This is a genomic window from Acetobacter sp., assembly GCF_047723915.1.
In the GTDB taxonomy this organism is placed as follows: domain Bacteria; phylum Pseudomonadota; class Alphaproteobacteria; order Acetobacterales; family Acetobacteraceae; genus Acetobacter.
The window spans coordinates 6,645-64,315 of the sequence record NZ_JBDOBQ010000007.1; the positions used below are offsets into that span (position 1 = coordinate 6,645).

Below are 57,671 nucleotides of genomic sequence, written 5' to 3' on the forward strand. Positions count from 1 at the left end.
TGCCGTGCTTGCCGTGCTTGCCGTGCTTGCCGTGCTTGCCGTGCTTGCCGTGAGCATGGAACATGCCCGCACAGTTCAATGCAAGTCCTGCCACGCAGGCATAATCACGACCCGCAGCGCATGGCACCGGTCATGCCGTGGTTACGATTTGGCAAGACAATAACCGTATGATTGTCCCGCCGGGACGGTGCCTGGCATCCGCCCGGTGGTGGAAAAAATCATGACGCGAACACACCCGGCACTATCCGGTCCATCAGCATGGCGGCCCCCGGTTCCTGCCGGCCTGCGCAGGCTGTTTCAGGCACCCCACATCCGGATTTTTAAGCAGCGTTCCTGACAGGACATGAAAACGGAAATACAGGACAATGGATTTCGATCAGAATGTCGTTTTTGAAATTCTTTCGTCCCGCCTGACAGGCAAGCGTTTCGCCTTTGGACCGGCCGACGGCCCGATGCTGACGGAAAACCTCCGCTTCGGCCGGAACGGGCAGATCGAAGGGTATTCGCACGCCAACGAATCGTATTGGGATATCTGCGCGGAACATTTCCGTATTCTGGACTGCAACGGAGGCGTCATGTGGCGTCCGGTCAACGTCAGCATGGATGCGGACGGGCTGCTCACCCTGCTGCTGATCCACCCGCCGTCTCCCCAGACACATTTCATTCTGCGTGAAATGCCACAGGAGATCGCCCCCCCTGCCCTGCCCCCCCCTCATGCCACGGAAGCGCAGGACGAACCGCAGCACGATGCCGGGCTGGGCGGAATAGGCGGACTGGGCGATGCGGACTACCTTTTTCCCTCCGACCTTGAAGTCACCCCTACCCTTCCCTCCCGCGTGCTGCTGATCGGTTCATGCCTGACGGCGCTATATGCCGAACAGTTCAGAACCCTGCATCCGCACACACATTTCGATTATATTGCGTATAATTTCGTCAGTATCCTGCCCGATACCCCACCCTGCCCCGCACAGGACTACGACTTCCAATATATCCAGATCCCGCTGCGCTCGGTGCTGACAGACCGGGTCGTGCAGGCCATGCGTCTCAACGATACGGCCTTTGCAAAAACCATTATGCATGATGCGTTCGACGTTATTGACGTCATGCTGGATGCGGCCATGCGATACAACCGTCAGCATGGCCTGCTCAGTTTTGTCTCCAGCTTTATCGTGCCACAAAAAAGCGCGGCACCCAGCCTGCGGGACAGTGGCGGCGCGGGCGATCTTTCCGATATCGTACGGCGCCTGAACGAGTATCTGGCACGAAAAATTGCAGATTATGACAATACCTATTTCATGGATGCCGATTCCGTCGCATCTGCCATCGGCAAGCGTTTCGTGCTGGACGATATGGTCTATTTCTACGGCCATGGCGCCGTTACCTACCAGGACTGGGACGATTTCGGGACCATTCCACGGAACGAGCCCATTCCGCCGCTGCACGCGTTCTATCCGACCCGACAGACCGATTTCGTGGCGAGCATTTTCCGCCAGGCCATGTGTGCGTGGCGCACCATAAACCAGGTCGATCAGGTCAAGGCGGTAGTGTTCGACCTGGACAACACGCTGTGGCGTGGCCAGATCGCGGAACATTACCGCCCCGACACACGCCCATGGCCCCGTACGGACGGATGGCCCCTTGGCGTGTGGGAAACCGTTCACGCATTACGGGCACGCGGCATTCTGGTTGCCGTGTGTTCCAAGAACGATCTCGCCCTTGTGCAGGAAAAATGGAATGACGTGGTTGATCCGCCTTTTCTCGCGTTGAACGATTTTGCCTGCATCAAAATAAACTGGAAGCCAAAGGCTGAAAATATCGCTGAAATCTGCAATGAATTTCAGATAAAACCCAGGAGCGTCGTTTTTGTGGACGACAACCCCGTGGAACGCGCCGCCGTCACGGCTGCTTTTACGGACATACGCGCCATTGGCGGCAACCCTTACCTGACCCGCCGCATCCTGCTCTGGGCGGCGGAAACACAGATCGCCCATCTGAGCGACGAATCAGCCCGGCGTGAAGACATGGTACGCCAGCAGATCCGGCGGGAGGAAAGCCGCGCGACAATGGAGCGCGAGACATTTCTTGCATCCCTGGGCACAACCGTGACCTTTGTTCCGATCACCTCGACCGATCAGCCGGAATTCAGCCGTGTCCTGGAACTGACAAACAAGACCAACCAATTCAACACCACCGGAAAACGCTGGAATTTTGAAGAAATTTCCCGACACATCGGCCGGGGCGGCACGGTTCTGGCCTTTATTGTAAAAGACCGGTTCACCACCTACGGGCTGGTGGGCGTGCTGTACCTGCGCGCGGGCGAGATTGTGCAATATGTCATGAGCTGCCGTGTACTGGGCATGGAAATAGAAGAATTCGTGGTCGCCCAGGCCGTGGCCATGCTGCGCGACGCCCCCGAAACACCAGCCGACATTACCGCGCATTTAACCGAAACAAAGGATAACACCCCCTGCCGGGATGTTTATCTGCGCTGCGGTTTTCAGGAAACGGAAAGCCAGGACGGCAGCAGGTCTTTCATTCTGTCGGAACAGGACATGCCCCGTTCTCCAGGTCATATTACAAAAACGGAACCCGAATTTTCCTGAACCGCAAAAGCGGCAGGCCCTGTTCTTTCCATGGGCGTACAGTCTGTCGCACGCTCTGGAGCAGACAATGACCGACACCCCGCAAACTTCCGTCATCCTGACACATCTTGGAACGGTACTCTGCCGCGCTCCTTCGGGCGTTCTGTTCCACTGCCTGCCCGACGAAGCACCGCAAAACGATATACTCTCTGTAACCGACACCACAGTCCGCACGCGACAGGGCCAGACCAACCTGATTGCAGTACCACGCGATGACGCGCCCGAAACGCTGTGCATACGCCATGACACACACTATCTTTGTGCCGAGCCCGGTGGCGCCGTTACCCTTAGGGATGCCGTGTCAGTGTGGGAAACATTCCGCTCCGCCACCGCCGGCGATGCCCGAACCACCCCGGACATGCAGGTGCATGAGCGCCGGCCCACCCCCAAACGTCGGCTACGCCGGATCAGCCGGACAATTCACCAGATCGGAAACTCCTCGACCCTGCCGGAAATTTTCTCACAGAACGTGGCACACCTCCAGCACCTGAACCCCGGCTGGTCTTACCGTTACTGGGGTGAAAAAGAGCGGCACGACTTCATTTACGACCATTACGGCTGGGATATCCTGCGCCGCTATCTGTCCATTAACCCCCGATACGGCGCGGCGCGCGCCGACCTGTTCCGGTATCTGTGCATTTATCAGCTTGGCGGCGTGTATCTGGATATCAAATCCAGTGCGAACCAGCCTTTCGAAACCATGATCAACGACAATGACGACTACCTGCTCTCGCAATGGAAAAACAGCCCCACGGAGGCATTCAGCGGTTGGGGGCTTGGGCCTGAAATCGGCTTTGTCGCGGGGGGAGAATACCAGCAATGGCATATCATGGCCGCCGCCGGGCACCCTTTTCTTGCATCCTGTATCGAAACCGTCCTGACCCGGATCGACCACTACACGCCCGATCTTTACGGCACGGGGCGCCTTGGTGTTCTGCGCGTAACCGGACCTTACGCCTATACCTTCGCGATTTACAAAATGCTTGAACAGCACAGCCACAGATTTATCGATTCAGAACGCTCCGGCCTGCTTTATTCCTACGTGCAGAACCACACCCTTTTTTTCGGCCGCCATTATTCACAGGAAAGCCTGCCGCTTGTTCTGTAAAGCCGCAGCCTTCCATGCCAGCGCGTTTATCACGCCCTAGGGCGCATAAACCTCGACCTGATCGAGATGCAGTGTCGCAACACCCGGCAGGCTGATACGCACAAAGCGACCGTGCTGCACGGGGTCGAAAACCACATCCAGCACACGCCCGTCCACACCGCCAAACGGCAGGCTGTCCTTGCGGGCGTAAACCAGACGCATGCCATGCATGTCCGGTCCGGTTTCAATCCGGACATGGCTGGCCCGGCTCATACATTCCGCCGGGAAAAGGCGATTATACAGCCGCACCCCCCTGATGCGCCGCATGCCCCCAAGGTCCACCATCCACCACGGGTTTTCTTCCTCCTGGGTATGAAAACCAAAGCCACCATCCCTGTGACCGTCGACCCCGCCTTTTGCGTCATCCTCCGGGGTGGTGCCCGTGGCCCAGGGCGAGACCGAACTCTGGCTGGCGGGCTGCCCGCCACTGATCAATGTGCCCGCAAAAGGCACTGTTCCGTTCACATCCCAATGCGGATAAGGCGGGTGTATGTCGGCCATTTGCAGATAATGCTGCGGGGTCAGCCGGAACAGCATATCCTCGACCTTGTTTTCGTGCAGGACCCTCAGGGCGAATTCGGTCCGCATCTGCACATAAATATCCTGCAACTGGGCAAATGCGTCCGTCATGTCCTTTACAAAGCCGATTTTTGTATAATGATCCTCGTTAAAACGGATTTCGTTAGGGAAACCCGCATCTATTCTGACAAATCTCGCCTGATCCTTGAAATTGCCGACCACGCCCCCGGTGGCGATATGCCGCTCAAACGCGCCCTCCCACGCCATGGCCTTCGGCCATGGATCGTTCTTGTGGGAATACGAGCGATATTTGTTTTTCAGCCTTTCAATCCCGCCAAGATGGGTAAAATGCCACCCGGCGTCATGGACGGTCTGGTACTGCCCCCTGTCCGACAGGTCACGCCTGAAATCACGGCCGAAGCGGGCTTCCGACAGGTTTGAAAAATCGTCCAGCATATGGCGTTTGAGCGCATAGGCCGCTGACCAGCCCTTTGGGGTGGCGCACAGGTTCATGTAGAACTGATACATGGGCATGTCGAATTCCGTAAAACCATTGAACAGGGCCGCCTGTTCAATGGCCTCGGGACGCAGCAGTTCGTCCGCGTCGCAGACAAGAAGCAGATCGTTCGGATCGGCCTGCATGACGGCACGCCTGATCTGATCTTTCTGGTAATGTTCACGCACCCAGAAATCCTGTGTCTGGGGCGTGTCGTCCACCACGACATGAATCACCTTGTCCAGGAACGGCGCATAGCGTTCCCTGTTCTGGGCAAAGATCAGGGGTTTTGGCAGCCCTGTAAACGTGGTGGTTGATTCCACGATCACAAAAAAATCGACATGTTCGTAATGCATGCGAAAACGCAGATCCAGTATTTCCAGTTCGTTGAAGAACGGAAAACAGTCATAGACCTTGCAGTGCCGTGGCTTTTTTCTATCGCCCGGCACGCTTCGCACCGCACCCAAATCGGTCATGATCCTGAACCCCCGAACTTATCAGACGTCGCAGAATAAGCCTTGAGGGTTCATGACAGATGAACGGCGATCACAAAAAAGCCTCTGCCGCGTGCTGCGGGCAGAGGCCGGAAGAGACTGCATACCCTGCCCCGCCGGGACAGGGTATGACGTCATGCGTTGATCTGTTCTCCGTGCAGGGAGGTGTCCAGACCTTCCAGTTCCTGGTCGGGCGTCACACGCAGGCCAATGGTCGCATCGACAATCTTGAGCAGCACGATGCTGATGACGGAGCACCACACAACCGTCACCATCACGGCTTCGGCCTGCACCAGCAACTGGTGCGCCGAACCGACAATACCGGTGGGATTGGCATCCGTCGCGGACAGCGGGCCATAAGCGAACACGCCGGTCAGCAGCGCACCGATAATGCCGCCCACGCCATGCACGCCAAATGCGTCCAGGCTGTCATCGTAACCCAGCATGTGCTTGAGCGATGTGGCACTCCAGTAGCAGACAGCGCCCGTAATCAGCCCGATCAGCAACGCGCTGCCCGGCAGGACAAAACCCGCCGCGGGCGTAATGGCGACAAGGCCGCCCACGGCACCCGAAATAATACCCAGCACCGTAGGCTTGCCGGCCCGGATCCATTCGATTGCGATCCAGGCAACACCGGCCCCTGCGGCTGCGATCTGGGTCGTGACCATGGCCATGCCAGCCCGGCCACCAGCCCCCACGGCGGAACCGGCATTGAAGCCGAACCAGCCAACCCACAGCAGGGATGCGCCGATAACGGCATATGTCAGGTTGAAGGGGGCAAGGTCGTCATGCCCGAAGCCCTTGCGCCGCCCCAGAACCAGCGCGCAGACAAGCCCCGCGATACCGGCGTTGATATGCACCACGGTGCCGCCCGCAAAATCGGCAGCGCCCATGCCGGCCAGCCAGCCGATGGGGCTCCAGACCCAGTGCGCGATAGGGGCATAGACCATCAGCGACCAGGCAATGGAAAACACGCACATGGCGCTGAACTTCATGCGTTCGGCATACGCCCCCGAAATCAGCGCCGGGGTGATGATGGCGAACGTCATCTGGAACATCATGAAGACGCTCTCGGGGATGGTCATGGTCGTGGCGTTCGGGGAATCTGCACCCAGCACAAAAGGAATATCCACGCCATTATGGATATGCTCGCCCAGCCCGTTGAGCAGCAGCCGCGACGCTCCGCCGATCCAGGGCGTGCCGGTGGTGAACGCCAGGGAATACCCGGCCACCATCCATACGATGGACATGATGCAGCACAGCGCGAAAGACTGCATCAGCGTTGCCAGCACGTTTTTCTTGCGCACCATGCCCGCGTAGAACAGGGCCAGACCGGGTATGGTCATCATCAGCACCAGCGCTGTGCTGACCAGCATCCAGGCCGTGTCACCCGTGTCGATCGCAGGGGCAGCATCAGCGGCGAACGCCCGCCCGCCCCCGGCCACCATGGCCGTGAAAACAGTTGCAAGCGACACGCAGGCAGGCAGGCCCACGCGCCGGACGACGGACACAGCCCTGGATGACGATAGAAACATATATGAGATATCCCCTCACACAACGCAATTCGGGCACGAGCCCACGACCTGATTTTCAGGGTGCCATTATTTCACTCGTGTCTCAAGCGCAACAAAACACTTGTAACCAGCCTGCGCCAGCCTCCCGCCTGCCTGACTGCACCGCCCCTTGCCTGCCTGTGCTGACCAGCGCAGACAGGCCCTGATGCGTGCCGGGCGGGCCAGAAAACGTGACTTTTTCTTTTCGGGCACTTATGGGCCTTTATCATTTCATTTTTTTACCATAGCTTTTGATGCTGATCAGCAACCGACTCAGACACGGGCGGTTATAGACGAGTCTGCCTGACCCGGGCTGATTCCATTCGATCTCAGGACTAAGGTGCCGTCATGAAAGTATTTGCGCGTATTGGTCTGGCGTCCTTGCTGCTTGGCGGCGCCACCGTGCTTGCCACGCCCGGCGCTCATGCGCTGACCGCCAAGGAATGCCATGAAAAATTCAAGGCCGCCAAAACCGACGGCACGCTGAACGGCCAGAGCTATTCCGCCTTCAAGGCAGCAAGCTGCGACGCCGCGGCACCTGCCGCAGCCACAGCGCCCGCCGCCACCCCGGCAACACCGGCCCCGGCGGCCGAAACGCCCAAGCAGGCGGCCACAACAACCCCGACCCCGACAACCAGTGCGTCGGGCGCGGTATTCCCCACCGCCATCGCATCGCAGTATTCCTCGCTCAGCGCCGGTACGGCCCGCCGCAAGACCTGTGACGACCAGTACAAGGCCAACAAGGCGAACAACGCCAATGGCGGCCTGAAATGGATCCAAAAGGGCGGCGGCTATTACAGCGAATGTAACAAGCGCCTGAAAGGCTGAACACGTCGTCTGCCATGCAAGCCAGAACAGGGCACCCCTGTTCTGGCGACAGGCAGGCCACCGACAAGACGGGCCGTATGGCCACCCCGGCCCCGATCAGGGGCTGTTTCAAAAGCAGGCCGCGCACAGTCTGGCAAAAGACTTGCCGCCCCGAAAAACGGGGTTGAGCCCCTGTGCCGGGGCAAAGCATGAAAAGCCTGCCCACATCCGCCCCGACAAGCCCGCCCCCAGACTGGCACCGCCGGTTCTGTTACGCTTTGTTCAGTCCTTCCGCCTGGCGGACGGCATGACATACAGCGTGCCTGTACTATAAGAAATCCAGACCCGGTGGGTTGCGAACCAGTCTGACCCCAGCAGCATATCCACCGTATCGTGCAGGGGCGCCACTGTCAGGACCGGGGCGTGTTCCTGTTCCTGCCCGATCTGGAGCAGGTTGAACCTGTGCCAGCGATAGGGCTGCTCATGCCCGTCCACCCCGGCCGTCACCCCGCCGGGGTCCTGTGCCAGGGCCTGCGGCGTTACCCCCATGCGCAGGGCCGTTCTTTCTGCGACAATTCTGGACCGCGCCCCGCTGTCGACCAGAGCCCGCAGGGGCCAGCCATCCAGTTCCACCTGCGCGATCACGCGCTGGCGGCCTGTGGTCTGGAGCGGTACGGCACGGTAGATATAGCGCCAGCCCACAGGCCCGGAACAGCCTGCCCCCCTGGCCGACCAGAATGCCATCCATCCTCCCGCCACGTTCAGTTCGATATCGTAGCGCGAGAGCATGTCCCCGCCGATCAACCCTTCCACGGCGGGATCGGTCCGGGGCACGGCTGGCAGGCCGCTGACCGGCACGGAAACGGGGCCGAATTCCAGGCCGCCGACCGTAAGCGAGCGCACAATGACATTGGGCACGATACGCCCCATACCGCCGGTGCCGTGCACCACGGTATGGGTGGTGGGGTCGGGCCGTGTGTCGAACAGGGCCGCCGCTTCGGGCGAGAGCAGGCTGCCCTCGGACCCCGTATCCACGATCATGCGGGCATTGTGGCTGTTGATACGGGCCGCAACCGTCAGAAAACCCGCATCGTCATAAAGGCTGACACGTGCGATCAACTGCGGGCAGCCTGGCTCCGCCCGGGCGGGCGCGGCAGCAGACGCCCCAGCCGCCACGGCCAGCGCCAGCCCCATCGCGACACCCGTTGCCGGACCCGACCGGCTACCCGCGTCCCGGCGCCATGCGGTGCGGCGCCACGCGAAATACCCCCTGCCCCATTGCCCGGAGCACGTCGGAAACCGCCAGCCACCAGCCATGCGCATGGTCAGGCCAGTTCGCGGGCGAAGCGGTCTGTCGCATTCAGCAGGGCTGTCAGAATCCCCGGTTCGAACAGGGCGTGCCCCGCCGCGTCGATCAGGTGCAAATCCGCCTCCGGCCAGGCCCTGTGCAGGTCCCATGCCGTACGCACGGGGGTTGCCATGTCGTAGCGCCCCTGCACGATGACTGCGGGAATATGCCGGATCCGCTCGACATTGGCGATCAGTTGCCCTTCCTCCAGCCAGCCGCCATGCACGAAATAATGGTTTTCGATCCGGGCGAAGGCCAGCGCGTAATCGGCTTCGTCATGCTGGGTTTCCAGTTCGGGGGAGGGCAGCAGGGTCAGGGTTCTCCCCTCCCACAGGCTCCATGCCCGTGCGGCCTGCAGGCGTTCAGCGGCATTATCGCCCACCAGGCGGCGGCGGTACGCGGCCATCATGTCGCCGCGCTCGGCTGGGGGAATGGGGGCCTGAAAGTCCTCCCACCTGTCGGGGAACAGCCAGGAGGCACCATCCTGATAATACCAGGCCAGTTCAGCCCGACGCAGGGTGAAGATACCGCGCAGCATCAGCGCGCTGACACGGTCGGGGTGGGTCTGGGCGTAGGCGAGCGCGAGGGTTGATCCCCACGAACCGCCGAACACTGCCCATCGATCCACCCCGCACAACACGCGCAGGCGCTCGATATCCGCCACCAGATGCCATGTGGTGTTCGCCTCGAGCGAGGCATGCGGCCGTGAGCGGCCGCAGCCGCGCTGGTCGAACAGCACAATGCGGTAGCGCGCGGGATCGAACAGGCGCCGCTGGGAGGGCGAACACCCGCCACCGGGCCCCCCATGCAGGAACACGACGGGAATACCGGCGGGGTTGCCGCATTCCTCCCAGTAAACCTGGTGCCCTTCCCCCGTTTCCATATAGCCGTGCGCATAGGGTTCTATGGCGGGCCAGGGCGCGCGATATGCTTGGGTCATGCCTGTGTTCAGTCCTTTTCCGCCACGACGGGCATCGGGCGCGGCGGTGCGGGTACCGCATGCTCCGCCCCGCCGGGTTGTGCGCCCAATTGTGCACGCGGATGCGCGCGCGTCCAGACATCGACCAGATGCGCCTCATCCGCCAGGGTGTAACGCTGGGTGGTGGACAGGCTGGCATGGCCCAGCAGTTCCTGGATCACCCGCAGATCGGCCCCGCCTTCCATCAGGTGGGTGGCAAAGGAATGGCGGAGCGCATGCGGCGTGGCATGGTCCGGCAGGCCGGACAGCACGCGCCATTCCCGCATGGCTTTCTGGGCCACGGCAGCCTGCAACCGCCCGCCCCGCACCCCCAGAAACAGCGGCGAGCACGCATCTGGCGCGGGGTGCCGTGCAAGCCATGCCTGAAGAGCCGCCCCGACCTGCGGCAGCACCGGCACCAGCCGCTCTTTCCCACCCTTGCCCCGGATCAGCAGCACTCCGCCAGCCGCGACCGAGCGCATATCCCCCACATCGAGGTTCAGCGCCTCGGAAATACGCAGGCCGCAGCCATATAGCAGCAGAAACAGCGTGACGTTGCGCTGCTGCTCGAACGGGGTGCGCGCAAGCTCCGCAATATCGTCCGGCGCGGCCAGGGCATCGGGCCTTGGCAGGGGGCGCGGCAGGGTCTTTTTGGTGCGGGGTGAACCCAGCAGGGAAACGGCGGGGTTTTCCACCCCTTCCCGCCGGGCCAGATATCGGAAGAACGACCGCAGGGCGGAAACGCGTCGCGCGCGCGTGCGCGCCGCCTGATCCGGGGTGGAAGGCGTGGCCCGCGCACGGCCGCGTTTTCGCAGCGCCTGTTCCTGCTCGTGGGCAAGCCAGGCGCGCAGGTCCCGCAGGGATATGGCGGCAAGCCCCGCCATATCCGGCAGACCGTCGAGATGCACGGACATGAACGCCAGAAACCGGGCCAGATCGCCACGATAGGCCTCCACCGTCAAAGGCGAGGCCCGTTTTTCCACCGCCATCCAGTCCAGAAATTTCTGGACCGCCTCCTGCGCCGTCATGCTGCCATTCCCCGCTGCCTGCCCCCGCCCGTTATCGTGCCGCCTGTCATCGTGCCAGCCGTCATGCGCCCCCGCAGCGGCAGACCGGATCGGGGGCCTGCCGTAAAGATACCCTGTTCTTTGCCGCACGGCACGCCTAAACAGGCAGACATGGCCCAGCCTTCCCTGCCCTGCATGCCCGACGATCCGGCCAGCGCCCCACCAGTACCGGAAGACAGAACGCCGCACCGCGTGCCGGTTCTGCTGCCCCTGCCTTTTGCCGGGCCGTTCGACTACAAGGTGCCCCCGCATCTGCCTCTTGCGCTGGGGGATATTGTCAGCGTGCCGCTGGGCAACCGGCGCGAAACCGGCGTGGTGTGGGAGACGGCCTCCCTGCCCGCGGACCTGACCCCGACCGACACACAGGCCCCAGTGGCCGCCAGCCGCCTGCGCGCCGTTGCCGCACGGCTGGACCTGCCCCCCCTGCCAGCCGAGTTGCGCCGTTTTGTAGACTGGGTGGCTGCCTATACGCTCTCCCCCCCTGGCATGGTGCTGGCCATGACATTGCGGCTGCACATGCATGGCACCACCACACCGGCCACAGGGTGGCTGGCCGTAGCCCCCCCGCCCGACACCCTGCGCATGACGCCCGCGCGCCTGAAAGTGCTGGCCCTGCTGGACAATGGCACCCCCCGCAGCACGACCGACCTGGCCAGTGCCGCGGGGGTCAGCGCTGGCGTGGTGAAAGGCCTGGCCGATGCGGGAGCCCTGCGCCCGGTCCAGCTTGGCCCCGAACGCCCCTTCGGCCAGCCGGATGCCGCCCACAACCCGCCCACCCTTGTTGGCGCGCAGGAAACCGCCGCACAGGCCCTGCGCCAGAGCGTGCGTGACGCCTGCTTCAGCGCCACACTGCTGGAGGGCGTGACAGGGTCGGGCAAGACCGAAATTTACCTTGAAGCCATAGCCGAATGCCTGGCCCAGGGCAGGCAGGCGCTGGTGCTGCTGCCCGAAATAGCCCTGTCCGCCCAGTGGATGGACCGTTTCAAACGCCGCTTCGGGGTATTGCCCGCCATCTGGCATTCCGAGGTCGGCCAGCGCGCCCGCAGGTTGACATGGCTGGGCACGACGGATGGTAGCGCACAGGTGGTGGTGGGGGCGCGTTCGGCGCTGTTCCTGCCATTTTGCAACCTTGGCCTGATTATTGTGGATGAGGAGCACGAATCCGTCTTCAAGCAGGAGGAAGGCGTGATCTACAACGCGCGCGACATGGCGGTCGTGCGCGCGCGTCTGGCGGGGTTTCCCGTCGTGCTGGTTTCAGCAACGCCCAGCATGGAAACGCTGGTGAACGCGCAGGCCGGGCGCTACCGCCACCTTGTGCTGCCCACGCGCCATGGCGGCGCCACCATGCCCGAAACCCACCTGCTGGACCTGCGCGACACCCCGCCCGAACGCGGGCAGTTTCTCTCCCCCGTGCTGGTGGGCGACATCGCCGCCACGCTGGAACGCGAGGAACAGGCCATGCTGTTCCTGAACCGCCGGGGCTATGCGCCGCTGACCCTGTGCCGCACCTGCGGCCACCGCATGGAATGCCCGCACTGCACGGCATGGCTGGTCGAACACCGCGCCCGCCGGGTGCTGTCCTGCCATTACTGCGACCATACCGAACCGCTGCCCGACGCCTGCCCGTCCTGCAAGACAGAGGGCAGCCTGACCGCCATAGGTCCGGGGATCGAACGTATTACCGAGGAATCTCGTGCCCATTTTCCCGATGCGCGCATTCTTGTCATGTCCAGCGACACGCTGGGGGGCCCAGCCGCCACGGCCGAAGCGGTGGAAAAAATCGCCCGGCGCGACGTGGACCTGATCATCGGCACGCAGATCGTGGCCAAGGGCTGGCATTTTCCGCACCTGACGCTGGTGGGCGTGGTGGATGCCGACCTGGGACTGGGCGGGGCCGACCTGCGGGCCGGTGAACGCACGATCCAGCTTCTGCACCAGGTGGGGGGGCGCGCGGGCCGGGCCGAGGCGCCTGGTCGCGTGGTGCTGCAAAGCTACACGCCCGAACACCCGGTCATGCAGGCCTTGCTGGGGGGGGATTTCCAGTCCTTCATGGAGCAGGAAGCCGAACAGCGCCGCCCCGGATTCTGGCCGCCTTACGGGCGACTGGCGGCCCTTGTCATCAGCGCAGAAAATGCTGCCGAGGCCGATGATGTCGCGGCCCGTTTCGGCCGTACCGCACCTTATGGCGACGGTATTCAGGTGCTGGGCCCGGCCCCGGCCCCGCTGGCCCTGCTAAGGGGCCGCCACCGCCGCCGCCTGCTGCTGCGCACGCAGCGCACGATTGCCGTTCAGCCCATTCTGCGGCGCTGGCTGGCCATGGTGGCCCCCGGGCGGGGAATCCGGGTGGATGTGGACATAGACCCCATTTCTTTCCTGTAGCGCGACACCTGAGGCGGCACCGGAGCAGGCAAGGCCCGAATGCGCCCCGGGAACAGCCCCGGCGAACACTCTGGGTGAACACTCTGGGGAAACACCCCAGGGCGACGCACTCCGCACCGGGGTTAATGCCTGCACCGGGACACCCAAGGCCGGACATTGCGGACGGGTCTCCCCCGACTGGACGCCCCAGACCGAACACCCGGGCCTGAGACCCGAGACTGGACTGTTCCGACCAGGCGCTTCTGGGCTCGGGGGCTCGGTCCGGTCGTCCAGTCCAGCGCCCAGGCTGGCTACACCAGCCTTGGCGCACGGCCTGTGCGGGGCTTATTTTTTGGCGGCGGATTCGTCGTTGGCGGGTTTGGCCGTGCTGGTCAGGACAGTGGAGATGGTGTCGCGCAGGACCATGACGCGCACATTGGGGGCGATTTCGACCTCGACCTCGGCGGACTCATCACGGCTGCGCTGCACCACGCCGATCACGCCGCCCGCCGTCACGATCCGGTCGCCACGGCGCAGGGCCTTGAGTTCGGACTTGAGCTGCTTCTGCCGCTGCTGCTGCGGGCGGATAAGCAGGAAATACATGATGGCGAAAACCGCGATAAAAGGCAGGAACGACATGATCCCCGACATGGAGCCACCACCGCCAGCGGACTGCGCATAAGCTGCGGGGATAAGGAAATTGGACATGGGATGCACACTTTCAGGAAAGGCCGGTTGCGAAAACTGAGGAAGTGACCATAGTTTTCAATCCTTTTCCGTCAAGCATCCATCATGCAATCCCTGCCCACAAGACACCACGCCCCCTGCCCCGAAAGGAGACCCGGATGATCGACCCCCAGCATTCCGTTCTTGAACGCATTGCCGCGGCCTTGGAGCGCCTGTCGCCCCCACCCGCGACACTGGACGGGGTAGACAGGGCCGATGCCTTCGTCTGGCTGCCCGAACGTGGCAGGCTGCTGCCCATCGCCCATGTGGCCCATGTGCCGGTGGACCTGTTGCAGGGCGTGGACCTGCAACGCCGCATACTGCTGGACAACACCCGCCATTTCGCAGAAGGGCTGCCCGCCAACAACGCCATGCTGTGGGGCGCGCGCGGCATGGGCAAGTCCTCGCTCGTCAAGGGGGCGCATGCGCTGGTCAACCAGGTGGATGGCAAGGCATGTGTACCCGGCACGGGCCGTGTGGTACTGATCGAAATCCAGCGCGAAGACCTGGCCACCCTGCCGCTGCTGCTCAGCCTGCTGCGTGAAAACCCGCGCCGCTTCATCCTGTTCTGCGACGATCTGTCGTTCGAGAAGGAAGATCGGGACTACAAGGCGCTCAAATCCGTGCTGGATGGCGGCATTGCCGGCCGGCCCGACAACGTGGTGTTCTATGCCACGTCCAACCGCCGCCACCTGATGCCGCGCGACATGATCGAGAACGAGCGCGCCACGGCCATCAACCCCTCGGAAGCCACGGAAGAAAAAGTCTCGCTTTCTGACAGATTCGGCCTGTGGCTGGGTTTTCATGCCTGCGAGCAGGATACCTTTGCCCAGATGGTGCGCACCTATGCCCGCGAACGCCGCCTGCCCGTTGCCGAAGACGAACTGATGGCCCGCGCGAACGAATGGTCCATTACCCGTGGCGGCCGGTCCGGGCGGGTGGCGTTCCAGTTCATCGAGGACCTGAGCGCGGAACTTTGTGCGCGATAATGAACAGATAATGAAGACCTGATGCTCTCCCGCCTTGCGTCTTGCGTCACGATGAGTTGAGATGGCATTCGCAAATGCGGCTTCAGCCTGGGGCCGCACGGGATATCATTGTTTCGAGGTGACATGAACCAAACTACCCCGCCCGGCGCGAACACGGTCGATCTTCGAACTGTCCGCTCCCATCCGGATTACTGGTACCCCGTTGCCTGGTCGCGTGAACTCAAGCCCGGAAAAACCATCGGCACCCGTTTCGCTGGCACGCCCATTGCCCTTGTGCGACCCGATGAGGGACCGGTTTTCGCACTGGAAGACCGCTGCGCCCACCGTCAGGTGCCGCTCAGCAAGGGGGTGGTGTCCGGCGCGTCGGTCAAATGCTGCTACCATGGCTGGGCCTATGGCCGCTCCGGCCGGTGCATTGACGTGCCTTATCTTGGCAAGGGCAAGCTGCCCAACGGGGTCCGCACCTTCCCCTGTCGCGAACAGGACGGCATGATTTTCGTGTTCCCCGGCGACCCGGAAAAAGCCCAGACCACAGCGCTGCCCCCCGCCCTGGCGCGTGCGAGCGACCCGTCCTACAAGACGCGCTATTTCGGCCGCCAGGTGGGCTGCCATTACAGTTTCATGCATGAAAACCTGATGGATATGAACCACCAGTTCATGCACTCCAAGCAGATGGGACAGATGAAGCCCCGCTTCCTCGGCCAGAAGAAAGAGGCCGGCATGGTGGAGGCCAGCTACAGCTTCGCGCGCACGGGCGGCAAGCAGCCCATTGGCGAGGCGCTGATCTTCGGGGAACGGCGCGATGCCTCCGCGCAGTTCCAGCACCGCGATGTCATGACCATCCGCACGGAATACCCCTACCAGACGCTGCGTATCCAGACCGGGGACCAGGACCCGGTCATGGATCTGTGGATTGTCTATGTGCCGCAAAGTGCGGATCAACTGACCAACCGCACCTTCGGCCTGCTTTCGGTCAAGCGCCCCAAAATTCCGGGCCTGCTGGACATGGCATGGCCGTTCCTGATCGCGTTTACCGAACGGATTTTTGCCGAAGACCGCGAGATCGTGGAACTGGAACAGCAGGCCTGGCGCGAACTGGGCGGGGACCACAACCAGGAGGTTTTCCCCGTTATCAACGCGTTGCGTTCCCTGCTGATGGAATGCGGCCTGCCACCGGGAGCGTCAACTGGAACACCAGACGGGACACCATCTGCCGCTCCGGCCGACACCCCGGCCAGCACTCCAGCCGGTACTGCGCAAGCCACCGCCGCCGCGGCCCCGCATGCCTGACACCGCACCCCTGGTGCTGGAGGCCCCCCCATACCGGCTGAGACCGCTCCACCCTGACGACACCACCGCCATGCACCACCTGGTCAATGACTGGGAGGTGGTGCGCATGCTCAGCCGTCCGCCTTTTCCCTACCCGCGTGACCTGGCGGAAGACTGGATCGCCACCACACAGGCCATGCAGGCCAGGGGAGAGGGGTATCATTTCGCCATTACCGGGCCGGATGGCGCCTTTGTGGGCTGCGTGGGCCTGCGGGTGGAAACCCCGCCCCAGGGGGGCGGACGGATCGGCCAGCTTGGCTACTGGGTCGGTCGACCTTACTGGGGGCGCGGTATAGCAAGCCTTGCCGCGGCCCGCGTGGTGCGCTGGGCGCTGGCCCATCTGGACATTGCCGGCCTGCGCGCCACTGCAGCGCAGGACAACGCCGCCTCCATCAAGGTGCTGGAGCGGATCGGCTTCCGGCATGTCGGCACCGACCGGCAAAGCTTTGTCGCCCGGGGGACCGAACTTGCCGTGAGCGTTTTCGAAGCCACCCGCGCCGATCTCGACCGAAGCCCGGCAAGCCCCCCGACGCAGCCCGGTGCACCAAGGCGGCTGGTGCTGGTCAGCGCCGCGGCACTGATCAACCAGCAGGGCCAGATCCTGCTGGCCCGCCGCCCCGAAGGCAAGAGCATGGCCGGGCTATGGGAATTCCCCGGCGGGAAGCTGGAAGCGGGAGAAACGCCCGAGGCCGCCCTGGTACGCGAACTGCACGAGGAGCTGGGGCTGGACATGTCGCGCGCCTGCCTTGCGCCTTTCACCTTTACGTCCCACGCCTATGCGGACTTCGACCTGCTGATGCCGCTGTACATCTGCCGCCGCTGGAAAGGCGAGCCAACCCCGCGCGAAGGGCAGAAACTGGCCTGGGTGCCCCCGCATGCCCTGCATGACTACCCCATGCCAGCAGCGGACCTGCCCTTTATTCCGCTCTTGCAGGACCTGCTTTAATCCCTGCCACACCCCCGGCCCCAACGGCGCATTACCGCGCACATGGCAGGCCGGATACGGCAGCAGACACACATGGACACACACCCCCATGCAGAACCGCGCAGCCGCATGCCCGCGACATTGCCCTGCCCGCCCCGCTTGACGAACCCCGACCCTTGCGCCTAACCAGAATACCGGAGCCCGGAGCGGGCTCCCCTCGTGATTTGTCCGGCTGGCTTGCGGCGAGGTAAAAGAAATGCGCTAAAGAGGCCCTGATGGCGCATGCCCGCCGTCAAGGTTTCCACGGTCAATTTAAGAGACAGGCCCGCCCGCAGCCGCGCGGCGTATCTGTTATCTGACGAGAGAGAACCGGATACCACACTCCATGAGCACCAACGACACCTCCGCCAGAACATGGCGCCCCGCCACGCGCCAGCTCCATGCCGGGCTGGAACGCACGGAATACGGCGAAACGAGCGAAGCCATTTTCCTGACCTCGGGCTTTGTCTACGACAATGCCGAACAGGCCGAAAAAACCTTTACCGGCGAAGTCACCCATTACCAGTACAGCCGCTTTGGCAACCCTACGGTGGCAGCGCTTGAAAACCGGCTGGCCGACCTTGAAGGGGCGGAAGCCTGCATTGCGACCTCCACCGGCATGGGGGCTGTCTCCTCGGCTCTGCTGTCCCACGTCAAGGCGGGGGACCGGGTCGTGGCGTCACGTGCGCTGTTCGGGTCGTGTTACTGGATCGTGGCCAATCTGCTGCCCCGTTACGGCGTAAAGATCGCGTTCGTGGACGGCACCGACCTTGCGGAATGGGACAGGGCCCTGTCCGAACCCACGGCGGCCGTGCTGCTGGAAAGCCCGTCCAACCCGATGCTGGATATTCTCGACATCGCCGCCATTTCCGAACGCGCCCACAAGGCCGGTGCGATCGTGGTGGTGGACAATGTCTTTGCCTCCCCCATCTATCAGCGCCCGCTGGAACTGGGCGCCGATGTGGTCGTGTATTCATGCACCAAGCATATCGACGGTCAGGGCCGGGTGCTGGGCGGGGCCGTGCTGGGCCGCAAGGACTGGATTGCCGAGACACTCCAGCCCTTTACACGCAATACCGGCAACGCCATGTCGCCCTTTAACGCGTGGGTCATGCTCAAGGGGCTGGAAACGCTGTCCCTGCGGGTGGACGCCATGACACGCAACGCCGCCGCCGTGGCGGACTACCTGGCCAGCGCGCCGGGCATTGTGGGCGTACGCTACCCCGGCCGGAGCGACCACCCGCAATACGAACTGGCCAAACGCCAGATGAGCGGCAGCGGCACGCTGGTGGCGTTCGAGGTCGAGGGCGGGAAAAAAGGCGCATTCGCCTTCATGAACGCGCTGAAACTGGTCGCCATTTCCAATAATCTGGGCGATGCGCGCTCGCTGGTGACCCACCCGGCCACCACCACCCATTCCAAGATCGACGCCGCCGAACGCGCGACGCTGGGCATTACGGATGGGGCGATCCGCTTCTCGGTCGGGCTGGAAGACAGCGCGGACCTGATCGACGATCTGGCCCGTGGCGTTGCAGCCCTGAAGTCGCTCTGACCCAAGGGCAAGGGGCCTACTCCGCAGACATGCGGGGGCGGTCCCACCCCGGCCCGACCTTGCTTGAGGGCCTGCCCCTGTTGGTGGACCCTGGTGGTCTGGCTTGGTGGGCGGGCTTGGCCATCCGGGCTTGGCCATATAGCCGGGCGGCCGGTCTCCGGGGGCTCTCCCGCGCTGGCTGCCGGCGGCATGCGCGCCCGATCCGGGCGGCGGGAGCCACGCCTGCGGCCAGCAACCCCGCGCCGGAAAGGGTCCGTACCCCACCCCGGCTTTGCACGGACCGCCCTTTCGTGATACGGCGGCATGTATCAGCACGTTCCCTGTGTGTGACAGGCCGCAGGTGTTTTATCAGGAGCAGACCCCGACTATGGCCGACTGGGCCGTTCCCCCCCATGCGCAGGACCCCGACGACGCGGTGGCCGAACTGTTCGCTTCCCTGCCGGTGTATGAAGCGGTGACGGATGGCGTGCGCGTGCAGGTTCAGGTTTTCTGGCTGCCCGACCAGTCGGAACCTGACGAACACACATATTGCTGGGCCTACCGGATCAGGATCGGCAATGACGGGACACAGCCCGTTCAACTGCTGGAACGAACCTGGCACATTACCGACACGCTGGGGCGGACCGAACATGTGCACGGCCCCGGTGTTGTGGGCGAACAGCCCGTTATCCAGCCGGGCACGCAGTTCGAATATACATCGGGCGCGTCGCTCCCCACGCCGGGCGGGTTCATGCACGGGGCCTATCATATGCGCCATGGCACGGATGGTACGCGCTTTGACGTCACCATCCCCCCTTTCAGTCTGGACAGCCCCTTCCTGCACCGCCAGATTCATTAACTCCTTCTCTGGCGCACCCTACCGCACCTGTACAGCATCTTTGCCGCAGGTCTTCCAGGGTGCCGGGCAAAACGCCTTTCATGCCCGAACGCACAGGGGTTGAGGGCACGCCAGAAAATCGACCGGCCGTATTACACGCTGGCCCTTATTGTTTGCAAAGCAGGAGAACGGCATGACCACGCCGCCCACGACCGGCCCTTCCGACGCAGCGTCAGCCACCGGCGCGTGCCATCACGCGGCGGATGCCGGCCGCCCCACCCAGGCAGAAGCCGAACAGGCCGTACGCACCCTCCTGCGCTGGACGGGCGACGACCCCACGCGGGAAGGGCTGCAGGACACCCCCGCCCGTGTCGCACGCGCCTATCTTGATTTTTTCTCGGGCTATGCTGTGGACCCCGCCAGCCTGCTGCGCCGGACATTTTCGGAGGTGGATGGCTACGACGAAATCGTGCTGCTGCGCGATATCCGCTTTGAAAGCCATTGCGAACACCATCTGGCCCCCATTATCGGGCGCGCCCATGTGGCGTACCTGCCCCGGCAGCGCGTGGTCGGCATTTCCAAGCTGGCCCGCGTGGTTGACGCCTATGCCCGCCGCCTGCAGATTCAGGAACGCCTGACAGCGCAGATCGCCAACACCATCAATGAAGAACTTGAACCCCATGGTGTGGCGGTCATTATCGAATCGGCGCATGAATGCATGACCACGCGCGGTGTGCACAAGCCCGGCGTATCCATGGTAACCAGCACCATGCTGGGCGTGTTCAGAACCAATTCGGACACGCGCAAGGAACTGCTGTCCATGCTCAACCGCCCCGGCACGGCGGATTTCTAAGGCACCCCGCCCGGCTGCGGAGGCAAGTCCGCGCCGGGCGCACCCTGCCTGAAAAAATACAATCTACGGCAGATATCGGCCGCTCCTGTGGCAACACCTGCCAGATCGTACAAAAAAGCCCGTCTGGCCAAGCCAACGGGCTTTATCTTTATCCGCCCGATAGCGGAGCATATCCCGGCCATGAGGCCGCCACCCCGCCCGGATGCTCCACCACAGGGCTCAGGGCCACCCTGACCGGCACAGCCCAGCCAGAGCAAGACCAGTGGGCCGCGGGCCGGGTGGTGCCGGGCCGTTACTGTCGGGCCAGTTGCTACCGGGAGCAGTTGCTACCCGGGGCCGCTCCTGTCGGGGCAGGTCGTATCTCCCGTCAGGAACTGGCAGGCCCGGGCCGGCGTAAAGGCGGGCTTCAGATACTGATCTCGGCCCCCAGAACCTTTACGAACTGGGCCAGCCAGGCCGGATGGGCGGGCCAGGCCGGGGCTGTTACCAGTTCGCCATCCGTCACGGCGTCGGTTATGGCGATATCGGCATAGGTGGCGCCAGCCAGTTCGACTTCCGGCCGGCAGGCGGGATAGGCCGAAACCCTGCGCCCCTTGATGATCCCGGCCGCCGCCAGCAACTGCGGGCCGTGACACACCGCCGCCAGCGGCCGGTCCGCGAACGCCTTGACGATCTCGATCACCCGCGCGTTCAGCCGCAGGTATTCGGGGGCACGTCCACCGGGGATGATAAGCCCCAGATAGTCGTCTGTATCGATACTGTCGAAATCCGCGGTCAGGGCAAAGTTGTGGCCGGGCTTTTCGCTGTAGGTCTGCGCGCCCTCAAAATCATGGATCGCGGTATGCACCGTCTGCCCTGCCTTCTTGTCCGGGCAGACCACATCGACCTTGTAGCCCAGCATGGACAGGGCCTGGTACGGCACCATGATTTCGTAATCTTCAACATAATCGCCTGCCAGCATCAGCAGTTTGACATCGTCAGCCATGGTGGTTGCTCTCCTTCAGTCCTTCGCGCAGGCGCGGCATCAGTTCCACAAAGTTACAAGGCGTGTGCCTGCTGTCGAGTTGCAGGACCAGAATATCGTCCCATCCGTCCTTGACCGCGCCGGTCGACCCCGGCAGGGCGAACAGGTAGGTGCCACCCGCCACACCGGCAAGGGCGCGCGACTGGATGGTGGATGTCCCGATCTTGCTGTAGGACAGCATGCGGAACAGTTCGCCAAAACCTTCGATCCGTTTTTCCAGCACGCGCTCGAACGCCTCTGGCGTGACATCCCGCCCCGTGACACCGGTGCCGCCATTGGTAATGACCACATCCACCATGGGGTCTGCGATCCAGGCGGCAAGCTGGGCTGCAATCCCGTCAACGTCGTCCGGCACAATGACCCGGTCCGCCACATGGTGCCCGGCGGCCCCGATACGGGCCACCAGCGTCGCGCCGGAGGTATCGGTTTCGATCGTGCGGGAGTCCGAGACGGTCATGACCGCGATCCGCACGGGAAGAAAGGTTCTGCTTGTATCGATTCTGGACATCTGCACCTGTGCTTTCGTCACCTCGACGCCGTGCGTAACCGCGCGCGCCTTCTGTCTCATAATGGAAATTCGGGGGCCCATACACCCTCGAATACACTGCCCGCCCCCAGACCCAGACCTAGACCGGTGGGGCTATGGCGCTGTGCTGGCGCAATGTCAGCACCCGCCCGCCCAGCGGCGTGAACTGTTCGGCCCGGCAGGTCAGCACCAGAATCTGGATACGGGTGGCGGCATCGGCCAGGACATCGAACAGGCGCTCCATCCGCACGGAATCCGAAAAGCCCAGCGCGTCGTCAAGCACCAGTATGGCCGGGGTGCCACGGGCGTGCAGCAGTTCGGCAAACCCCAGCCGGACCAGAACCGCGATCTGTTCACGCGTGCCGTCAGAAAGATGTTCAACCTCCTCGTAGCGCTGGCGTGTCAGCCCGCTCAGGCCGAAACGGGTGTTCATGTCCAGCGTCGCACCGGGGAACAGCGTCGAAAACGCGGGCTGCATGGCCTTGACCAGCGGGGCGAGATACCGCTCGGTCTGCTCTTTTTCGGCACTGGCCAGGGCCTGCTCCAGCAGGGCAAGGGCCGCGCGGTCACGCGCGCAGGCTTCATGCTCGCTTGTTATACGCTCAAGGTGGCGGGTGGCCTCGGCCATGGCTTCATCCAGCCCGTCGCCCTCGGCCATGCGCACGCGGGTTTCGCGTTCGCGAATATCCTCCCGCAGGCGCGCGGTCGCGGCGCGCGTGGTCTCCTGCGCCTCTTCACGGCGGCGTATGCGGCCTTCGATCACGTCCAGGGCGGGTTCGCTTTCACGCAGTTGCACCTTGGCCGCCAGATCGGCGTCGAGTGTGGCCTGCTGCCCCAGCAAGGCGGCCTGCCGCGCCGCCAGGTCGGCATCACTTTCACGGTTCTGCCGGGCCGCCATATCCTGCCGGATGCGCAGGCTGTCAGCCTCAAACCGGCGGCACTGGGCGCGGGCTTTTTCCGCCGCGGCCTGCGCGCTGGTGGCACGGGTAAAGGCCTCCTGCTCATGCCCCCGGGCCAGATCGGCCTGCCGGGCCGCGTCATCCTCCGCCCAGCTGGCCTGCGCACTGTCCAGACCGGGCTGCGCGCCATCTCCACCCGGTTCCTCGGCCAGCAGTGCCGCCATCGCGCGCTCATGTACGGCCTGGGCCTGCGCGAGCTGCTGCCTGAGCGTGGCCAATGTGGCAGCCAATGTTGCAGCCAGGGTGGTGGCCGTCTTTTCCACGGGCTGGCGGGGCAGAACGGCGGCGAACGTCGCCTGGGCCTGCGCCAGCGCCTGCTCGGCAGTGCTGCGTCTGTCGTGCAGGGCCTCGGCCCCGGCCATGTCTGCACAGCCGACTTCATGCAGGAGGGTCTGCCGGGCGGCCAGAGCGTCATCGAGGTTTTTCTGCGCCTGATCGCGGCGTTCCATGGCGGGCACAATGCCAAAGCGGCCTATGCCTTCCACCACAAGTTCGGCGGCTTCACCCAGCAGGGTCCGGCCCGTGGGGCAAGGCTGGCCGTTCAGCGTGACACGGCCCTGCGCCCCGTCCAGCAGGTCCGCCACAAGAACCGTCGCCTGGCCTTCCATGATGGCGCGGGCCTGCTCGACCGCCTGCGCCGCTTTGGTCAGACGCCGCATGAAAGCCGTATCGACCCTGAGCGTCGCCAGTTCCACCTGCGCCTGTTCAATCCGGGCAAATGCCTCTTCCGCGCGGGCCAGCACGGCGCGGTCCTGCTCCAGCACGCCAGCCTGCCGCGCCAGTTCGACCCGGCGGGTGACCCGGTGCAGGGTGGCGCGTGCCTCCTGCCGGGCGCGCTCGGCCTGGCTGGCAAGACGCTGGGCCTGCGTATGCTGGGCGCTGGCGGCCTCGGCCTGGGCGGCAAGACGGGCGGCCTCCTGCTCATGGACCTGCATGTCGTGTTCGAGCCGGGCGAGGTTTGCCGCATGTTCGCGCCGCGCGGCCTGTTCATCCGCCGCGGTCCGGGCCTGTTCCGCCACGGCCTGACGTGTGGCGCGCAGGGCCTGCTCCTCCACCGCCAGGGCTCGCAGGCGCTCATGCGTCTGGCGCAGGGCCAGCAGGGCCTCGTCCTCCTGCTGGCGGCGTTCGGGGTTCTGGTACTCCCGCAGCATGCGCCGGGCCTGCTCCAGAAAGCCAAGGTCTTCGTCCAGCATGGCCTTGCGGGCCCTGAGCGTTTCAAGCTCCTGCCCGGCCCGTTCCAGTTCCTCCTGGATCTGGCGCAGGCGCCCGGTCGGCCTGCCGGTTGCGGTCTGCACCTGCCCCAGCCGTTCGCGCACACGGGCAAGAAGGGTGCCGGCGGCCCCCGCCCCTGTGGCGTCCTGCATGGTCTGTTCAAGGCATGCCTGAACGCTGGCGTGCCCTGCCCCGGCAAGGTCGGGCTGGGTAAAGCTTTCGCCCTGCCGCACCAGCAGGGCGTTCCACAGGCCCGATGCCTCGCCCCGGCCGTTGCGGTCCAGTTCCAGAAGGGCATGCAGCCGCTCTTCCGCCTCATCCCCGTCGAAGCGCTCCGCCCCCAGGTCGAGCCGGGCCAGGCTTTTGTTCCAGAACCGTTTTTCCAGCCAGCAGGCCCGATCGCGCCACTGGAACGCCAGGCCGATATGTGGTGCCCCCCCACCGTAAGGCAGCAGGTCCTTGACCCCCTGGGCCCGCGAACTGTGCCGCAGCATAAGGGCTGCGCGCAGGGCCATGAGCAGGGTTGTCTTGCCAGCCTCGTTCGGGGCGGCCAGCACGTTCAGCCCCGCCCCCAGCCCTTCAAGCCGCACGGGGGAGGCAAAACGCCGCACGGCCTCGATCTGGATATCCGTCAGGATCATGCCCGTGCTCCCTGCATGTCCTGCCAGAACACGAACAGGCGTTGCAGGGCATCACGCGCGAGATCGGCCTGTTCACCCCCTGCCTGCACCTGCGCAAGCAGGGCCTGTGCCGCAACGCGAACGGCCCCGGTCCCCAGCCGCTCCAGATCGTCCGCCACGGCGGCAAGCTGGGGCGCGCCGGTAATACGCAGGCAGGCCAGCGCCCCGCCAAGGCGGCGCAGGACAGTGTTTTCGTACATAGCCAGTTCGTCCACGCCCAGCCTGCCCGCAACATCCAGCCAGGCCAGCACGGCACCGGGATTATCGGGCTGGATGCCACGCAGACGGCTTTCGAGTGCGGCGATATCCTGCGCGTTTGTCAGCATGGTGGTGTCAAACCTGCGCCATACATATTTACCCGTGCGATGCCGCGCGATTTCGGGCACGGCCTTCGGGCCGGGCAGCGTGACCGCAACAGTCTCCCCCCCGCCGGCCCCGCCAGTGCCGAAGCGGTCTGTCTCGGGCGTGCCCGCATAGACAGTGCGCGCATCGATCTGGCAAAAGCCGTGCCAGTCACCCAGGGCAAGGTAATCGAGCCCCGCCTGGGCCGCCCGATCCAGCGCGATGGGATTGTGTTCGTCCTCTTCCGCATTGCCAAAACCCACGACCGAACCGTGGGCAAGCCCGATACGCAACGCCCCGGCGGGCGTGGGGGCGTCGTTCATATAAGCACTCAGATCGGCCAGGGTATGACGGCGTTGCAGGATCGCGGGCAGCAGCCAGGCGTTGTGCGCCGCATCGATCTGCACAGGTTCGGGGGTGCGGTGAACATGCACGTTGTCCGGCACCGCGCCCTCACGCGTCAGACGGGCCCATACGCCCTCCGGCGTGTCGGCGTCGTGGTTGCCGGGAATAAGGTGCCAGGCAATGTCGGGGAACTGCCGCATGCGCTCCATGGGCTGGTGCAGGGTGCGGTTGGCAGGGGTTTCGTGTTCGTAAATATCTCCCGCCACCAGCACGCAGGCCGCCCCCTGGGCGCGGGCCAGTGCGCCGATACGGCGGATAACCTCCAGCCGTTCGGCCTGAAGCGCACCCAGCGTGTCATCATCCACGAAGGCGAAGGTTCTGCCGACCTGCCAGTCCGATGTGTGAAGAAATTTCATGCCTCCATTGTCTGCCCTTAGCGGCAGGGCGGAGCAAGCGCGAATACGCACCCATTGCCGCACCGGGTACCGAGACAGGACATGCCGGACCATGGGCGGACAGCGCAGCCTGAGACAGGCCTTGCACCCAGCCTCAGGGCTGCCCCGCGCGCAAGGCAGGGGGAGTATGCTGCGGAGCACCTTCCCAATATTATATTTTATTTTAATATCCTGTCCGTGGGGAAGGAGTCCGCGGGGTCCCCCTGGGTTCATCGTACGAAGAAAGCACCGAAGACTATGGCCGCAGACACCCCGGCAGCCACCCGCAGGGCGGCCTGGCACGGGTGGTTCCTAACACCGCCCCGCAGCGTGGCCCCACCGGGCTGGCTGTCGTTCTGCCTGCGTACATGGCTGTCGACCGTTCTCGCGCTCAGCACGGCGTTCTGGCTCCAGCTTTCATCCCCCGGCACGGCGGCGGTCACGGTCATGATTCTGGCCCAGCCCCTGCGTGGGCAGGTGCTCTCCAAGGCGCTGTACCGCCTTGCCGGCACGATTATCGGGGCCTTTGTCGCCATTTTCCTGACCGCGTGTTTCAATCAGGAGCGCGGCGTGTTTCTGGGCGGGGTGGCGCTGTGGCTGACGCTCTGCACGGTCATGGGCACGCTGGAACGCGATTTTCGCGCCTATGCCGCCATGCTGTCGGGCTATACCGTGGCCATTGTCGGGATCAGCTGCATAGACAGCCCGGACACGGTTTTCGATGTCACGGTCAACCGCGTATCGGCCATTGTGGTGGGGATTGCGGCCACCGCGGCGGTGAACGATATTTTTGGCTCGCCCACCGCGTTTGAAAAACTGACCGCAAGCCTGCGCCACTGCGCGCAGATGGTGCGCCGCATCGCCCGTGACGCCATGGCGGGCCACAGCATTCCCGACGACACGACCTGCGCGGGCCTTGCGGGAGAAATCATCGCACTGACCACCCAGGTCTCCTACGCCAGAACCGAACTGCCCGACGCACGGCTACGGCTGGCGGGCGCACGTTCGGCCATGGTGTCCCTGCTGGAAATGCTGAACTGTAGCCAGGCCATTGCCCAGGTGCTGCACAGGAGCACCATTTCAGACACCGTGCTGGAGCGTATTCGCGCGGCCTTTGGCGACGGTACAGCCGTGGCATCGCCCCAGCAGGCGGTGCATGACCTCGAAGACCTCGCGCGGGAGGCCCATACGGCCGAAGCCGGCATGGGCCCGACGCTGGACGAAGCCTGGCTGATCGAACGCTCCATGGCCCTCCTGTCCGACGCCCGCTGGATCGAAGACGGGCTGGACGCATTCGAACACGGCCAGCGCGCCCGCACGCAGGCCCCCGAACTCAAGATCGACCAGCATCATGACGTGATCGCAGCCCTGCTCAACGGCCTGCGCACACTTGTCGGCTTTTCGGTCGCGGCCGGGCTGTGCGTAATTTCGGACATTCCCGCCACCTATTCCGCGCTGTCGCAGGTGGCCATTATCCTGACACTCGCGGCCACCACCTACAATGCGCGGGGCTTTGGCATGGGCGCACTGATCGGCACGCCGCTGGCCATTGCCGTGGCCGCCTTCCTGGATTTTGGCGTACTGCTCAAGGGAGCGGACATGCCGTTCCTGGCCATGGTGATCATACCCGTGATTTTTGGCGGCTGCCTGCTGCTGATGAACGCAAAGACCAGTGCTGTCGGGTTCAATGCCGGGGTGTTCTTTTTCGTCATCATGGGGGTGGACAACGTCCAGAACTACGAGCCTTCGGTGTTTATCGACCGTAACGTGCTGTACCTGTTCTCGGCCGTCATCATCTTCATCTCCCTGGTGCTGCTGCTGCCACCCTCGGCGTCGCGCAGGCGGTTCCGGGTGGGGATCAGCATCGGGCATGACCTGCGCAACCAGTTCGAGGGACATGGCGAACAGGTGGGTTCGGCCCTGATCAGCCGCCATTACGACCGGCTGAACCGCATTCTGGAATGGAACCGCTACCTGCCCCCGACACTGGCCCGCCAGCGCGTGTTCTCACGCATGGCCAGTCTTGATTCGCTCAACCTCGAACTGGCCCGCGCGCACCGCCACCTGTCGCGGGCCGCGACCATTCCCGCCATCCGGGCCGAAGCCCATGCCGCCCACCGCGCAACACAGATCTATAATGTGGATGCGGCCCTGTACGACATGAAACACAAGGCCCGCATCCTGCTCGACCAGTCCATAAACCTGCCGCACGGGCAGATGGCCACAGCACTTGCCGCCGTATCCGCCATGGTGGGGGCGATCCACCTGCTGGAACACAACCGTTCGGCCGTGCACCTGTATGACCTGCTGCCCACCCCCGCCAACAGATGGAAGGCCCGCTGACATGCGCCTGCAACCGGTTCTGGACGTGGGGGGGCTGCTCGTCTCGTCCTTTGTGGTGCATGCGGGGCTGGCCATTGTCACCCTGCTGGCCCTCAACCCCCTTCTGGCCAAGGTCCGCGCACGCCGCGTGATCTGGAATCTGCCCCTGGCCGAGTTCGGCATCCTGGTGGGCCTTGTCGGCCTGTATACCATTCTTCTGTAACAAGGATTTCTGGACTGTGTTTGAGCGCGCGCGACGCTTGCTGCAATATGTGACCACCGGGATCATTCTGGCGATTGCCGCCGTTGTCTGGCTGGTGCTGTGGGACTATTACACCGCCGCCCCCTGGACCCGGAACGGACAGGTGCGTGTGCAGGTGGCCGATATCGCCCCGCGCGTGTCAGGCCAGATCATTGCCGTAAAAGTGCAGGACAACCAGTTCGTTCATGCCGGAGACGTGCTGTACGAAATCGATCCGTTCGACTTCAGGGTCGCGCTGGCGGTGGCCACGGCCAAGGTCAACGAACGCCAGGCCGACCTGACCCTGAAAACCACCCAGGAATCCCGGCGCAACAAACTGACCGAGGCCGCTGCCTCCCAGGAGGAAAAGCAGGTCTACCGTGTCACGGCGGAAATGGCGCAGGCCCAGTATGCGGAGGCACTGGCCGGCCTGTCGCAGGCCCGTATCAACCTGGAACGAACCGAGGTCCGCAGCACGGTGACGGGCTATGTCACCAACCTGATCATGCGTGTGGGTGACTACGCGACCACGGGCAACCCCAATATCCGCGTGATCGATGCGTCATCCTACTGGGTGGACGGATATTTCGAGGAAACGAAAATCCATGCGGTGCATCCGGGCGACACGGTCCGGCTTGACCTGATGGGCTATTCCAAACCCATGTGGGGGCATGTGGTCAGCATTACCCGCGGGATCGCCACGGCCAACGCCACGCCCTCCACCCAGGGCCTGCCCTCGGTCAATCCGGTTTACACCTGGGTGCGGCTGGCGCAACGCCTGCCCGTGCGTGTGCAGATCGACAGCATTCCCGCCGGTATTCAGTTGAGTGCGGGCATGACAACGACCGTCACCGTTGTCGGCAGTGACGGCAAGCGCATGCATGACACCATGACCGAAGTGTTCGACCGCCTGCACGACGCCCTGCTGGGCGGTGCCGGGGGCAGCGGCACGCATAAGGAACCGCCCCCCGCCCCCGCAGCGCACCCGGCCCAGTGATGCCGTGCCGCATTCCGTGGCCCGCACCCCGGTCGCAGCGGTAGACGTGCCTGCCGCTGACTGGCAAGATCGCCCCATGCAGCATATGTTTTCCAACCGGGCACGCGACAGGGTGCGCGCCCGGCACGCCAGCCCCCTTGCCCTTGCGCCACTTGTCGCCTGTCTTGGCGCCGCCCAGAGTCTGCTGCCCCCCAGGGCAGACGCCGAGACGACACGGCTTTCCGGCCAGCGTGTGGAGATCAGCCTTGTCTGCCCCGGCACGCTCGATGTCAGCGCCAGCAAGGGGCTGGACGACCAGGTGGACGTGTCCGGCACGTGGCCGCGCGGTGTCACGCACGACACCGCCCCCGACGGCACCCTTTACATCACCCAGCGGACCTGCGAGGGCGACACCGCTCTGGCGGTCGCAACCCCGCCGGATATGCCCCTTGCCATCAACAGCAGCGGCGCGGCCAGCCTGCATATTGGCGACCGCAAGGGCCTGCTGTCGCTCCAGGCCGGGCCGGGGCCGGTGCGGATCGGCACCGTGGGCGGGCTTGACCTTGCCACCAACAGTTCGGGCCCGGTCAGCATCGGGGCTGTCACGGGGTCTGCCAGGGTAGCCGCGACCGGCTCCGCCCCGATCGAGATCGGGCGGATCAAGGCGGACGCGCTCATGCTTTCATTGGCGGGCTCGGCCGGTTTTGTCGCACATACGGGCACGCTCAAGGCGTTGCAGATCACGAACGCCAGCACGCATGACGCGGTTTTCCATGGCACGACGGATACGGCGGCCCTGCATGTGCAGGCAGGCGGGAGCATTGTGGTGGACAAGGCCACGGGTATCCTGGCCACGGAACGCGACGGGCCGGGCCGTATCAGCGTGAACGAACCCGCAGACCCGCCGCCGGAGCCCGCCCCACACCCGCCCATGCCCGCCACATCGCCACACTGAGACGAGAACACAGGAGCACTGGAGCAAAGGGCACAACAGGGGCACAGGGGCACAGGGGCACGCCAGACACAAGGCGCGCGCAGCGGGACCGGCAAAATGCCCTCGCCCTCGGTGCTGGGTATAACCTATGCCCCTTGCGTCGCCCGCCCACGACGACGACGCGTAACATCCCCGTCCACAGGCCGTGCTAGTGCCGGGACGAGGGCCAAAACCACAATGCGGGGCTGACCCTGCCCCTTTCGATATCGAGGAGAACGCAGGGTGTTATTCAGTCGGCTGTTCATCATGCGTCCGGTCGGCACCACCCTGATGGCTCTGGCGTTCATGGTTGCAGGGCTGTTCGCCTATCGCACCATGCCCGTTGCCGATCTGCCCAATATCTCGGTGCCGGTGATCTATATTATCGCAACGCAGCCGGGCAGTTCGCCCCAGCAGTTGGCAAGTGCGGTCACCGCACCGCTTGAGCGACGGCTGGGCTCCATTGCCGGGGTCAGCAGCATGCGCTCGACCACGACGGATTCGAGCGTTTTCATTCTGCTGTTCTTCGACAACGCGCGCGATATCAACGGTGCGGCCCGCGATGTGGAGGCCGGGCTGCGTGCCGCCCGCGCGGACATGCCCACAACGCTGCTGATGCCGCCGCAATATTACAAGGCCAACCCGTCCGACAGCCCGGTCATGGTGGCCGCCCTGACATCGCCCTCACGCCCGCCCTATGCCCTGCGCGACCTGGCCGAAACCCGGCTGAAACCCCAGCTTGCCGGGGTAAAAGGCGTTGGCTGGGTCGAGGTCGTGGGGGCGGACAAGCCTGCCGTGCAGGTGGAAATGAACCCCCACCTTCTCTACCATTTCGGGATCGGGTTCGAGGATATCCGCTCGGCGCTGGCCTCGGCCAATGCGAATACGCCCAAGGGATTTATCGATTCCGGCGGCCAGCGCATGATGTTGCAGACCAACGACCAGGCCCGCACGCCCGAACAGTATCGCAACCTTGTCATTGCCTATCGCAACAACCGGCCCGTGCGGCTGTCCAGCGTGGCGCAGGTGCATACCGGCCCGCAGAACGACCGCAAGGCCGGGTGGCTGAACGACCAGCCCGCCGTGCTGGCCATTATCCGCGCCCAGCCCGGCAGCAACGTGATCGAGGTGACAGACGCCATTCGCGCCCGCGCCGCCGCCCTGCGCAACACCCTGCCGGCCGATGTCAGCTTTACCCTTGTGTCCGACCGGTCCATTTCCATTCGCGGGGCGCTGGCCGACACGCAGGAAACGCTGCTTGTCTCGGTCCTGCTGGTGGTTGTGGTGGTGCTGGCCTTCCTGCGAAGCTGGCGTTCGACCTTTATCCCCGCCGTGACCGTGCCTGTCTCGCTCGCCGGGTCTGTCGCCATCATGGGGCTGATGGGCTTTTCCCTCGACACGCTTTCCCTGCTTGCGCTGACCATCGCCACCGGATTTGTGGTGGATGACGCCATTGTGGTGGTGGAAAACATTGCCCGCCATATGGAAGACGGGCTGGACCGGATGAACGCCACGCTGCTTGGCGCGCGTGAGATCACCTTTACCATTCTATCCATCACCATATCGCTGATCGCGGTTTTCCTGCCCATGCTGCTGATGGGCGGGGTGCCGGGCAAGGTGTTCTATGAATTCGCCATGACGCTGACCATTGCGGTCTCGCTCTCGTTTTTTCTGGCCATCTCGCTCACCCCCATGATGTGTGCGCGCCTGCTGAGCGTGCGCGGCCATGAGACGAGTCATGAAACGGGCGACGGGGCACCCCCTGCCCCGCCGGCCAACCCTTTCGTGCGGGGGGCGCATCTGCTGGCCGACGGCACCGACCGGGCCATGGCCCACGCGGTGGGTCTTTATGCCCGCACGCTGGACTGGACCCTGCGCCACCCGTGGCTGATGGTCATGTCCCTGCCGCTGAGCGTTGCCGCCACCATCGGGCTGCTGATCATCATGCCCAAGGCCGCTCTCCCGGCCGAGGACATCGCCCTTATCCAGGGCGCTCTGCGCACGGACCAGACGACATCCTTCACCGTCATGGCGCAAAAGACCCGGGCCGTGATCCGGGCCGCCATGACCGACCCCGACGTTGCCGATGTGATCGGCTTTACGGGGGAGGACACCGCGAACGAGGCCCAGATTTTCGCGCAGCTGACAGACAAGAGCCTGCGCACCACCACGCCCGAAAGCATTGCCGCGCGCATAGGCAGGCGCGTGTCCGATATTGCGGGGCTGGATGTCAGCCTGTCCAACGCGGGGGATATCAACGGCGGCGGGCAGATGCAGCATGAGGGCACATACAGCTATGTGTTCACCAGCGATCGGGACGGCGATATCGAAACCTGGGTGCCCCGCATAACCGAAGCCCTGCGCGCAAGCCCCGTGCTGCGCGGTGTCAGCAGCCATCTCAGCGGGGGGGCCACGGCCCTGCATGTGCAGATCGCGCGGGATACGGCGGCACGCTACCTGATAACCCCGCAACTGATCGGCAATGCGATTTACGATGCTTATGGCCAGCGTGTAGCCTCGACCATTTCCACACCGTTCACCACCTACTACGTCACCATGTCGGTGGCCCGGCCGTTCCGCGACACGCCGCAGGCGCTCCAGACGCTGCGGGTATCCACCGCCGGGGGCACGGCGTCGGGGGCGGCTGCGTCGAACACAATCCGCGTCAGAACCGGCAGCGGCACCGCCACATCCAGCATTGCCAGCCTGAATGAGCAGTCCTTCCGTAACGCCACGGCCAACAGGCTGGCGGGCGGGGGCAGCGGAGCGTCGAACGGCTCGGCCGTTTCCGCCAGCACGGAAACCATGGTTCCGCTCAGCCCGCTGGTGCGTCTGGCAAGTGCGCCTGCCCCGCTGGAAGTCAGCCATGAAGACGGGGCCATATCGGCCGCCGTATCCTTCGACCTGGCCAAAGGAGCCGCGCTGGGCGATGCCGAACGCGCCATTGCCCAGACCCTGCGTGCGCTGCACGCGCCCGCCAGCCTGCGGGGCAATTTTTCGGGCGAGGCGGGAGACCTGCACAAGGATCTGGCCAACGAGCTGCTGATTTTCGTGCTCGCGATCGTGACCATGTATGTCACGCTGGGCATGCTGTACGAAAGTTATGTCCAGCCTTTAACCATTCTGTCCACTCTGCCGTCAGCCGCGGTGGGGGCCATATTCACGCTATGGGTCTGCGGGCAGGCCTTTTCGCTGATTTCGATGATCTCGGTCATCCTGCTGGTGGGGATCGTGAAGAAAAACGCCATCCTGATGGTGGATTTCGCGCTGGATGTCGAACGCAGCCAGGCCCTGTCCCCCACCCAGGCCATCCGTATTGCCTGCCTGACGCGCTTCCGCCCCATTCTGATGACCACGCTGGCAGCAGCCTTCGGGGCGGCACCCATTATTTTCGGTCGTGGTTACGGGGCCGAACTGCGTCTGCCGCTGGGCATTGCCATTCTGGGCGGCCTTGCGACAAGCCAGCTCCTGACCCTGTATTCCACCCCGGCTGTCTATGTACTCATGCACCGGCTGGCCGCCAGAACCGAACAGGGCTGGGCCGCGATATGCCGCCGCATTGGCCGCCCGGACCGCCGCCATACGGGTGGCCCCGACACCCCGCGCGAAAGCCCGCGCACCCCCGGCTGAGCGGCGCGGTCGCAGGCCACATGGCCTTTCACGCCAAAAGATTCTAAGAACCTGGGCACGGATACGACCCAGCAACACAGGAGAACCGAAATGTCCGAAGATACCCTGCCCGACCGCCTGTCCGTTAACCCCGAAAGCCCCTTCTACAACGAATCCCTGCTCGAACGCGGCATTGGCGTGCGTTTCAAAGGCGTGGAAAAAACCAATGTGGAAGAATACTGCATCAGCGAAGGCTGGGTGCGCGTGGCCGTAGGCAAGACCGTCGACCGGCGCGGCAACCCGCTGACCATGAAACTGACCGGCCCGGTCGAAGTCTGGCTGAAAGGCTGACGCAGCAAAAGGCAGACACAGGAACCGACCTGCCTCCAGCACATGCCACGCAAACAATTAAATACTTTATTTAATTGTTTATATTGAGGATAATACGCACAACGTCGTGACAGGAAAGGGAGATACTCCATGGCCCAGACACAAGACAGCGTAGCCCCCGATCTGCGGTTTACCGTTGTGATCGTGGGGGGTGGTTCGGCAGGGATTGCCGTTGCCGCCCGCCTCAAGCGTGAGCGTCCGTCGCTCGATATCGCCATTATCGAACCCGCCACCACCCATGCGTACCAGCCCGGCTGGACGCTGGTAGGGGCCGGGGCCATGAAACTGCGCGCGACACTGGAGCAGGAAGGCGGGGTTATTCCCACCGGCTGCACATGGCTGCGCGCGGCGGCGGCCAGCTTCCAGCCCGATGACAATACCCTCACCCTGGAAGACGGGCGCATCATCGCCTATAACCGGCTGGTGGTCTGCCCGGGCCTGCAACTGGACTGGGACAAGATCGAAGGGCTGAAAGACACGCTGGGCCGCAACGGTGTATGCTCCAACTATTCCAAGGACACGGTGGAATATACCTGGACCTGCATCCAGTCCACATCCGGCGGAACGGCGCTGTTCACCCAGCCGCCCATGCCGATCAAATGCGCGGGCGCTCCGCAGAAAATCGCTTATCTGGCCGCCGATTACTGGCGCAAGCAGGGCACGCTCAACCGCACCCATGTCGATTTCTGCCTGGCGGGGGACGCCCTGTTCGGCGTCGCGTATTTCCGCCCCTCGCTACAGGAAGCGGTGGATTATTACGGCATCAACCTGCGCTACAAGCACACCCTGATTGCCGTGAACGGCCCCGAACGCAAGGCGACCTTTGCCGTGACAGCAGCCGATGGCACAGTCACGCACGAGATCAGAACGTTTGACATGCTGCATGTCACGCCACCGCAAAGCGCACCTGATTTTATCAAGAAAAGCCCCCTGGCCGACGCCGGTGGCTGGCTTGAGGTCAACCCGGCCACGCTGCAACACACGCGCTACCCGTTCATTTTCGGCGCAGGCGATGTGATGAACACCACCAACGCCAAGACCATGGCCGCTGCCCGTGCGCAGACGCCGGTGGTCACGGCCAATCTCCTGGCCTCGCTGGACGGCAAACCCCTGGCGGGCACCTATGACGGCTATGGCGCCTGCCCGCTTACGGTCGGATACGGCAAGATCGTGCTGGCGGAATTCCTGTACGGCGGCAAGCCCGCCCCCAGCTTCCCCTACGACCAGCGCAAACCCAGCCGTTTCGCATGGTTCCTGAAAACGACAGTCTTCCCCCGCGTCTATTGGGACATGATGCTCAAGGGCCGCGACATCGACCTGCCCCATCACCCGCAATGGGCAAAAGACTGAACTGATACCTTGGCGCGGCCCCTGATCGGCCGTGCCACTTAAGTTGCATGATACAAAAGAGCCTTCCCCTTTAATGGAGAAGGCTCTTTTTTTATGAATATACCTGCGTTCACGCGGCAGTTTCGGGGGGGGGGGTGAACGGAATGTCCGCTTCTGGAACGCCAATATATGAAACACAGACACCCTGTATTTGATGTTGGTGAACAACCCACTCCTACACGTCGGGGTCAATCTCTCTTCCTGCCTGCACCTCGGGGTCACTTTCAAAAGCGTGCAGGACGGCTGACCAGAATGCCCTCAGGCTTGGAAAACGACCCCAATTCGGTGGTTCCTCAGGGGCAACGGTTGGAATTATGCCAAGAACAGCCTCACTGACGCACTCGATATCTGCATCACTGCCAGCTAATAAAGTTCTTAATTCGCTGATTGTTTGCCATTTGAATGACAAAACCCGCGTTTGTGGTTCATCCTGAATAACTTCACGTAACGTATCGCCAAATGTATCGGCATCTTCGCCGAATGCGCCGCCGCCGAGGTCAGCCAGACGCGGGAACATGTCGAGAATATCATATTTAGTCAAGTTTAACAGTTTGGACATAGTAAATCATTCCATTATGTTCTTTTTTGATAATTGTCACGCGGATACGTCGAGCAGTTTTGCGCAGACGATCACTGTTTTTAATAACAACCGCTCCACTGCCCGAGATATATCCTTCAATCTCTGTCTTGGTTCCGGTTCTGGCCTTCGTGAGCCACTCATCAATCTTGGAGGCATTATCTCTGAGCACTTTGTGAATAGTACGTTCGGCCTCTTCCTTTGAAATAAAGAATGAAACGATAGGACGGTTTTCCTTCGTGAACCGACGTTCGATATATTCGTCAGTCGGGTCGACGTGTTTTCGTAGCACATGGCCACCCGCCTTGCGATTATGTGGCGGTGCCTCATGGTGGTTGAGATTGAGCCGCTTCTGTCGATGGGGTGAAAGAAGGTTCTGGTTGGTGGGAGATCTTGGAGGCTGCGGGGTATAGGGGGACGGTCGGTGGAAGTGCTCCGTCGTGATATCGGCATGCCGGAAGGTCAGTCGGCTTGCATCCGCCGATGCGACGCGAATGGCCCGGGTGCCTGCGAAAGACCCGGCCGCATGCAGCAGGCCGCCCGGGATCAGGGCGTCTGCGGCGGCACCTGCCAGACCCGCAACAGCGGGGGATGCATGCGCCTTCAGGGCCGCGCTACGGACTGCACGTTCGGTCCGGGTTTGGGGTGATGTGCCGGTGTTCCATGCACGCTGTCCGGCGGCCATCATGTCAACGCCGTGAGCTGCGAGCGCAATACCGCCCACTTTGCTGAGCAACGGTTCAGGGGCGACCAGAAGGCCAGTGGCCCCGGCCATTTCCGCAGCCCCGAAGCCTATCGTGGCAAGTCCTTCGGCCCGGTTGATTGTTTGCTGGCTCGGCAGGTAGCGTCTGACGATGCTGACAAGCTGTTGTTCGCTCATGACAAATGTCAGAGCGGGATGCTGTTTGGTATTCGGCATGGCGTGTCCTGAAAACGCAGACACAAAAAAAGCCCGCCGGTAAGGGCGGGCTTTACGTGTCGCACGGTGATCCGCGCCGTGGCTTATGCCAAGGCGTTTTTGGGAGGATCATGATTTGGTGGGAAAGTCCGGATCAGTGAACACACTATCGGAACTATATTTGATATGTAGCAAAAACCGCGCGCATATACCAGATGGAAAACACGGTGACCGGACTCCACCAATGTCCGGTTTTGCGAAATTTTCAGCTGCCTGTAGATGTCCGAAAAGCGAGCGTAAACAGACATAACTCGCTCACACACCTCGTTTCCAAACCACACAGACCAACCGGCCTGGGGGCTATGCGCCCCCAAGCCTGACGACGTGTTTTATACGTCGTCGATCGGTCGTTTGGGCAGGAGTGCTGGCACGAATATCAGGGTGCCGATCAGCGTGCAGGCCAGTGAGAGCAGCAGCAGGCGGCCCATGCTGGCCGTGCCGGGATGGTGCGACAGGGCGAGCGAACCGAAGGCCGTGCCGGTCGTCAGGGCCGAGAACATGACAGCCCGCGCGGTCGGCGACGCCAGCGGGAATTTAATGCCTTCACGCCAGTTCATGACGAAATAGATATTAAAAGACACGCCCACCCCCAGCAGCAGGGGTAGCGCAATGATATTGGCGAAGTTCAGCGTCTCGGGCAGCATGACAATCAGGATGACGGTCATCAGGGCCGAAAGCAGCAGCGGGGCCAGCACCAGCGCCATATCCTTCACGCGGCGCAAGGCCAGCATGAGGATGATGGCGATCATCACCACCGCAGCCCCCGCCGCCTGTTCGAACGCCAGCACGATGGAACGGGCACTTTCCACAATATCCACCGCAGTGCCCGCCATATCGGGTTCGACCTTCTGCAGCGACGCGACAAACCGGTGCAGCGCGTTGGAACTGGACATGACCCCCTTGGGGTGAATTTCCACCAATGCACGGCCATCGGGCAGGAGATAATCATCCGCGATAACGGGCGGAATATCCTTGATGGTGACTGGCGTTGCCTGAAGCATGGTGCGCAACTGGTCCAGTTCGGCGGGCAGGAAGCGCACCAGCGCCTCGTTGGCGGCCAGCACGACAGGGTCAGGCGCCTGCGCCAGACTGGCCAGGGCAGCCTGAATACGCCGCAGCGGGTCTTTGGCGGGCAGTGTTGTCACGACCTCGGCCAACGCCTTGGCCGTGTCAGCGGCGGAGGCACGCAGCGCTGCCGCATCCGGGGCGGGTTTGGGCTGCGGCACGATCAGCGTAGGCAGCAGCAGCGACGCCGCATCCTGGATCAGGGCCAGCTTCTGCTTTTGGTCCGTCGGCACGAAGGAGCCCAGCCACATGACATCATGCACGTCGGGCAGCGCGGACAGGCGTTCGGCCTTCTGCTCCGCCTCCTGCACGGACGCAGTCAGCAGTTCCGCGCTGTAGGGCGATGTCTGGGGGTTGTCGATCAGGAGATTGAGGGCGCGCATGCCCTCGGAATTGGGGTTTTTGGTATGCAGCGGGTCACCATCGAACTGCAGGGCGGGCACAAGCCCCAGTCCTGCCAGCGCCACCACCCCGAACACCACCAGCAGCACCTTGCGGTGGCGGCGGATGCTGACATCGACCGGGCGCATGAACGCATAACCCATGCTGGGGCAGTTCAGGGGCGGGCGACAGATCTTGAGCAGCGCGGGCAGCAAAGTTGTGGTGCAGATAAAGGCCACCAGCATGCCTACGCCCGCAATCAGGCCAAGCTGGGCCACACCCAGAAACGCCGTGGGCGTAAAGGCCATGAACCCGGCGGAAGTGGCCAGGGCTGCGACCAGGATCTGGTGCCCCGTTTCCTCTCCCGTCATGCGCAGGGCTTCGAACAGCCTTGTCTCGCCCAGGGCCGGGGGGTTCTGCGCCCGAAAGCGTACCGAAAACTGAATGGCGAAATCGACCGCGATACCCACGAACAGGATGGCGAACGCGACGGAAATCAGGTTCAGCGTACCCACGGCCACCGCAGCGAAACCCGTGGTCAGCAGCAGGCCCACAACCAGCGTCAGTACAATGGGCAGCACCACCCGCCATGACCGCACGGCCAGCGTCAGCCACAGTGTCACCAGAGCGAGAGAGCCCAGCAGCCCCGCGACCATACCTTCGGCCACGGTTGCAAATTCCTCATCATCGATCTGGACCTGACCGGTCACATGCACTTTGACATGCCCGTTGCGGACAAATTCCAGCGTGCTGATGGCCTTGCGCATGGCATCGGCCGCAGCACCGCCCGGCTGGAACGACCCATAGTCCAGCACCGGCTTGGTTACGACAAACTGGTACCGCCCCGCCAGATCGGACAACTGCCCGCCCAGCAGGCGCTGCCAGGACATGTCCTGCGCGTGCCCGGCCACGGCCTGCTCCAGCGTTGTGGCAAAGCCGTTGAGCGGTGTCTGAAAGCCCGCAAGATTGCCCTGCCCCAGCTTGATACCCTGTGCAATAAGCGAAAGCGCGCCAAACAGCCCCCGGGCGGAGGGGTCCTGCGCCAGTGCCGCCAGGAACGGCTGGGCGGTGATGGTGTCGTTCAGCACCGTTGTCAGGGGCTGTTCATCCAGGAACATCAGGCCGTTGCGCATCAGGTAGGGGTTGGCGTCGGGCCTGCGCGCGAACGTAAAGTTCCTGTGGTCGGCGGCAAGGGTATCGGCCAGGGCGCGGGCTGTTTCTGCCCCTTCCTCTGGAATATCGGCCTCGATCACCGCAACCAGCAGGTTCTCCTTTTGCGGGAACAGCCTGCCCATTTCGTCCGAACGCTGTTTCCAGGCCAGACGGGGGGACAGCATCTTGCTGGTGTCCGTTGTCACGCCAAGGCGTGTCATGCCCGCATAAATCCCGCCGCCCGACAGGAGGACAAACAACGCCACAACCGCCCAGGCATGGCGCGCGCATAACGTGATGAAACGACCTATGAATGCAAACAGCATGACGTGCGACTGGTTCCCGCTATGGTCTTGGCTTGGGGCCAATATGAATGGCGACCTGCTTCCGGTACCCGCTCTTTCGGCTCCGCGCCGGAAACAGCCCCGAATACAACCCCGCATACAACTCCGGATTTGGCCTGATTTGCCCAACACCCCCACCAGATGCAAGAGGCGATATGGACCCACACGCCTTTCGGGCAGATGGAACTAGGGGCATGACGATCTTTCCTGCCCGGGATTGTGGGTGACCCAGGCATGTTCAAGCCACTGCCACAACGCCAGCGACGGCAGGCCCCAGGCCAGTTCACGCAGGCGTTTGACAAGCGACAGCGCCATGGCGGCCTCGGGGGCGATGCCGAACAGGCTGCCCACCACGACATACCCGCCTTCGGACACCCCGAGCGCTCCGGGCACGGCAAAACCGGCCGACTTGGCTGCCTCGCCCACCCCTTCTATGACAAAGCTCACGGCAATGGAGCGGTCGTGCCCCATGAAATGCAGGATAAGATACACCTCGACCGAACCCAGCGCCCAGGCCAGCAACTGGATCGCCAGGCCGGTCAGTGCATTGTGGCGGGTTTTGTACAACGACAGCACGGCGGCATGAATGCCGCGTATGCCCGCGGCCCCGCTCCAGCCAAGATGCGCCGCAATACGGAGCAGCAGTTTTTCCATGATGGCGACCGCGCCCAGCCACTGGCTGGCGAACATGGTCACGCCAATGGCCAGCAGAACAACGGCACTTTCCATAAGCCGGTCAGTGGCGGTGGAGCGCTTGACCAGGAACAGCAACAGCCCCACCCCGGCCAGCGTAAACACGATCTGGCTGATCAGCTCGATCGTCAGGTCACAGATGGTACCGGCGGCGGCCTGCCGCAAACCCAGTCCACGCCGGGCCAGCAGGCGGCTTGAAACAACCTCGCCCCCCACCTGGGCGACCGGCAGAAGGTTGTTGATCCCTTCGCGCACGCAGCGCAGCAGCACATAGTCACCCAGCGGCAGCCTGCTGTGCCCCCCGGCACAGGCCGCGCCATGACTGCGCGAACGCGTATCAGCAGAAAAAACATCCTGCGCGGGCGGGTGCGGGCTGCCCGGATCGCCGCTGGAAATAATACGCCACGCCTGCGCGGACAGGCAGACCTGAATGCCATGAAAGGCGATAACGACCAGTACCCCCCACCCGCATGCGGCAATGAGGGAGAGAATGGAATGCACCCCGTACTGTGCGAACATCCATACAGCCAGCCCCAGACCGAGCAGACCCGCGACAAGAGTGATCCGCTTCATGCGTTTTTCCCTCTCACGCCGGCCTGTTCGCGCGGGGCTCCGTGGAACGGCTGTCGCGCCCGGGCCGGAATTACGGAACGCGCGTGCAGTCTATCCCGCCCGAATGTTACGCAGCAAGGCCAGAGATTCCACACAGGCCGCCGCGGCTTCGCGCCCTTTGTTATGCACGTCGTCACTCGAACGCAGCGTGGCCTGTTCTTCCGTGTAGGTGGTGAGAATGCCGAAGGCCACCGGCACTTCCGTCGCGAGCGAGGCCTGCAAGATCCCGATCGTCGCCCCCAGACTGATGAATTCGAAATGCGCGGTATCGCCCTTGACCACGCAGCCAAGGCAGATCACCCCTTCGTAACGCTGGCTTTTGGCCAGGGCCTGGGCCAGCAGCGGCATTTCGAAAGCGCCGGGGGCTGCGTAAATATCTTCCGCCTGCACCGTAATGTTATGCTCGGCCAGCCACGCCACGGCGCCGTCGCGCAGACCGCCTGTCACGGTTTCGTTAAAGCGGCTGACAATCAGCGCCAGCCGGGGGGTGGGGGTCAGTGCCTTGAGGTCCGGCAGGGTAACAGGGGAACGAGTGCCCATAAGCTTGACTATCCTTGGTAAAATTCAGCCCTGGTCAAAAACTCAGGCCAACGCCTTGTGATCGGCGGATGAGGCGGAAAAACCGCTGAGATGGTGCCCCATCCGCTGCCGCTTGGCATGCAGATAGGCACGATTGAACACATTGGGCGACACTTCAAGCCCGACGCGCTGGCGCACGGCAAAACCCCGCGCCTCAAGCGCGCGCACCTTCTCGGGGTTGTTGGTCAGCAGGTCCAGTTCCGCCACACCCAGTTCGCGCAGGATGCTGGCCGCGGCACGCCAGTCGCGCGCATCGGTCGCGAACCCAAGGCGGTGGTTGGCGTCAACCGTATCCAGCCCGGCATCCTGCAGTTCATAGGCCCGGATCTTGTTGACAAGACCGATCCCGCGCCCTTCATGCCCGCGCACGTACACCAGCACGCCGCATTCGGCCTTGCCAATGGTCCGTAGCGCGGCCTGAAGCTGGGAACCGCAGTCGCAGCGCAGGGACCCCAGCGCATCGCCCGTCACGCATTCCGAATGCAGGCGCACCACAGGCACCGCGCCTGCCGCCCCGACATCGCCTTTGACCAGTGCCACGTGTTCTACCCCGCGATCGTCACGGAAAGCATGGATCAGCAGGTCATCCCCGCCGTAGCTGCTGGGCAGCGCCGCCTGCGCCAGATCGGACACAGAACCGACAGCCACCGGCTCGGGCGCTGTGGGCGTGCTTTCGGGAAGGGCCGCAAGCCCGTTGGCCGCGATCCATTCCACCAGTTCCGCGATGGAGATGATGGGCATGGCGTGGCGGGCGCCAAAGACCTCCAGTTCCGGGCGGCGGGCCATGGTGCCGTCTTCGTTCAGGACTTCGCAGATCACGGCGGCGGGCTTCAGCCCGGCCAGGCGCAGCAGGTCGATCGAGCCTTCGGTATGGCCGATCCGCTCCAGCACGCCGCCGGGCACCGCACGGAGCGGAAAGATATGCCCCGGTGTTGCAATATCGGCGGCCGTTGCCGCGTCCGCTGCGGCCACCTGCACCGTATGGGCGCGATCGGCGGCGGAAATACCGGTGCTGACCCCCTCACGCGCTTCGATCGAGACCGTGAACCCCGTGCCGTGCCGGGCGGTGTTCTCGCTCTGGCGCACCATCATGGACAGACCCAGCCGGTCCACATGTTCGGGCGGCAGGGGCAGGCAGACCAGACCGCGGGCATGGGTGATCATGAAGTTCATGGCAGCGGGCGTCATGTACTGCGCCGCCATGACCAGATCGCCCTCGTTCTCGCGGTCCTCGTCATCGACCATGATGACCATGCGCCCGGCCCGCAGGGCAGCCACGGCGTCAGACAGCGCGGCGGACGGCCGGTGGAGACCTGCGCGGTCGTTCATTACTTTGTCCGGCATTGTGCCTCCACGTATTTTGCAATCACGTCGACTTCGATATTGACCGTATCCCCCACGCTCAGCGTGCCGAGCGTCGTGTGGTCCCACGTATGGGGGATGATCATCAGGGCGATCCGGAACACACCGTTCTGTTCCGGGCCGAGTTCGTTCAGCGTCAGGCTGATACCGTCCAGCGCGACAGACCCTTTTTCCACCATGTAGCGGCGCAGCCCGGCCGGCACCTCGAACTCCACACGGCGGGCATCGCCCACCGGGGTGCAGGCCACAAAGCGGGCCACGCCATCTACATGCCCCTGCACGATATGGCCCGAAAGCCGCGTGGCGGGGGTAACCGCGCGTTCAAGGTTGACATGGCCGCCCATTTCCAGCCGCCCGAGCGTGGTACAGTCCAGCGTTTCGCGGCTGACGAAAAAACGTACCGGCCCGCTGGCCACAGGGGCCACGGCGGTCAGGCACACACCGTTGACGGCAATGCTCTCGCCCTCGGCCACGTCGGTCAGGCCGGTTTCGACCTCCAGCATGAGCGACTGGGGCTGGCGCTCCAGTTCAACGATCTGGCCCAGGGATTCTACGATACCGGAAAACATACGTGCTCCTGCGTGCAGTGCGCCCATTCCGCAAACAGGGAAAGGGGAGTGGTGTCGTGCCGGGTCATGACCGAAAGATGGTCCTGCCCGTCCGTGTCGTGGCGGATTGTCAGCCAGTCGTCCCACAGGCCCTGCGCGCGCAGGGCGGCCAGCAGGGTCGGGCCTGCCTCCACCAGCAGCCACAGGGCGTCGGTCCCGGCCAGAAGGGGGGCGAGATCGGTACAGTCGGGGCAGAAGCGTACGTCAAAACGCTGCTGCGCGCTGTCCAGCCAGTCTGCGGGGGTATTGGTCTCCTGCCCGCAGATCACCAGCAGCCGGCGGCGGGCGGGGTGGTCTTCGACATGGCGCACGCCAAGGCCGGGCCTGTCTGCGCGCACAGTGCCGGTGGCCGTAATCACGCCATCGGTCACGCGGCGCAGCGCATGGGCAAAGCGGAGGGATGCCGGGGTGGTAAAGGTGGTGCGCCCCGCAGGCGGGATCATGGAACCACGGCTGTCCAGCGCCTGCTTGACGGTAATCCACGGCCGGCCCTTTGCCACCTTGCTGGCGAAAGGCGCTATCAGCGCGCGGCATTGCGCCAAGGCCTCGGCCCCGTTCGCGCTGCGGGCCAGCCAGCGCACGTCACGCCCGGCAGCCTGCAAATGCGCGCCACCACCACCCTGCACATGGGTATTGGGATCGGCGCAACCGACCCAGATGGTTTGCACGGGGGTGGACAGCAGGGCCTCGGTGCAGGGGGGAGTGCGACCTGTATGGTTGCACGGTTCAAGCGTGACTACGGCGCTATGGATACGGTCCACGACACCCAGGGCGCGGGCCTGCTCCACCGCCAGCCGTTCGGCATGCCATTCTCCCGCGCGGTGATGGGCGGCAATAACCAGCACGACACCCTGCGCGTCCAGCAGCACACAGCCCACCGGGGGGTTGGGTGCCGTCTGCCCCGCAAAACGCCATGCCTCGGACACGGCAAGCGCAAAGGCGGCGCCGATCCCATGGGGCATGTCATATGCAAAGGAATGCTGAACGTTGTTCACCCTCGGTCCTGTCCAAAAAACCACACATCAGACAGACTCAGGGCGGCAGAAGGACGTTGCACCCGCCGCATTCCCTATGCGCAGGCATAAGGGCACGGCTGTGCATTTCCCTCTCGCGTTCTCTCCCATCCGGACTGTGACCGTCGGCTCCGGATTTGCACCGGATCTGCTGACCCTGCATAAGCAGGCGCTCGCGGGCTTGCAGTGCCAAGGCAATGCTTACCGCCGGTAGGGATTTTCACCCCGCCCTGAGAACGTCTTACCCGCATTTCTGCGGTTATTCATTTATGATGGGGCTAATCTCACCATCTTGCAAGAGTAAAACCCCTTATACCTTACTTAACACACGGTTATGAATGCACAGCCAGCCACATCGACAGACCCACACCACACCAGAGGCCAGTGCAGCCCGCCGCACCCGACTGCGCCCACGGGGCTCCCTTCAGGTCGTTCCCGGGCTTTCTTGCCGCAAAACCGTGCCAGTACGGGACCCGACGCCGGGTGCTACACATTTGCGCCAGCTTGCCCTTGCCGGGCGGAGCGGGCAAATTGGCGCGGGACTGATGCGCCCGCATCGTGAACAAGGCCAAGCACGCACAACCATGACCCAGCCGACAGACTCCCGCACGCCCCGCACAGACAGGCCCGAACCCGCTGCCGCACAGCCTCCCGCATGTGCCGCGCAGCCCGGCACCAGCGCGGCAGACACGACGCCAGACGGCGGGACCAGTGCCGGGTCATCAACCGGGCGCCGTGATTTTCTGGGTCTTGTCGCCACCACAGGCACCGTTACAGGGCTGGCCGCCTGCGCCATACCGTTTGTGGAAAGCCTGACACCACAGGACAGTCTGGCAGCACACCTGCCGGTGGATATCGATATTTCCAGACTGGCCCCCGGCCAGCAGATGACAGCGGCATGGCAGGGCAAGCCGGTGTTCATCGTACGCCGAACGCCCGAAACGCTGGCCGCCCTGCAAAACCCGGAACTGAACCAGAACCTGCGCGACGCCGAGTCCACCGCCCGCCAGCAACCCCCCTATGCCCGCAACTGGCACCGCTCGCTCGTGCCCGAATACGGCGTGTATGTCGGCATATGCACACATCTGGGCTGCGTACCCAGCTACACGGCCGCGCAGACCGCAGGCAGCGCCGACAGCGCGGCGCCGGGCGGGTATACCTGCCCCTGCCATGGCTCGCATTTCGACCTGGCCGGCCGGGTCTACAAGGACGTGCCCGCCCCTTACAACCTGCCCGTACCCCCTTATGTCATGCCCACACCCACCACCCTGCGCCTGGGTGAGAACCCGCCGGGCCAGACATTCGATTTTTCAACCATCGAACAGATCTGACGAGAACCACCCGGCACGAGCACTGTAGCGCGACGCACTCTGGTTCAGACCACTCTGGCACGAAGCACTCTGGCGCAAGCCCCATTGATCGCCCCGGATCAGGCCGCACCACCTTGGGCGGCATCGGCCCTAGCAGCAGTCTGCGCCACCCGTCATGGATTGTGGCACAACCCGCAGCCGGCCACCCGGAGCAGTCTGGCCGGCGCATGACCCGGCCAGACATAACCCGGCCGGGTAGAGCACGCCTGCCCGTTCAGCAGTCCTGCCCACCCCCGGTCTGGAAAGTCTTGAGCTTGCGGTAGAATGTCGCACGGCTGATACCCAGCCGCCGGGCCGCGTTCGTGACATTGCCACGCGCCAGACTGAGTGCCGTGCGCACGACCTGCTCTTCCGCCATACGGAATGTCATGGGCCCGTCAGACAGTTTCATGACCGTGGCCGGGCCTGTGCCGTCCATTTTTTCCGGCCAGCCCATAAGGGTGCGCGCCGCACGCGTGGCCCCGGTCACCATGCCGCCGTCGTTCATGGCCACCAGTGGCGCGGATGGGCCACCCGCCAGCCCAAGGGCCACGATACGCTGCCCCGGACAGGCATTGCGCAGGATCTGCTCCTCTATCCTGCGGGCCGCCTGGCACAGGGTTTCCATCAACACGGGGGCGAGCGGGCGCGTGGTGGTGGTGCTGAACGTGGCAAGGTTGAGCACGCCCAGGGTCTGCCCGTGCTCGCCGAATATGGGGGCGGCATGGCTTTCAAGCAGGGAAAAACAGAACCGCCAGTGATCGCCCCGCGTCAGGGTGATGGGGCAGCCATCCTTGAGCACGGTGCCGACACCATTCGTGCCGGCGGCCCCTTCATCCCAGATCGCCCCTTCCTGCAGGCGCAGGCGGCGGCAGACGGCCTTATGGTTTTCGCCAATGCAGCGGGCCAGAATAACCGCCTGCGGGTCCGAAAGCAGGACCATCAGCCCCAGGTCGCGCACCATCGCATACAGGCGCTGCATTTCCGGAATTGCCACGCTGAGCAGAAAGGCCGAGCGTTCATTGATATAGCGAAACTCCATGCTGGACAGGACATCGGCCGCCCATGTCTGGGCCGGGTCGAGGTTGTAGGTTGCCTGGCATCTCTGCCACGACCGCACCACCTCGCTCGAAGAAGACGCCAACGCCTCGCGCGGGTCCCCGCCTGGCACACTCATCTCTCACATGTCTCCATGGGGTCAGGGACCAAAAACCAGTCTGGCAGGAACCCCGGCCCCAAGCCCGTTCTTTTTTATGAATTATAGGAAAACAATATAAGACTGTCGCTGATTCGGCCATTTATACACAGGCACTATAGCCAGCACGAGATCGACAAGGTATGTGCGCCTGCCTGCAATCAGGGCCACAGATAGACGAATTTCACATAATACGCGTTGCTTTCGGGAACATTCCGCCCTTCCACCGAATGGGTGTACCGCGCCGTAAAACTGAAACGCCTGTTGATGTTGAACATGATCCCGACACCCGGCGCGACTTCACGGCTGCTGGAATTGTCCACGTAGCGATGGCGGGAATGATTGTAGGTGCCGGTCACATTCTGCCAGTCGAGCGCAAAGAACGGTTCCACAAGCCGTGTCGCTTTCCAGCTGAACCGCAGGTTGCTGTAGAACACCACGCCGGGGAAATAACTGTCCTGCCCCGGCCTGTGCTTTGTCGAGCCCACGACGGTTCCCGCATCCCCGTCGAAGCTGAAGTGCCGCCATTCGTAATCGAAGATAAAGCTGGAAATGTTGGACCAGTACCCGGCGGCCAGCGTATCCCGCGTGCCAGAGGGCGTCTGCATGAATGTCTGAAAACCGAAAGTGCTGTGGGCATCGGGTTTGAACCATGCCGCTGGCCCCACAATGGTCCCGCCAAGCCCGCCGTAATTCGTGCCCCCGGCAAGCGTGTAGCTTTCGCCCTGAATGAGTTCGAAAGCGAAGCCCACATGCGGAATGGCGTCAAAACTGCGGAAATGGACGTATTTCGTCATGCCAGACCAGGTATGGCTGCCGCCATGTGCCGGGTTGCGCTGGCCGCTGCCATTATAGGTGTTGCCCGCCGCATTGCCGTTCCCATACTGGACCAGCACGTTGAACGGTTTGAAATCGACCGGCAGATCGTATTCGTGCGGGCCGATGATCCCCAGCGTCACATCCGCCGCGCGGGCGCCCCCCGCCACGATCACGCACAGAGCGGGCGCATACAGGCCCAGCACCCGGGCGGCCCGGCCATATCTGCTGGAAAAACGCATGATATCTCTCCACCGTGCAGCCACCCTTGCCCAAAGGGTGCCGGGTGGCTGCACGCCCTGTTCTCACAGGAGATTTGAAATGCCTGGCCCGACCGGGACGACCCGGCCGGGATATGGGCGTTACGGGGCGCTGTTCCCCTGCTGGCCGTCGAGCGTGTAGGCGATAATGTAGTCGCCGCTACGCGTGCCCAGGCCACCATGGCCGCCAGCCGCCATGACCACATACTGCCTGCCACCACTTTCGTAGGACATGGGGGTTGCCTGCCCGCCGGCTGGCAGACGGTCGCTCCAGATCACATCGCCTGTCGCGACATCGAAGGCGCGCAGGTAATCGTCCGCCGTAGCGCCCATGAACACCACGCCACCCCGGGTCACGATACTGCCGCCGATATTGTACATGCCGGTCGGCAGCGGGATATTGTTATGGGTTCTGAACGGCCCCGTATCCCGCGTGGTGCCGACAGGGTGCTGCCAGACGATCTTTTTGCTGACCAGATCGATCGCGGTAATCGTGCCCCAGACAGGCCCCTTGCACGGAATTTGCAGCGGGTTCAGCCACGGGTTGGTATAAGCCACGTAAGGCGTGCCGTAATCGGGGGAAATGGCCAGCGCATTCCCCTTGGCAGCAGGCTCGTTCCCCTGGCCGGTCCATTTGGGCAGCACGCCTTCCTGCTCCAGGCTGGTGCGATGGTCGAGCTTGATGCGGAACGGCAGATAGCTGGAATTGGCGAACAGGAGTTTGCGCGCCGGGTCGATGGTAATGCCCTGCCAGTCCACCACACCGTAAAATGCCGGGTACACAATGGTGGTCCTGCCCACATGCGGCGGGGTAAACTGCCCGTCATACGCGGACTGGCGGTATTCTATACGGCAGATCATCTGATCCAGCAGGGTCGCACCCCACATATCCGCCTCTTTCAGATCGGGCGGGGTCAGGCTGGGCATGGCGGTCGGGTACGGCTGCGTGGGCGATACCCGGTCGTCCGGCGCGTGACCGGCTGTAGGCACTGGCTTTTCCACCACGGGGTAACCCGGCACGGTCTGCCCGGTGCGACGGTCGAGCACAAAAAATTCGCCACGTTTAGTGCTCTGCACCAGTGCGGGAATGGTCGTGCCATCGGGGCCGGGCAGATCGACCATGGACGGGCCGGAGGGAATATCCATGTCCCACAGGTCGTGATGGACGGTCTGATACAGCCAGCGACGTTCACCGCTGACAATATCCAGTGCCACCGTCGCGCTGGATATCGCGTCGTCGAACGGTCGGCGTGAACCGCCCCAGTTATCGGGCGGCGCATTGCCCGTGCCCAGATAGACCAGCCCCAGTTCCGGGTCCGCCGTGTAAACGCCCCAGGCGTTGGGCGTGTCACGCGTCAGCATGTCACCGGGGTTGGGGGTGAAGGTCTCGGGCGTATGTCCCGCATCCCAGACCCAGGCGATCTTGCCTGTTGTGGCGTCGAACGCGCGCACGGCCCCCGACGGTTCGAAATTGGCCTGGTTGTCAAAAATCCACCCACCCGTGATCAGGCGGTTCTTCATGACCAGAGGCGGCGAGGTAATGAAATGAAAGCCCAGCGGCACGTTCCCCAGGTAATCCCGCATGGAAATGAACCCGTGATCGCCAAAATCCTCACAGGGCTGGCCGGTCTGGGCGTTGACCGCCACAATCCTTGCATCGGCCACGGGGGAATAGATCCGTTCGCGGCAGGAGGTCTGGATTTCGTCGGGAATACGGTAATAAGACACGCCCCGGCACGCCAGATACACGTTGCTGTCCAGATCGGCCTTGGCGGGATGCGGGTCATATTTCCATTTGATTCTGCCGGTCGCGGCATCCATGGCCATCACCCAGCTATGGGGCGTGCACATATACAGCGTATCGCCCACCTTGATGGGGGTCAGTTCCAGATTGAACTCGTGCCCTGCGTCCGGCCCCGCCACCACGGCTTCACCCGCCTGCTGGATGTCCCCTGTCCGGGTCATCCATGCCCGTTTCAGATGCGCGACATTGGCGGGCGTGATCTGGCCAAGCGGGCTGTAGCGTTCGCCCTGCGCATTGCGGCCGTAATACCGCCAGTCCCCCGCGGGTTGACCGTCCTTGAGGTCCGGCACCGCCGCCGCCATGCGATCGGCCGGAACCGTGCCGTCGATCGAATAGGACGCAAAGCAGCTTGCAAACACGACCACAAAGGAAAAAGCCAGAGCGCCAGCCACCTCGCGCTTGTCGGCCAGCCAGTTTGGCGCAGTACGCCACACACCGGGCAGCAGCAGCCACGCGCCAAGCCCCATGAGCGTCAGCAACCTGACCTCAAGCCCCCAGATGTTGAACCCGACCTCCGCCAGGGACCACACGGTCGCGACAACGAGAAAAGCGGCGTAAAGCCGCATGGCCATAACAGGCCTGCGAAACCCCATGACGGCGGCCGCAAGCAGCGCCACACCCGCCAGGGCGTAGAACCACGAACCACCCAGCACGAGCAGTTCCGTCCCACCGACCAAAAGAAACAATCCGAACGCGCCGAACAGCACAGCCGTTATGACGGACCACGTTCTTGCATGACTTTGCTGCATCTTATCATACCTTTGAACCACGTCGCGCCGCACCGCCGTCCCCCAGTCGCTGGTCCTGTCGGTTCATTCGGTACGGCGTGAGCCATGGCGGTATTCATTCTTGAAAGATGCGATTTTCTCCAACTCAGGAGTGCGGGCGATCACAGCAGTTTGTCCGCGGATGAACAGAGTGTTTCACGGCTGAGACACTTGGGCTGCGAGCATGGATACATGCCCACCCGCGCGCCCCGGCGCGACACCCCCGAATCCTGCCGCCTCCGACACAGACGCCCGCATGCAAGCGGCGCACCATCCGCCCCACCCCCCCGCGCCGGGCCCCCCAATTACCCCCCCCCGGCGGGCGGGGGGCGCCCCCCCCCCCCAGGCCCCCGCCCCTCAATTACCGCGCCCCGGACTGGCGGGCGGCTCACACCCCCAACTGGCCCGACAGACGTATGACAGCAGCGATATTGCGGGCCGTGCGGCGGATATTGGCGCGTGCGCGGGACAATGCGTCCTCCAGACTGCACGGGCCGTTCACGACACTGAACACCGCATCGATCCCGCACGGGTAAACGGCGTCATGCCCGTCGCCCAATGCGCCGGCCAGCGCAATCACCGGCTTGCCGTGCCGCCTGGCAACGCGCGCGACACCCACCGGGGTTTTGCCACGCACGGTCTGCCCGTCCAGCCGGCCCTCACCCGTTATGACCAGATCGACATCGGCCAGAATGGCATCCAGCCCCAGCGCGTCGGTCACGATCTCGACCCCCGGGCGCAGACGCGCCTTGAGAAAGACCATAGCCCCCGCCCCCATGCCACCCGCCGCCCCCGCACCGGGGCGGTCGGCCACACCCTGCCCGAAAGCAGCTTCCAGCACCCTGCCAAAATGACCCAAGGCCGCATCCAGCGTGGCCACCATGTCGGGCGTCGCCCCTTTCTGGGGCCCGAACACGACGGACGCGCCAGCCGGGCCGGTCAGGGGGTTGTCGACATCGCAGGCCACTTCGATCTCGCAGGTCGCCAGACGCGGGTCGAGCGCTGACAGGTCCATGCTTGCCAGATCCGCCAGAGCCGCGCCGCCGGGTGCGATATCGCGCCCCTGCGCGTCCAGCAGCCGGGCACCCAGGGCCTGGGCCATGCCCGCCCCGCCATCGTTCGTGGCACTGCCACCCAGTGCGAGAATAATATGGCGGCACCCGTCATCCAGCGCAGCCGCAATCAGTTCACCCACCCCGTAGCTGGTGGCGGTCAGGGGGTTGCGGGCCGCACGCGGTACAAGATCGAGCCCCGCCGCACTGGCCATTTCAACCACGGCCGTGCGGGCATCGCCCATCAGGCCGTAACCGGCCCGCACCGGAGTGCCCGCCGGGCCTTTGACCGTGCGGTGGCGAAGCTGCCCGCCGCTGGCCTGCACCAGCGCCGCCGCCGTGCCCTCTCCCCCATCTGCCGCGGGTAGCTTGATACAGACCGCATCGGTGAAAATATCCGCAAAGCCGGCCTCCACCTCGTCCGCGACTTCGAGCGCGCTCAAACTTTCCTTGAACGAATCACAGACAATTGCAATTTTCATGGTACAGTTCCAATTACCGGACCGGGCACCGGTCGTTCCTGAACACGGTTTTCAGGCCATAAGACCTGCATTCGGACTTTCCAACGCGGCAGCCCCGCACAGGTAGCAATACCCGGCATTGCGGGGCCTGCCGATGTGATCGCGGGTTCATGCCTTTTAACCGTAACCGGCTTACAGCCAATATGCACAGTCCTGCACGCTCAGGTCTGGAAACATCATATTATCGATCTGCCCTATACTGACTTATCCGCGACCTCGCTCGCCACGGAGCGGGGAATACGACACCCCCTCCCCTGAACCGACATGCCCGGCCGTTCAAGCCGGAACGGGAACGCATATAAGTCGTATCAGACAGCGATCACCGGTGGAGCAGGCACGGGCTTTTCCGCCCCGTTGACTGAAAGAGTGCCCTGATCGCCATCAGCCTATCGGTCGGAGCGACTATAAGCCAGTTCCCGTCACATGCGCCTTACGGCATGGGCCCCGCCCCCAGAGCGCCCTGCGACCATGCCTATATTTCATGTCCTACTCAACCAGACTGTCCAGCCCGTGAACATGCGTGCGGGTAAAAACCGGGCGAAGATGCGCAAGATCGGCAAATTTCGGTGTTCCATCCTCCATAAGGGGAAAACACCGTGTGGCACTCCCGCAGATTTCGGCTGTCAGATCGATCAGTTTCGCACCGGTCAGCTTGGCAAGCTGTTCCAGGGGGCCGCGTGACGGACCGAGCGTGCGGATATCGGCCATGGGAATACCGGCCCGCACTGCATCGGCATTTACCGAAACATGAAAGAATGACCGCTGCACCATCGTGGCCGGAGAAAACCGTTCATCCACCGGGGTCTGGTCGATAAGGGAAACCGCACGCGCGCCGTTATCCGACAGGGATTGCAGGAAATGCCAGGCCTGCCGGAAATTTTCAGAAAAACCGGGATGCGACGGGGTAAAAAACGCATCCCAGTTTGCGCCGATCACAACCTGCGTGGCTTTATGCTGGACCGCCAGCCTGAGGACCGTATCGGGCAGTCTTGTGCAAAAGCGAACCTTGACGTCATACGTCCTGCCCGGAAACGGGTCGCAGGTTGTCCCGCCTACGAAAATGACAGTGCGGGCAAGGCGGTGTTCGCGGAACAGGGTCTCGATCCGGGGTGTCCACTGGAACAGCAGGCTGTCGCCCGCGAAAATGATCGGATTGCCCAGCTCCGGACCGAAGATGCCGATAATCAGCCCCCCTTCGTTGCGGACCTGCATATGCTCGGGGCACGGAAAAATTCCGTCACGTTCGGCCAGGTTGATTTTACCTAGGTCCATATCCGTGGCCGTGGTTCCGTACCGACCCGGCCACCCTTTTTCGTGCCAGGTTATCAGGCCAGCCAGCGCCAGACCGGACAGTGCCGCCAGAAGTACAAGGGCTGTTCCTTTTTTCGAAGCCCTGCCCCGGACAGGACGTTCGACCAGCCATTCCGTCAAAACCGCAAAACCGACAGAAACCCCGATCACCGTAAGCCCGATACTGTTCCTTGTATTGGCGACACCATGAATAATGTTGGTGTACGCCACAAGGGGCCAGTGCCACAGATATAAAGGATAACTGATACGCCCGAGCGCCTGCAGCGGCCCTGCCCCCAGACCCCGGGTCACGTACCCGGCGGAGGGTCCGGCCGCAATCAGCAGACATGTGCCCATGACCGGGAACACCGCTGTCAGACCGGGGAACATGGCGCTCGGCCGCAACAGGATAAAAGACAGGACCAGCACCGCCAGACCGGCCCACGCCATGACACGCCGGGCCTGCTGCGTTCCCTGCGGCAGGCCCGTTGTCAGCAGGGCTCCGGCCGCAAACTCCCACGCGCGGGGCATGATCCAGTAAAACCCGAAATCGGGCGACAGAGCGACGCACGCCAGCCCCGCGACATACGAAAGCGCACCCACCACCATGACAACGCGCCGCCGCCGCAGGCCCGACGCCCCCGCCAGCACCAGAACGACAGGCCAGAGCAGGTAGAACTGTTCCTCCACCCCCAGTGACCATAAATGCAGCAACGGCTTTACGGCAGCCGAACGGTCGAAATAGCCCTGCTGCGACCAGAGCAGAATATTGGAAAGAAATGTCGCGCCAGCGGCTTCGTCCAGCCCCAGATCGGCCAGTTCCATGGGAAGCAGGCACACCGCCCCTGCCGCGGCAACGGCCATAAGAACCACAATCAGCGCGGGGGCGAGACGGCAGATGCGCCTTGCGTAAAAATCGGTCCAGCTGAAACTGCCCGTCTCCAGGCCATGGGCGACATGAGCTGTTATCAGATACCCTGAAATAACGAGAAATATATCGACCCCGCAGAATCCTCCGGGGCTGATTTTTGGAAATACGTGGAACAGCACGACAGCCAGCACGGCAATGCCGCGCAGCCCGTTTATATCGGGCCTGAACGCCAAGCCGGATACGGGCCTGATCTTTGGTCTGACTTCTGGCAGGAATTCTGGCGGATTACAGCCCGGCATTTTTTGCGCACACCTTCGTTCACGCACACAGCCCCCGACCGGGGATGCGACAGCTACGAACGAGGGGGAACGCCATATGGCGGAGAGGCAGGGATTCGAACCCTGGGTACTATTGCTAGCACAACGGTTTTCGAGACCGCCCCGTTCGACCGCTCCGGCACCTCTCCAACGGGTAGCGGCTTATAACCATGCTTTCGCGGAATGCGCAAGACCCTCGCATACGGGGTAATTCCTATTGACTATGCGGGGCATCTGCCCTTAAAAGCCGCCCTTGATCCACAAAGATGGACGCATGTCGCCCAACAGGCGGCCAAAGAAGAAAAAGCGAGCGGATCATTCGCCTGCGCCCCACGCGCCGCGAGGATCAAGAGATCGGAAAGAGAGAATTCATGTTCGCAGTTATCCGCACGGGCGGCAAGCAGTACCGGGTTGAGCCCAACATGGTGCTGAAGGTTGAGAAGCTGGAAGTCGAAGCCGGCGCAACCATTACCTTTGACGACGTTCTGGCCGTTGGCGGCGAGAACGGCACCAAGATCGGCGCTCCCACCGTGGCTGGCGCAAAGGTGACGGCAACCGTCATCGCCCAGGACCGTCTCAAGAAGATCATCATCTTCAAGAAGCGCCGTCGGCAGAACAGCCGCCGCAAAAACGGCCACCGCCAGCCGGTTACCGTTCTGCGCATTCAGGACATCAACGCCGCCTGAACCCTTTGGGGGCAGGCTGGTCACGACCACGGAGGAGTTTAGGTCATGGCACAAAAGAAAGCTGGCGGTTCATCCCGTAACGGGCGCGACAGCGCCGGACGCCGCCTGGGTATCAAGAAATTCGGTGGCGAGCTGGTTCTCGCCGGCAACATCATCGTGCGTCAGCGCGGCACCAAGGTGAAGGCTGGCGTCAATGTCGGCGTTGGCCGCGACCACACGCTGTTCGCGCTGGTGCAGGGCAATGTCCGCTTCGAACGCCGTGGCGAAGGCCGCGTGCATGTTTCCGTCGAAGCACTGCCGCTGGTCGCCGAGTAAGCAGGCCAGACTTTCCGGCATGTGCCCCGCGCACATAACCGGAACGTAAAACAGGGCCGGGCCGGAAGGTTCGGCCCTTTTTCGCGTTGCGGGCCAGACGGCATGGCCATTACGTTAGCCCCGAAGGTGTGGCATGAAATTTCTCGATCAGGCGAAAATCTACATCCGCTCGGGCGACGGCGGCGATGGCGTGACCGCTTTCCGCCGTGAAAAATATATCGAATTCGGTGGCCCGGACGGCGGTAACGGCGGGCGCGGCGGCGATATTATTTTTGAAGCCGTGCCCAACCTCAATACCCTGATCGACTTTCGCTACACCCAGCATTTCCGCGCCCGCAAGGGCGGCAACGGGGCCGGCTCGGACCGCACGGGGGCCGCGTCAGCACCCGTGGTCATTCAGGTGCCGATCGGCACCCAGATCATGGATGACGACCGCACGACCCTGCTGGCCGACCTCGACAAGGCCGGCATGCGCGTGACCCTGTGCCGGGGTGGCGATGGCGGTTTTGGCAACGCCAATTACAAGACCAGCACCAACCGCGCGCCGCGCCGCTCCGACAAGGGCTGGCCGGGCGAGGAACGCTGGGTCTGGCTGCGGCTGAAGCTGATTGCCGATGTCGGGCTGGTGGGCCTGCCCAATGCGGGCAAATCCACCTTCCTGTCCGTCGTGTCGGCCGCCCGCCCCAAGATTGCGGATTACCCCTTTACCACGCTGCACCCCCAGCTTGGCGTTGTGCGGCTGTCCATGACCGAGGAGTTCGTGGTTGCGGATATTCCCGGGCTGATCGAGGGCGCGCATGAAGGCACCGGGCTGGGCGACCGCTTTCTGGGCCATGTCGAACGCTGCGCGCTGCTGCTGCACCTGATCGATGGCGCGGCGGGCGATGTGGTGGCCGCATGGCGCACCATTCGGCACGAACTGGCGGCCTATGGCGGCGGCCTGGCCGAAAAGCCCGAAATCATCGCCCTGAACAAGAACGACGCCATGACCCCGCGAGAAGCGTCGGCCCGGCGCGTGGCGCTGGAAAAAGCCAGCGGCGCGC

44 protein-coding genes, 1 tRNA gene and 2 riboswitches (1 of these 47 only partly in view) are annotated in these 57,671 nt (G+C 63.5%); of the genes, 21 read left to right on the plus strand and 24 right to left on the minus strand.

The features are described 5' to 3' along the window. Window positions 1-365: 365 nt before the first annotated feature. Window positions 366-2,603, plus strand: a complete 2,238-nt coding sequence (locus tag ABF990_RS05845) for an HAD-IIIC family phosphatase (protein ID WP_415500547.1) — start codon at window positions 366-368, stop codon at window positions 2,601-2,603. A gap of 67 nt (window positions 2,604-2,670) precedes the next feature. Next, on the plus strand, window positions 2,671-3,750 hold the full coding sequence (locus ABF990_RS05850; RefSeq protein WP_415500548.1) for a glycosyltransferase family 32 protein: 1,080 nt from the start codon (window positions 2,671-2,673) through the stop codon (window positions 3,748-3,750). Between the two features lie 36 nt (window positions 3,751-3,786). On the opposite strand, the gene ABF990_RS05855 is transcribed toward ABF990_RS05850, so the two are convergent. Then, complete coding sequence (locus ABF990_RS05855; protein WP_415500549.1) at window positions 3,787-5,280, minus strand: discoidin domain-containing protein; 1,494 nt, start codon at window positions 5,278-5,280, stop codon at window positions 3,787-3,789. Between the two features lie 152 nt (window positions 5,281-5,432). Then, the gene (locus ABF990_RS05860; protein ID WP_415500558.1) at window positions 5,433-6,746 is read right to left on the minus strand and encodes an ammonium transporter; all 1,314 of its coding nucleotides are present in this window, start codon (window positions 6,744-6,746) and stop codon (window positions 5,433-5,435) included. 453 nt (window positions 6,747-7,199) lie between these two features. Here ABF990_RS05860 and ABF990_RS05865 point away from each other — a divergent pair, with 453 nt between their 5' ends. Then, the gene (locus tag ABF990_RS05865) at window positions 7,200-7,679 is read left to right on the plus strand and encodes a hypothetical protein (protein WP_415492221.1); all 480 of its coding nucleotides are present in this window, start codon (window positions 7,200-7,202) and stop codon (window positions 7,677-7,679) included. A gap of 261 nt (window positions 7,680-7,940) precedes the next feature. Here the strand turns inward: ABF990_RS05865 and ABF990_RS05870 are convergent, their stop codons facing one another. Genes ABF990_RS05870 through ABF990_RS05880 form a run of 3 tightly spaced genes read right to left on the minus strand, consistent with a single transcriptional unit; the run spans window position 7,941 to window position 10,992 of the window. Beyond that, window positions 7,941-8,981 carry a retroviral-like aspartic protease family protein gene (locus ABF990_RS05870; RefSeq protein ID WP_415506520.1) on the minus strand — a complete coding sequence of 347 codons (1,041 nt, stop codon included), beginning with the start codon at window positions 8,979-8,981 and terminating at the stop codon, window positions 7,941-7,943. 2 nt (window positions 8,982-8,983) lie between these two features. Continuing rightward, window positions 8,984-9,946 (minus strand): prolyl aminopeptidase, encoded by a 963-nt coding sequence (pip, locus tag ABF990_RS05875; RefSeq protein WP_415492219.1) that lies wholly within the window; start codon window positions 9,944-9,946, stop codon window positions 8,984-8,986. A gap of 8 nt (window positions 9,947-9,954) precedes the next feature. Continuing rightward, window positions 9,955-10,992, minus strand: a complete 1,038-nt coding sequence (locus ABF990_RS05880; RefSeq protein WP_415500559.1) for a tyrosine recombinase XerC — start codon at window positions 10,990-10,992, stop codon at window positions 9,955-9,957. Window positions 10,993-11,166: 174 nt separating this feature from the next. On the opposite strand from ABF990_RS05880, the gene ABF990_RS05885 reads away from it, so the two are divergent. Further along, the gene (locus tag ABF990_RS05885; RefSeq protein WP_415500560.1) at window positions 11,167-13,410 is read left to right on the plus strand and encodes a primosomal protein N'; all 2,244 of its coding nucleotides are present in this window, start codon (window positions 11,167-11,169) and stop codon (window positions 13,408-13,410) included. Window positions 13,411-13,734: 324 nt separating this feature from the next. Here the strand turns inward: ABF990_RS05885 and yajC are convergent, their stop codons facing one another. Beyond that, window positions 13,735-14,097 (minus strand): preprotein translocase subunit YajC, encoded by a 363-nt coding sequence (gene yajC / locus ABF990_RS05890; protein WP_415491366.1) that lies wholly within the window; start codon window positions 14,095-14,097, stop codon window positions 13,735-13,737. A gap of 137 nt (window positions 14,098-14,234) precedes the next feature. Between yajC and ABF990_RS05895 the strand changes: the two genes are divergently transcribed. From ABF990_RS05895 to folE, 6 genes are all read left to right on the plus strand, one after another. Then, window positions 14,235-15,104, plus strand: a complete 870-nt coding sequence (locus ABF990_RS05895; protein WP_415491365.1) for an ATP-binding protein — start codon at window positions 14,235-14,237, stop codon at window positions 15,102-15,104. 123 nt (window positions 15,105-15,227) lie between these two features. Continuing rightward, window positions 15,228-16,394 (plus strand): Rieske 2Fe-2S domain-containing protein, encoded by a 1,167-nt coding sequence (locus tag ABF990_RS05900; RefSeq protein WP_415500551.1) that lies wholly within the window; start codon window positions 15,228-15,230, stop codon window positions 16,392-16,394. Continuing rightward, window positions 16,387-17,379: an 8-oxo-dGTP diphosphatase MutT gene (gene mutT / locus ABF990_RS05905; RefSeq protein WP_415491363.1), complete on the plus strand. Its 993-nt coding sequence runs from the start codon at window positions 16,387-16,389 to the stop codon at window positions 17,377-17,379. Before ABF990_RS05900 ends, mutT begins: the two co-directional genes overlap by 8 nt. A 185-nt stretch (window positions 17,380-17,564) precedes the next feature. After that, window positions 17,565-17,644: riboswitch (SAM riboswitch) on the plus strand. A gap of 99 nt (window positions 17,645-17,743) precedes the next feature. After that, window positions 17,744-18,949, plus strand: a complete 1,206-nt coding sequence (metZ, locus tag ABF990_RS05910) for an O-succinylhomoserine sulfhydrylase (RefSeq protein ID WP_415500552.1) — start codon at window positions 17,744-17,746, stop codon at window positions 18,947-18,949. A gap of 367 nt (window positions 18,950-19,316) precedes the next feature. Next, window positions 19,317-19,787 carry a Co2+/Mg2+ efflux protein ApaG gene (gene apaG / locus ABF990_RS05915; protein ID WP_415491361.1) on the plus strand — a complete coding sequence of 157 codons (471 nt, stop codon included), beginning with the start codon at window positions 19,317-19,319 and terminating at the stop codon, window positions 19,785-19,787. Window positions 19,788-19,959: 172 nt separating this feature from the next. Continuing rightward, window positions 19,960-20,619 (plus strand): GTP cyclohydrolase I FolE, encoded by a 660-nt coding sequence (gene folE / locus ABF990_RS05920; RefSeq protein WP_415491360.1) that lies wholly within the window; start codon window positions 19,960-19,962, stop codon window positions 20,617-20,619. 406 nt (window positions 20,620-21,025) lie between these two features. Here folE and ABF990_RS05925 read toward each other — a convergent pair whose 3' ends face one another. From ABF990_RS05925 to ABF990_RS05940, 4 genes are all read right to left on the minus strand, one after another. Continuing rightward, window positions 21,026-21,604, minus strand: a complete 579-nt coding sequence (locus ABF990_RS05925; protein WP_415491359.1) for a DJ-1/PfpI family protein — start codon at window positions 21,602-21,604, stop codon at window positions 21,026-21,028. Continuing rightward, the gene (gene moaB, locus ABF990_RS05930; protein WP_415500553.1) at window positions 21,597-22,151 is read right to left on the minus strand and encodes a molybdenum cofactor biosynthesis protein B; all 555 of its coding nucleotides are present in this window, start codon (window positions 22,149-22,151) and stop codon (window positions 21,597-21,599) included. The genes ABF990_RS05925 and moaB overlap by 8 nt, the downstream gene beginning before the upstream one ends. 118 nt (window positions 22,152-22,269) lie before the next feature. After that, window positions 22,270-24,981, minus strand: coding sequence for an AAA family ATPase (locus ABF990_RS05935; protein ID WP_415500554.1), 2,712 nt, complete (start codon window positions 24,979-24,981; stop codon window positions 22,270-22,272). Then, window positions 24,978-26,123: a metallophosphoesterase family protein gene (locus ABF990_RS05940; protein WP_415500555.1), complete on the minus strand. Its 1,146-nt coding sequence runs from the start codon at window positions 26,121-26,123 to the stop codon at window positions 24,978-24,980. The genes ABF990_RS05935 and ABF990_RS05940 overlap by 4 nt, the downstream gene beginning before the upstream one ends. Before the next feature lie 276 nt (window positions 26,124-26,399). Here ABF990_RS05940 and ABF990_RS05945 point away from each other — a divergent pair, with 276 nt between their 5' ends. The 7 genes from ABF990_RS05945 (at window position 26,400) to ABF990_RS05975 (ending at window position 36,002) form a co-directional block, all read left to right on the plus strand. Beyond that, a complete protein-coding gene (locus ABF990_RS05945; protein WP_415500556.1) occupies window positions 26,400-28,484 on the plus strand; it encodes an FUSC family protein in 2,085 nt (694 codons plus the stop codon). A 1-nt stretch (window position 28,485) separates the two neighbouring features. After that, entirely contained in the window at window positions 28,486-28,686 is a 201-nt protein-coding gene (locus tag ABF990_RS05950; RefSeq protein WP_415491354.1) for a DUF1656 domain-containing protein, read from the plus strand. A gap of 16 nt (window positions 28,687-28,702) precedes the next feature. After that, complete coding sequence (locus tag ABF990_RS05955; RefSeq protein WP_415491353.1) at window positions 28,703-29,701, plus strand: efflux RND transporter periplasmic adaptor subunit; 999 nt, start codon at window positions 28,703-28,705, stop codon at window positions 29,699-29,701. Between the two features lie 76 nt (window positions 29,702-29,777). After that, window positions 29,778-30,635, plus strand: a complete 858-nt coding sequence (locus ABF990_RS05960; RefSeq protein WP_415491352.1) for a hypothetical protein — start codon at window positions 29,778-29,780, stop codon at window positions 30,633-30,635. Between the two features lie 261 nt (window positions 30,636-30,896). Beyond that, entirely contained in the window at window positions 30,897-34,283 is a 3,387-nt protein-coding gene (locus ABF990_RS05965) for an efflux RND transporter permease subunit (protein WP_415491351.1), read from the plus strand. A 90-nt stretch (window positions 34,284-34,373) separates the two neighbouring features. Then, complete coding sequence (locus tag ABF990_RS05970) at window positions 34,374-34,613, plus strand: DUF3297 family protein (RefSeq protein ID WP_415491350.1); 240 nt, start codon at window positions 34,374-34,376, stop codon at window positions 34,611-34,613. Window positions 34,614-34,742: 129 nt separating this feature from the next. Beyond that, the gene (locus tag ABF990_RS05975) at window positions 34,743-36,002 is read left to right on the plus strand and encodes an FAD/NAD(P)-binding oxidoreductase (RefSeq protein WP_415491349.1); all 1,260 of its coding nucleotides are present in this window, start codon (window positions 34,743-34,745) and stop codon (window positions 36,000-36,002) included. 214 nt (window positions 36,003-36,216) lie between these two features. On the opposite strand, the gene ABF990_RS05980 is transcribed toward ABF990_RS05975, so the two are convergent. The 8 genes from ABF990_RS05980 to ribD all read right to left on the minus strand — a co-directional run bounded on the left by ABF990_RS05980 (window position 36,217) and on the right by ribD (window position 45,367). Then, on the minus strand, window positions 36,217-36,600 hold the full coding sequence (locus ABF990_RS05980) for a hypothetical protein (RefSeq protein WP_415491348.1): 384 nt from the start codon (window positions 36,598-36,600) through the stop codon (window positions 36,217-36,219). Continuing rightward, on the minus strand, window positions 36,575-37,498 hold the full coding sequence (locus tag ABF990_RS05985) for an RNase A-like domain-containing protein (RefSeq protein ID WP_415506521.1): 924 nt from the start codon (window positions 37,496-37,498) through the stop codon (window positions 36,575-36,577). Before ABF990_RS05985 ends, ABF990_RS05980 begins: the two co-directional genes overlap by 26 nt. 407 nt (window positions 37,499-37,905) lie before the next feature. Further along, window positions 37,906-40,500, minus strand: coding sequence for an MMPL family transporter (locus tag ABF990_RS05990; protein ID WP_415500710.1), 2,595 nt, complete (start codon window positions 40,498-40,500; stop codon window positions 37,906-37,908). Window positions 40,501-40,704: 204 nt separating this feature from the next. Further along, window positions 40,705-41,784, minus strand: coding sequence for a flippase-like domain-containing protein (locus ABF990_RS05995; RefSeq protein ID WP_415500709.1), 1,080 nt, complete (start codon window positions 41,782-41,784; stop codon window positions 40,705-40,707). A gap of 90 nt (window positions 41,785-41,874) precedes the next feature. After that, complete coding sequence (ribH, locus tag ABF990_RS06000; RefSeq protein WP_415491344.1) at window positions 41,875-42,363, minus strand: 6,7-dimethyl-8-ribityllumazine synthase; 489 nt, start codon at window positions 42,361-42,363, stop codon at window positions 41,875-41,877. A gap of 42 nt (window positions 42,364-42,405) precedes the next feature. Beyond that, window positions 42,406-43,731 (minus strand): 3,4-dihydroxy-2-butanone-4-phosphate synthase, encoded by a 1,326-nt coding sequence (ribB, locus tag ABF990_RS06005; RefSeq protein ID WP_415500708.1) that lies wholly within the window; start codon window positions 43,729-43,731, stop codon window positions 42,406-42,408. After that, window positions 43,731-44,333 carry a riboflavin synthase gene (locus ABF990_RS06010; RefSeq protein ID WP_415500707.1) on the minus strand — a complete coding sequence of 201 codons (603 nt, stop codon included), beginning with the start codon at window positions 44,331-44,333 and terminating at the stop codon, window positions 43,731-43,733. Before ABF990_RS06010 ends, ribB begins: the two co-directional genes overlap by 1 nt. Next, window positions 44,315-45,367, minus strand: a complete 1,053-nt coding sequence (ribD, locus tag ABF990_RS06015) for a bifunctional diaminohydroxyphosphoribosylaminopyrimidine deaminase/5-amino-6-(5-phosphoribosylamino)uracil reductase RibD (RefSeq protein ID WP_415500706.1) — start codon at window positions 45,365-45,367, stop codon at window positions 44,315-44,317. The genes ABF990_RS06010 and ribD overlap by 19 nt, the downstream gene beginning before the upstream one ends. Window positions 45,368-45,480: 113 nt before the next feature. Then, window positions 45,481-45,627, minus strand: a riboswitch (FMN riboswitch). 342 nt (window positions 45,628-45,969) lie between these two features. Here ribD and petA point away from each other — a divergent pair. Continuing rightward, window positions 45,970-46,716, plus strand: a complete 747-nt coding sequence (petA, locus tag ABF990_RS06020; RefSeq protein ID WP_415500705.1) for a ubiquinol-cytochrome c reductase iron-sulfur subunit — start codon at window positions 45,970-45,972, stop codon at window positions 46,714-46,716. Between the two features lie 253 nt (window positions 46,717-46,969). Here petA and ABF990_RS06025 read toward each other — a convergent pair whose 3' ends face one another. The 6 genes from ABF990_RS06025 to ABF990_RS06050 form a co-directional block, all read right to left on the minus strand. Continuing rightward, window positions 46,970-47,911, minus strand: a complete 942-nt coding sequence (locus tag ABF990_RS06025) for a helix-turn-helix domain-containing protein (RefSeq protein ID WP_415491339.1) — start codon at window positions 47,909-47,911, stop codon at window positions 46,970-46,972. A gap of 179 nt (window positions 47,912-48,090) precedes the next feature. After that, on the minus strand, window positions 48,091-48,987 hold the full coding sequence (locus ABF990_RS06030) for a transporter (protein WP_415500704.1): 897 nt from the start codon (window positions 48,985-48,987) through the stop codon (window positions 48,091-48,093). A gap of 120 nt (window positions 48,988-49,107) precedes the next feature. Beyond that, entirely contained in the window at window positions 49,108-51,558 is a 2,451-nt protein-coding gene (locus ABF990_RS06035) for a membrane-bound PQQ-dependent dehydrogenase, glucose/quinate/shikimate family (RefSeq protein ID WP_415500703.1), read from the minus strand. Between the two features lie 406 nt (window positions 51,559-51,964). Then, window positions 51,965-53,110, minus strand: coding sequence for a glycerate kinase (locus ABF990_RS06040; RefSeq protein ID WP_415506522.1), 1,146 nt, complete (start codon window positions 53,108-53,110; stop codon window positions 51,965-51,967). A gap of 525 nt (window positions 53,111-53,635) precedes the next feature. Further along, window positions 53,636-55,609 (minus strand): acyltransferase family protein, encoded by a 1,974-nt coding sequence (locus tag ABF990_RS06045; protein WP_415492453.1) that lies wholly within the window; start codon window positions 55,607-55,609, stop codon window positions 53,636-53,638. 77 nt (window positions 55,610-55,686) lie between these two features. After that, window positions 55,687-55,776, minus strand: a tRNA-Ser gene (locus ABF990_RS06050). A gap of 222 nt (window positions 55,777-55,998) precedes the next feature. Between ABF990_RS06050 and rplU the strand changes: the two genes are divergently transcribed. The 3 genes from rplU to obgE all read left to right on the plus strand — a co-directional run. Then, complete coding sequence (gene rplU / locus ABF990_RS06055; RefSeq protein WP_415492452.1) at window positions 55,999-56,313, plus strand: 50S ribosomal protein L21; 315 nt, start codon at window positions 55,999-56,001, stop codon at window positions 56,311-56,313. Window positions 56,314-56,358: 45 nt separating this feature from the next. Beyond that, window positions 56,359-56,628, plus strand: coding sequence for a 50S ribosomal protein L27 (gene rpmA, locus ABF990_RS06060; protein WP_415492451.1), 270 nt, complete (start codon window positions 56,359-56,361; stop codon window positions 56,626-56,628). 133 nt (window positions 56,629-56,761) lie between these two features. Next, window positions 56,762-57,671: the 5' portion of a GTPase ObgE gene (gene obgE, locus ABF990_RS06065; RefSeq protein WP_415500608.1), read on the plus strand. 149 nt of this gene lie beyond the right edge of the window; only the first 910 of its 1,059 coding nucleotides appear in the window; its start codon is at window positions 56,762-56,764; its stop codon lies beyond the right edge, outside the window.

What these genes read in the sequence shown, in the direction of transcription:
- petA (WP_415500705.1), top strand. Translation starts at nt 45,970, where the DNA reads ATGACCCAGCCGACAGACTCCCGCACGCCCCGCACAGACAGGCCCGAA.
- ABF990_RS06030 (WP_415500704.1), bottom strand. Translation starts at nt 48,987, where the DNA reads ATGCGTTTTTCCAGCAGATATGGCCGGGCCGCCCGGGTGCTGGGCCTG.
- ABF990_RS05940 (WP_415500555.1), bottom strand. Translation starts at nt 26,123, where the DNA reads ATGAAATTTCTTCACACATCGGACTGGCAGGTCGGCAGAACCTTCGCC.
- ABF990_RS05855 (WP_415500549.1), bottom strand. Translation starts at nt 5,280, where the DNA reads ATGACCGATTTGGGTGCGGTGCGAAGCGTGCCGGGCGATAGAAAAAAG.
- moaB (WP_415500553.1), bottom strand. Translation starts at nt 22,151, where the DNA reads ATGTCCAGAATCGATACAAGCAGAACCTTTCTTCCCGTGCGGATCGCG.
- ABF990_RS05895 (WP_415491365.1), top strand. Translation starts at nt 14,235, where the DNA reads ATGATCGACCCCCAGCATTCCGTTCTTGAACGCATTGCCGCGGCCTTG.
- ABF990_RS05860 (WP_415500558.1), bottom strand. Translation starts at nt 6,746, where the DNA reads ATGGTGGCCGGGGGCGGGCGGGCGTTCGCCGCTGATGCTGCCCCTGCG.
- ABF990_RS05975 (WP_415491349.1), top strand. Translation starts at nt 34,743, where the DNA reads ATGGCCCAGACACAAGACAGCGTAGCCCCCGATCTGCGGTTTACCGTT.
- rplU (WP_415492452.1), top strand. Translation starts at nt 55,999, where the DNA reads ATGTTCGCAGTTATCCGCACGGGCGGCAAGCAGTACCGGGTTGAGCCC.
- apaG (WP_415491361.1), top strand. Translation starts at nt 19,317, where the DNA reads ATGGCCGACTGGGCCGTTCCCCCCCATGCGCAGGACCCCGACGACGCG.
- ABF990_RS05880 (WP_415500559.1), bottom strand. Translation starts at nt 10,992, where the DNA reads ATGACGGCGCAGGAGGCGGTCCAGAAATTTCTGGACTGGATGGCGGTG.
- yajC (WP_415491366.1), bottom strand. Translation starts at nt 14,097, where the DNA reads ATGTCCAATTTCCTTATCCCCGCAGCTTATGCGCAGTCCGCTGGCGGT.
- ABF990_RS05950 (WP_415491354.1), top strand. Translation starts at nt 28,486, where the DNA reads ATGCGCCTGCAACCGGTTCTGGACGTGGGGGGGCTGCTCGTCTCGTCC.
- ABF990_RS06035 (WP_415500703.1), bottom strand. Translation starts at nt 51,558, where the DNA reads ATGCAGCAAAGTCATGCAAGAACGTGGTCCGTCATAACGGCTGTGCTG.
- ABF990_RS05990 (WP_415500710.1), bottom strand. Translation starts at nt 40,500, where the DNA reads ATGCTGTTTGCATTCATAGGTCGTTTCATCACGTTATGCGCGCGCCAT.
- ABF990_RS05945 (WP_415500556.1), top strand. Translation starts at nt 26,400, where the DNA reads ATGGCCGCAGACACCCCGGCAGCCACCCGCAGGGCGGCCTGGCACGGG.
- ABF990_RS05980 (WP_415491348.1), bottom strand. Translation starts at nt 36,600, where the DNA reads ATGTCCAAACTGTTAAACTTGACTAAATATGATATTCTCGACATGTTC.
- ABF990_RS05885 (WP_415500560.1), top strand. Translation starts at nt 11,167, where the DNA reads ATGCCCGACGATCCGGCCAGCGCCCCACCAGTACCGGAAGACAGAACG.
- ABF990_RS06010 (WP_415500707.1), bottom strand. Translation starts at nt 44,333, where the DNA reads ATGTTTTCCGGTATCGTAGAATCCCTGGGCCAGATCGTTGAACTGGAG.
- metZ (WP_415500552.1), top strand. Translation starts at nt 17,744, where the DNA reads ATGAGCACCAACGACACCTCCGCCAGAACATGGCGCCCCGCCACGCGC.
- ABF990_RS05845 (WP_415500547.1), top strand. Translation starts at nt 366, where the DNA reads ATGGATTTCGATCAGAATGTCGTTTTTGAAATTCTTTCGTCCCGCCTG.
- ABF990_RS06045 (WP_415492453.1), bottom strand. Translation starts at nt 55,609, where the DNA reads ATGCCGGGCTGTAATCCGCCAGAATTCCTGCCAGAAGTCAGACCAAAG.
- ABF990_RS05995 (WP_415500709.1), bottom strand. Translation starts at nt 41,784, where the DNA reads ATGAAGCGGATCACTCTTGTCGCGGGTCTGCTCGGTCTGGGGCTGGCT.
- ABF990_RS06040 (WP_415506522.1), bottom strand. Translation starts at nt 53,110, where the DNA reads ATGAAAATTGCAATTGTCTGTGATTCGTTCAAGGAAAGTTTGAGCGCG.
- pip (WP_415492219.1), bottom strand. Translation starts at nt 9,946, where the DNA reads ATGACCCAAGCATATCGCGCGCCCTGGCCCGCCATAGAACCCTATGCG.
- ABF990_RS05970 (WP_415491350.1), top strand. Translation starts at nt 34,374, where the DNA reads ATGTCCGAAGATACCCTGCCCGACCGCCTGTCCGTTAACCCCGAAAGC.
- rpmA (WP_415492451.1), top strand. Translation starts at nt 56,359, where the DNA reads ATGGCACAAAAGAAAGCTGGCGGTTCATCCCGTAACGGGCGCGACAGC.
- ABF990_RS05985 (WP_415506521.1), bottom strand. Translation starts at nt 37,498, where the DNA reads ATGAGCGAACAACAGCTTGTCAGCATCGTCAGACGCTACCTGCCGAGC.
- ABF990_RS05935 (WP_415500554.1), bottom strand. Translation starts at nt 24,981, where the DNA reads ATGATCCTGACGGATATCCAGATCGAGGCCGTGCGGCGTTTTGCCTCC.
- ABF990_RS06025 (WP_415491339.1), bottom strand. Translation starts at nt 47,911, where the DNA reads ATGAGTGTGCCAGGCGGGGACCCGCGCGAGGCGTTGGCGTCTTCTTCG.
- mutT (WP_415491363.1), top strand. Translation starts at nt 16,387, where the DNA reads ATGCCTGACACCGCACCCCTGGTGCTGGAGGCCCCCCCATACCGGCTG.
- ribH (WP_415491344.1), bottom strand. Translation starts at nt 42,363, where the DNA reads ATGGGCACTCGTTCCCCTGTTACCCTGCCGGACCTCAAGGCACTGACC.
- ABF990_RS05850 (WP_415500548.1), top strand. Translation starts at nt 2,671, where the DNA reads ATGACCGACACCCCGCAAACTTCCGTCATCCTGACACATCTTGGAACG.
- ABF990_RS05865 (WP_415492221.1), top strand. Translation starts at nt 7,200, where the DNA reads ATGAAAGTATTTGCGCGTATTGGTCTGGCGTCCTTGCTGCTTGGCGGC.
- ribB (WP_415500708.1), bottom strand. Translation starts at nt 43,731, where the DNA reads ATGAACGACCGCGCAGGTCTCCACCGGCCGTCCGCCGCGCTGTCTGAC.
- ABF990_RS05925 (WP_415491359.1), bottom strand. Translation starts at nt 21,604, where the DNA reads ATGGCTGACGATGTCAAACTGCTGATGCTGGCAGGCGATTATGTTGAA.
- folE (WP_415491360.1), top strand. Translation starts at nt 19,960, where the DNA reads ATGACCACGCCGCCCACGACCGGCCCTTCCGACGCAGCGTCAGCCACC.
- ABF990_RS05900 (WP_415500551.1), top strand. Translation starts at nt 15,228, where the DNA reads ATGAACCAAACTACCCCGCCCGGCGCGAACACGGTCGATCTTCGAACT.
- ABF990_RS05960 (WP_415491352.1), top strand. Translation starts at nt 29,778, where the DNA reads ATGCAGCATATGTTTTCCAACCGGGCACGCGACAGGGTGCGCGCCCGG.
- ABF990_RS05870 (WP_415506520.1), bottom strand. Translation starts at nt 8,981, where the DNA reads ATGCGCATGGCTGGTGGCTGGCGGTTTCCGACGTGCTCCGGGCAATGG.